Source organism: uncultured Roseibium sp. (assembly GCF_947499295.1).
In the GTDB taxonomy this organism is placed as follows: domain Bacteria; phylum Pseudomonadota; class Alphaproteobacteria; order Rhizobiales; family Stappiaceae; genus Roseibium.
Genome location: NZ_CANMNP010000012.1, coordinates 57,201 through 112,661 on the forward strand (window position 1 = coordinate 57,201; position 55,461 = coordinate 112,661).

Sequence of the window (55,461 nt, forward strand, 5' to 3'; positions counted from 1 at the left end):
ATCTTGCACGGTTGTTGCGACGGAATTTTGAAGCTGAGCTCAGCAAGGTCGATACCGGCCTGACCGCAGGTGAAGCGCGCACGCTGTTCTATGTCTGGCGTTTGCCCGGTCAGCGGCAGGCTGTGCTCGCCGATGCCATGTATGTCGAGCCGATGACCCTGGTCGGGTATCTCGATACGCTGGAAAAAGCCGGACTGATCAAACGCTGCACAGACCCGAGTGACAGACGTGCCAAACTGGTTGAGCTGACCCCGAAGGCCCAACCACTTTTGGAAAATATCGGAACGGCACTTCATGCTGTGCGGTCAAGGGCGCTGGAAAACATTCCCCCTGACAAAAGACAAGTATTGGAAATGCTGCTGCAAACCATGAAGGACGGTTTGCTTGAGGAGGTTTCCAAAGGAAAACAGAAATGACGTCCACAAGCCCGATCATGAGCGCAAGACGGACCTCGCTTCTGGGGGCCGGGCTTGTTGCCATCGGTCCCATATCAATGGCGCTTTATACACCGGCCATGCCGACGCTTGTCGAAGCCTTCGGAACAACGGACGGTGCCGTCAAACTGACCTTGACCTCCTATTTTGCGGGTTTCGCGCTGGCGCAGCTCGTTTGTGGTCCGCTTTCCGACGCCTTCGGCCGCAAGCCGACCGCAATGGCTTTTCTACTGCTCTATCTGACATCAAGCATCTTGGCGACATTCGCACCAACCGTGGAATTCATGTTGGTGGCGCGGGCATTGCAGGGTGTTGGGGCTGCCGTTGGAATTGCCGTTTCCCGGGCGATCGTACGCGATCAGTTTACCGGTGAAGCTTCGGCCAGGATCATGAATACGATTGCCATGATGCTGGCGGTCGGGCCGGCCATTTCTCCGACAATCGGAGGCTTCGTTCTTGAACTGTCGGGTTGGCGGGAAATCTTCTGGTGCATGGTTGTCTATGGCCTTGCTCTCATGATCGCCGTTTCCTTCTTTCAGACGGAAACCAACCCCGATCCAGGCAGGCATCACCTCAAGCCGCGTCGTCTTGCGTCGAACTACATGACCTTGTTGACCGATCCGCGTTTCATGTCGCCTGCGCTTCTTATCGGATGTGGCCTTGGAAACCTTTATACATTCGCGACAATCCTGCCCTTCGTTCTCATTCACAAGGTCGGTCTGTCGCCTTCAGAGTTTGGATTGACCATGGTTCTGCAGTCCGGTTCGTTCATTGTCGGGACTGTTCTGACAGGCCGTTTGCTGCGGTTCGTGGAAGCAAAAAAACTCGTGCCTTTCGGTTTGGCGCTCTGGGTGGTTGCCGCTTTGCTGATGAGCTTTCTGACGCTGACACAGGAGCCGAGTATCGCCACGGTCATGGCACCGGTCGGCCTGTTCACGTTTGCATTGGCGCTGGTTTTGCCGGCCAGTTTCACCGAAACTCTTGCGCCGTTCCCAGGTATTGCCGGCGCTGCATCGTCCATGGTCGGGTTCTTGCAGTGTGGTGTCGCAATTGTTGCGAGCGTCATCATCGCTCTATTGGGCGATCAGTTGCTTGGCTTCGGCGTGGTGCTGCCACTGGTGCCAATTGCCGGAATTGTGGGATATCTGGTCTTTAAAAGCCGGATACCGCAAACAGCGGCCGCAGAATAGCTCAATTCCGTCGTCTGCGGCACAGCATGTCGACAACGGCTTGACCCTTTATCGTGAAAGAGGCATCAGGTGCCTGCGAAAAGGGATTACAAGTACCGTGAAAGCCGCCGAATACCGTCTTCCTGACTGCCGCCCGCATGTCATGGGCATCTTGAACGTCACCCCGGATTCGTTTTCCGACGGCGGGCACCACAATGCGGCAAATGAAGCGCTTGATCATGCCAGAACGATGATTGCGGAAGGCGCGGACATTCTGGATGTCGGCGGCGAGAGCACCCGGCCGGGTTCGGAGCCGGTTTCGCTTGATGTTGAATGGTCGCGTCTCGATCCGGTCCTGGAAGGTGTTATCGCCCTTGGAACGCCTGTCTCCATCGACACCTATAAGGCCGAAATTGCGCGGCGCGCTTGCAAGGCGGGGGCCGTCATCGTCAACGATGTCTGGGGTCTTCGGAAAGATCCGGAAATGGCGGACGTTGTCGCGGAAGCCAAGGTGCATGTGGTGATGATGCACAATCGGGAAAGCGCTGACACCGATCTGGATATTCTCAGCGACATCGACCGTGCATTTGAAACTTCCATGGAATTGGCAGACCGCGCAGGGATCCCCAAGGAAAAACAGCTGCTCGACCCGGGGTTTGGTTTCGGGAAAACCATCGACCAGAATTTTATCATCTTGAATCGCTTCGAAAGTCTTCAGAAGCATGGTCTTCCTCTATTGGCCGGAGCATCGCGCAAGCGGATGGTGGGAACCGTCTTGAATGCTGACATGGAAGAGCGGCTTTTCGGCTCGCTTGCCGTCCATCTTACGGCCATGACAAAAGGTGCGGTCATAGTACGTGCACATGACGTGCGTCCACATGCCGAGTGCGTGCGTATGTTGGAGGCAACCTGGCTGGAACGGAACCCGATCTGAATGCCCATAAGTGAAAACTCTCCGCTTGCTCCAACACGATGTGCCTTGGGGCTTGGATCCAACCTTGGTGATCCGCAAGCAAATCTTGAACACGCCGTCCAGCTGCTGGACCAGACCAGTGGCCTCACGGTCGTGAGGCGCTCGTCCGACTACCGCACACCTCCCTGGGGGCCGGTTCCGCAGGATGACTACGTAAACATATGCCTGGTGGTGGATACGACACTGTCTCCACAAGACCTCCTGAAGCGCTGTCTTGAGACTGAAGCCGAACTCGGACGCGTCCGCGACATCCGCTGGGGCCCGCGGAAGATCGACATTGATGTTCTGATCTACGGTGTTGAGAAAGTCGAAGAGACAGATCTGGAAATCCCGCACCCACGCATGGGGGACAGGGCGTTTGTCTTGATCCCGCTTTCCGAGATCTGGCCAGACGCGCCCCTGGGCGATGGCCGTACGGCGGCGGAGGCCCTAGAGACGTGCCCGGATCAAGAGGGTGTTGTGAAACTGGACTAGGCTCCAGCAAATGACCTCACAGGTGAATGAAACTGTCCATATGGAACCGCGCATTTGCAGGGTCCTGGCGGTGATCTTCACCTATTGGGCAAGCTCTCCTGGCAAGACAGCCGCTCCAGCAGCTAGCGCTTTTCAATGAAACAAGATGTTCCCGGCATTTCGGAGCGTCATATCCGTTTTCAATGGAGAGCGCGCTCACTGGACAGGCGGAGATGCAGGGTTTGTCCCTGCAGGTCTCGCATGGGCCGTCCACTTTGGACGCTACCGCTACTTCGACAACGAGTTCTGACAGGAGTGCAGCCCGAAACCCTGTCCATGGTCCATAGCGTTGGTGGGCGAGGACGCCCATCGGGCTTTGCGAAAACCCGCCACAGGCCAGGGCCCATTGCTGAAAGGGATGGAACGGAGGCCCCTCGAACGGGAAAAGCGCTTCAAGACCATTCGCGATGGCAATCGCACTCAAAATTCTCTTAGTGTAGCGGTCGAGCGGATCGGGTTTTTCGTCGGAAAATTCCGGGCTTGAGGTCAGGAGCGGCCAAAGAGTTTGGCCAGTGCTGCCAACAAGGAGCAATGACCTTGGGTATTTGCCGCTTTTCAGGGCCGGAATCGGATCGCCGGGGCCGGGTGAAAACCCGCCCAGTACGAAAAAACCAGCGGCTGCAAGACTGTCTGTCAGATCTGCCGCTGGAGTTTCCATATCAATTTTCTTTAGCCGAGCCGGTTACGCTTGGCCAAAGTGCGCAAGCGCAGGGCGTTCAGTTTGATGAAACCTGCAGCATCCTTCTGGTCATACGCGCCCTGATCGTCCTCAAATGTCACAAGCTCTTCAGAATAGAGCGAATATGGAGACGACCTGCCAACCAGGATAACGTTGCCCTTATAAAGCTTCAAACTCACGGTGCCGGTAACATGTTCCTGGCTCTTGTCGATCAGTGCCTGAAGCATTTCGCGCTCTGGCGAGAACCAGAAGCCATTGTATATCAGTTCGGAATAGCGCGGCATCAACTCGTCTTTGAGGTGCGCTGCTCCGCGGTCGAGCGTTATGGATTCCATGGCGCGGTGTGCCGTCAGCAAGATGGTGCCGCCAGGTGTCTCATAGACACCACGGCTTTTCATGCCGACAAAACGGTTCTCGACCATATCCAGGCGGCCAATTCCGTTGTCGCGGCCATAGTCATTCAACTTGGCAAAGAGCGTTGCCGGCGACATTTTTTCTCCGTTAAGCGAAACCGCGTCGCCCTTTTCGAAGCCGATTTCGATTTCGGTAACGACATCTGGTGCCTCGGTCGGGTCGACCGTGCGCTGGTAGACGTAGCCCGGCGCCTCTTCCGCAGGATCTTCCAGCACTTTGCCTTCAGAAGAAGAATGCAACATGTTGGCGTCAACGGAGAACGGAGCTTCGCCAAGCTTATCTTTCGGTACCGGGATCTGATGCTTTTCGGCAAAATCGAGCAGATCGGTCCGAGATTTGAACGTCCAGTCACGCCAAGGCGCGATGATCTTGATGTCGGGGTTAAGAGCATAGGCTGACAGTTCAAAGCGAACCTGGTCATTTCCTTTGCCGGTTGCGCCGTGGGCAATCGCGTCAGCGCCAGTTTCTTCCGCAATTTCGATCAGTCGCTTGGAGATCAGCGGCCGGGCGATTGACGTGCCGAGCAGATAAACCCCTTCATAGACGGCGTTTGCGCGGAACATCGGGAAGACGAAGTCGCGTATGAATTCCTCTCGAAGATCATCAATATAGATTTCCTTGATGCCGAGCATTTCGGCCTTGCGGCGTGCCGGTTCTAGTTCCTCTCCCTGGCCGAGATCTGCAGTGAAGGTTACGACTTCGCAGTCAAATTCTGTTTGCAGCCATTTCAGGATGATGGATGTGTCGAGGCCGCCGGAATAGGCGAGCACGACTTTCTTGATGTCACCATGCGCCATAGAGGAAGGGTCCAGTTCGCTTTTTCGGGACTGTATGTCCGCACCGTTGAAAATTTGCGGCAATTTAGCCGGTTCTTTACCCGGCGCAAGCCCTTAGGCGTCGGTAAGGGCAGGACAATCTGTTGCAGGCGGGAAACAGCCTGCAGGTAACACGGGACAGGTTTGAAACTTGCAATTGACCGGAAGGCGGAAGAGGGTGTTAACAGGAAGTGAACGCATCAAGGGGCCAGACTGGGAGGCGGTATGGGTCTGATCGATTTTGAACTCGACGGCTATGACTATCTGACCTTCGGTATCCTGATTCTGGTGGTGATTGCGTTTTTCTACGTGATGGTCACCCTGGGCGGGCTGCCTGGAAAACTTGCGGAAAAACGCAATCATCCGCATGCGGAATCGGTCAAGCTCGGCGGCTGGATCGGACTGTTTACCGTCTTTCCATGGATACATGCCCTGATCTGGGCCTATCACGATTCCATGACTGTTGATGTTCGCAAGCTGCCGAAAAACGCAGACATCGAGACCGAAGATGGTAATGCACCGCAGGCAGGCGAGACGCCTGCAGCGGCAGGTGTTCCGGCGGAGCCGCAGAAAAGCAGTCCAGCTGGTAAGTCTTCATCGCCAGAGGGTGGTGCGAGCTCATGACGATCGCGCTTTTGATCCTCGGCGTTTATGCACTTTTTGCCTGGCTGGTTTTTTACAAGTTTAGATGGCTGAAATTCAATATCGCCTGGGGTGTCGTGACCTTCTGGGTAGGATTTCACGTCCTGTTTCTGCTGGTCGTGCTTCTCCGGTTTTTCACGCCGTACACGATCGACGGGCACGTTATCCGTCAGACGATCCAGATCGCACCGCGTTTGCCGCACCCCACGGTTTTGGAAGAGGTCTTCGTAGCTCAGAACCAGAAGGTGAAAAAAGGCGACAAACTTTACCAGTTCGAAAAGACGCTTTATGCGGCGCAGCTGGCCGAAGCCGTGGCAAATCTGGCCGATGCGCGCCAGAATGCCCTCATTCTCGAAGAAGATATTCACATCGCACAGGATTCGCTTGAGGCTGCACAAGCCAGTGAAACTTATGCTGCGCAACAGGTGAAGCGGTATTCAGACCTGGTTCCAAAGGGTGGGGCCAAACAGGAAACACTCGACAAATGGGAGTCGCAGCTTGCGGCAGCTCAAGCTCAGGTCCATGAGGCGCGTGACAACCTGAAAAAGGCTCAACTTGCCGCTGAGGCAAAGATAGACGGCGTTAATGCACAGGTGGCTGCTGCCGAGGCGCAGGTCGAGCAGGCGCAATATTATGTTGATCAGACAACAATCTATGCGCCGGAAGACGGTGTCATCATTTCCCAGCAGGCGAGGCCCGGCCTCGTCGTCGGCGGGTTCCGGGTCGCATCAATCGCGGCTTTCGTTGCCGACGCTGATCCCTATTTTCTGGCAACTTTTTACCAGGAACATCTGAAATTCGTGGAACCAGGCCAGCCGGTTGAAGTGGCACTCGACATTTACCCGGGGCAGATTTTCACCGGCAAAGTCAAGGCGATCTGGGACGGTACCGGCCAAGGCCAGATCATTCCGCGGGGCCGCGTGCCTGAGTTTATGTTCATGAGTCCACAAGGCCGATTTGCAGTCGAGATCGATCTTGATGACGACCCCGCGCTGAAACGTTATCCCGCCGGAGCTCACGGCGCGGCAGCCATTTACACCGGTGGAGGTGGCGGCTGGGTCGCGGTTTTGCGGCGTGTGAACATGCGGCTCTATTCGTGGGTCAATTTCATTGTTCCCTTTGATGTGTGAGTGAGAGTTTCAGCGTATGGGGCGGTTGCGAAAATTGAGTCGTTGGGGAGTGCTCGCAGGCGTGCTTTTCGCTGGTGGCTGCATGGTCGGACCCGATTTCGAGCGGCCCGATGCACCTGTTCTCGACAGCTGGAGCAAAGGCGCAAATCTCACCATCGACAGCCGGACCGGATTCACCAGCCGCAGCGCTCATTCCGTGCCGTGGTGGCACGTCTTCAAGGATGAAACGCTCAACAGCCTGATTGCGCAGGCGTACCGTCAGAATGTCGGCCTGCAGGCCGCCGGTGTCAGGGTTTATCAGGCCCGCGCACAACTTGGTATTGCGACCGGTGAACTGTTTCCGCAGGTTCAGGAGTTGAACGGCGGATCCAAAAGCATCCGGTTCAGTGCCAAGGACCCGTTCATTCGCGATCTGGAGAGAGTTGGCCTGGTCAACGATCACATTACGCGTGTGTCGACGGGGTTCGATGCTGCCTGGGAAATTGATGTCTGGGGCAAGATCAGGCGCGATATCCAGTCTGCCGATGCCAACCTGAAGGCCAACATCGCTTCTTATGACGATGCACTGGTGACACTGACCGGTGATATTGCCGCCACCTACGTCACGATACGCGAATTACAGCAGCTGATCACGTCGGCGCGCAAGAATGCTGCGCTTCAGAAAAAGTCTCTCGATCTCACACGGTTGCGCCTTGAAAACGGAGCTGCAACCAAGCTGGATGTCGACGAAGCTACGGTGCTTTACAACAACACGCTGGCGTCCATTCCCGGATATGAAGCAGAACTATCACAAGCATATAATGCATTGAGCCTGCTGTTGAGCGAACCTCCGGGCGGCATGAAAGCACGGCTTCGATCCGGTGGCCGCTATCCAAGGGTTCCGGCAGAGGTTGCGATCGGTGTTCCAGCCGACATGCTTCGCCGGCGCCCTGACATCCGGCAGGCAGAATATGTGGCGGCAGCGCAATCGGCACAGATCGGGGTCGCCAAGGCTGATCTTCTGCCCGCCTTTACGATCTCCGGTGCTATCGGCGTGAGAGCTGATGACTTTTCAAACCTCTTCAACAACGGCTCGACAGCGGGTTTCATAAATCCTGGATTTTCCTGGAATTTCCTAAATTACGGACGCATCCAGAACAACGTCCGGGTGCAGGATGCCAAGTTTCAGGAAACACTTCTGAACTACAAGAACACGGTTTTGAACGCATATGCGGAAGTTGAAAATGCGCTTACGGCATTTTTGCGCTCAAAGCAGGAAGCGGTCTATCTCAGGCGCAGTGTCAGGGCTGCCCGCAGCTCGGTGGGTGAAGTCGAGGCGCAGTACCAGGACGGTACCGCGTCTTACAATCGCGTGGTCGATGCACAAAGAAGTCTGCTTCTGGCCGAGACGCGCCTAATTGCAGCACAGGCCAATGTGCTTACCAATCTGATTGCCGTTTACAAGGGCCTGGGCGGCGGCTGGGTGCCGGAAAATGTCAAAGGTCTGATCTCAGACGAAACCCGTCAGCAAATGGCGGAACGGACACGCTGGGGCAAACTTCTGGAGAAGCCGGTCGGGGACGCTGGCTAGAATTGAGGCGAGCCGGGTCGTGCAGCTTCCCGACAAGGCAAAGCTGGGCTGTCAGGCAGCCTTTGTTCCGTATCTTGCCAGAAACATGTCGACACTTTCCTCAATAATCTTTTCCATCTCGGCACGCTCCGGCACACGGCTGGCATAGATATTCGGGTAAAAAGCCCTTGATTTGAGAAGGCCCAGAAACTGCTCGGCGGCGACCGATGGATCGTCTGCGGACAATTTGCCTTCGGTAATGGCTTCTTGGATGTGTTCGGCGAAAACGGAAAGCTTGGTCATGCGGCTGTTCATATCCGCCGCAAGTTCGGGGTCGCGGATGGTTTCGCTCATGATCATGCGGGCCAGGCTCATGAAACAGGGGTTTATCATCAGTTCCCCCTCGGCCCAACCCAGACGGATCAGCGTCTCGCGGATAGGGAGATCCGGGTCATACGGCATTTCCAGCGCCGAGTTGATCTGATCGGCCAGGCACTGATTGATGCCTTTGAAGAGCACTTCCTTGCTTTCGAAGTGATTGTAGACCGTACGTTTGGATACCTGTGCGCGATCTGAAATGCGATCCATGCTCGCACCCGCGAAGCCTCTTTCCTGAAATTCCGCGATTGCCGCTTCGATGATCTGCTTTTTTTTCTGGTCAGATACCGACATGGTCAGCTCATTTTGCCCCGGATTGCCTGTTCACCTGATTGCCGTGCCCCGCCCCTTTCATCCCAAAAAATGCGCCCTATGTAAACTGTGGCGTTTACAGATGCGAAATCTGAGATTAAACTGCACGGTGTAGTTTACTTCCTTTAGCCAGATAAGGCCAGCCAAAGGAGCCTCCTCCTCATGTCTGTTACACTAAAAATCAACGGGGAAACGCGCACGCTTGATGCGGATCCTGAAAGCCCGCTGCTGTGGGCATTGCGCGATGAGCTTGGAATGACCGGAACCAAATTCGGTTGCGGTATCGCCGCCTGCGGTGCTTGCACCGTACATTGGGACGGTGTCGCCATTCGGTCCTGCCAGACACTGGTAGGGGACCTTGACGGTGCTGAAATCACCACCATCGAGGGTATCAACACCAAAGCCGCCGAAGCCGTTCAAACGGCCTGGAACGAACTGGACGTTCCGCAATGCGGCTATTGTCAGTCCGGACAGATCATGGCCGCAACCGCTTTGCTCGCCGAAACGCCAAAGCCGACCGACGAAGACATTGACGCTGCCATGGACGGGAACGTCTGCCGCTGCGCCACCTATGCCCGTATTCGCAAGGCCATTCACCTTGCCTCCGACAAGATGGAGGGCTAACCGATGTTGCACCTCTTGCAAAAACCTCTTGAAGCCGCTCAGCCGAGCCGCCGCAGCTTCCTGAAGATCTCCGCCGGAACCATCGGTGGGCTTGTACTGGCGATGAACCTGCCGCGCGCAGCGCAGGCCGCTGCTGGTGACGGGGAGCTGGTCCAGCCATTCGTTCATATCCGCCCGGACAACACAGTCATTGTTTTGTCCAAGCACCTCGACAAGGGGCAGGGCACGGCCACGGGTCTGGCGACACTTGTTGCAGATGAACTGGACGCCTCGCGTGAACAGGTCTCGGCTGAATTCGCGCCCTCAAATCCCCAAGTCTACGCCAACACGCTGTTTGGTGTTCAAGGTACTGGCGGTTCCACCGCCATGGCGAACTCGTTCATGCAGTACCGGCAGGCGGGAGCTGCTGCCAAAGCCATGATTGTTGCAGCTGCTGCCAAGGACTGGGACGTGCCGGCTGGAGAAATCTCCGTTTCAAACGGCGTTGTCTCTCATGCCTCCGGAAAGTCGGCAACACTTGGCGAGCTGGCCGGTCTGGCTGCTGCGGAAGATGTGCCTGCCGAACCCGTTCTGAAAACACCCGATCAGTGGGTCTATATCGGCAAGTCGTTCCCACGTGTTGACGTCAAGAACAAAACGGTCGGTGCGCCGAACACCTACACAATGGACTTCCAGCTGGACGGTCTTCTGATTGCGACCGTTGCACGTGCACCCCGGTTTGGTGGCAAGGTCAAATCCTTCGATGCGACCGAAGCCAAGAAAATCCCCGGTGTTGTGAACGTTCTGCAGATCCCGAATGGTGTTGCTGTTGTCGCAAAGTCCACATGGCCTGCGATCAAGGGGCGTGAACTGCTTGAAATCGAATGGGACGACAGCGCTGCTGAAACCCGTTCCAGCGATGTCATGATGGCAGAGCTGAAAGACATGACCACCAAGCCTGGCCTGAAAGTGCGCGAAGATGGTGACATTGATGCCGCTCTGGAAGCATCGGCTCGGGTGATCGAGGAAGATTTCGATTTTCCCTTCCTTGCCCATGGTGCGATGGAGCCGTTGGATGTGGCGATCTCCTTTGACGGTGAAAATGCTGAACTTTGGCTTGGCTCCCAGATCCAGACCATCGATCACAACGTGGCAGCCACTGTCCTTGGCATTCCGTTCGAGAAGGTCAAGATCAACACTTTGTGGGCTGGTGGTTCTTTCGGCCGCCGGGCGCAAGCAGACGCGCACCCAGTGGTCGAGGCAACAACTCTTGCCAAGGCCATGCGGGCAGACGGTATGGACGCTGCGCCGGTGAAAATCGTATGGACTCGTGAAGACGATATGGCCGGTGGCTATTATCGACCCATGTCCGCGCACAAGGTCAAGGTTGGTCTCGATGAGAACAACAATGTTACGGCCTTCAAATACACCATTGCTGCCAAGTCCATCATCAAAGGCACGCCGTTCGAGCAGATGCTCATGAAGGACGGTGTCGACCACAACATGACTGAAGGGGCGCATGACACCACATATGCGTTCCCGATGATGAACATGGATCAGGCCTTCCAGGAAACCCAGGTTCCGGTTCTCTGGTGGCGGTCTGTCGGTCACACGCACACGGCGTATGTCATGGAAACCATGATCGATCGTCTGGCAAAGGAAGCTGGGAAAGACCCGGTAGCCTATCGTCTGGAAATGCTCAAAGACGATCCACGGAAAGTAGCCGTGCTGAAGCTTGCGGCGGAGAAGGCCGGTTGGGACACGCCGCCCGCTGATGGTCGTTACCGCGGTGTCGCCGTGCACAAGTCCTTCGGTTCCTATGTTGCCGAAATTGTCGAAATCTCCTTCCGGGACGATGACACGGTGAAGGTGGAAAAGGTCATCGCGGCTGTCGACTGCGGTACGCCGATCAACCCGGACAACATCATAGCCCAGGTTGAAGGCGGCATCGGATACGGCCTGGGTGCCATTCTGCGCAACCAAGTGACGCTGACCGACGGTGTCGTTGAAGAGACCAACTTCGACACCTATGAGCCGATCCGGATGTCCGACATGCCGGAAATTGAAGTGCATATTGTGGCTTCGAATGAAGCTCCAACGGGCATCGGCGAACCGGGAACCCCGCCGATCGGCCCTGCAGTGGCAAATGCGATCGCCGCGGCAAAGGGCAACTGGGTGACCAGCCTGCCGCTGGCCAAGAACGGTCTCGTTTGAACTGTCCTGCCTGCATAACGTAAGAAAAGGCCGCCTCCGGGCGGCCTTTTTTGTCGGTTTCTAGATCCGATTAGGATCCGCTATTGCGTCGGCCGGAAGTCTTCCGGCACAAAAAACGTATAGTCCCGTTCAGCGACGGCCTCATGGCATACATGGCAATACGTCATGAGGTCCGGGTTTGCCCCCATTGTATCGCCATAGATAGAGCCATCCGGGATGACCATGAAATAGCGCCAATCCGCTGTCTCGGGACTGGTGCCTGAAGCGAGTTTTTCCATTCCAAATAGAGCCCCAGGAAAAACGCGGCCGTCGTCGGTCACGGTAATGCTGTCCTTGACCAGGATGGATCCGGCCGGCAAAAGCTCGCCCTCTTCGAGATCCGCATAGTTCGATGCAATGGCGTTGGCATAGTTGTTGACGTAACGCTGGCCATGCGTTGCAGAGATGTAGGGTGCGGTATTGAAGAGCGGCCATGACTGGTACTCCTCGATTTCCTTCAGCTGGGACATCGCGTAGCTGGCTGCGAGGCGGTCTTTCAGATCGTCATAGATCGCCGACGCTTCAGCGCCGGTCAATTCCGCCGGATTTTCAATGGCGATGTGACTGTCGATGGCTGCATCCTGCCCGAATGCTGCGGTGCTGATATGACCAATAAAAAGGGCAATACATATGGTTTCGCCGGATTTCATGTGCAGGGACCTTCTCCTCAAAAGCCGCCGGACCGCCGGCGAGACTGGAGTGCCTCAAGGATAGGTAATGCAGCCTTAGCTGTAATTCATGGTGGTAAAAATGACGCTCACACGGAATTGTCCGGTGTTGAACGGCTTTGCGCGGTGAAGCTCACCAACAAAACCAAAAACAGCGGCCGTTTGGCCGCCGCAGGTCGCAGTTTCAGAACGTGAGCACTCAGGACGCTGCGAGTGCTTCACGATCCTTCTTGCGCATACGTTCCGATGCTGATTTCAATTGGCCGCATGCAGCGAAGATGTCCCTGCCACGTGGCGTCCTTATCGGGGACGCATAACCGGCGCGATTGACGATGTCGGCAAATTCTTCGATCCGTTCCCAATCCGAGCACTCGTATTCAGACCCTGGCCACGGGTTGAACGGGATCAGATTGATCTTGGCGGGGATGCCTTTCAGCAGACGAACAAGCTCCAGAGCTTCCCGATTGCTGTCGTTCACCCCTTTCAACATGACATATTCAAAGGTAATGCGTTTGGCATTGGAGAGGCCCGGATAGTTTCTGCAGGCTTCCAGCAGTGCTTCAATGTTCCATTTCTTGTTGATCGGAACCAGGACATCGCGCAGGTCGTCGCGAACGGCGTGCAGGGAGATGGCCAGCATGCAGCCAATTTCGTCTCCCGTACGGAAAATCTCCGGAACGACACCGGACGTGGACAGCGTGATGCGGCGTTTGGATAGAGACAGGCCGTCACCGTCGGACGCGATCAGGAGCGCTTTCTTGACATTGTCGAAATTGTAGAGTGGTTCCCCCATACCCATCATGACAATGTTGGAAATGAGACGGCCTTCGGAAGGAACAATAGCTCCCTGAGGTGTGTTCGCATCAGGAAAATCACCCAGCCTGTCGCGGGCCAGCAGGATTTGCGAAAGGATTTCTTCAGCCGTCAGGTTGCGAACCAGTTTCTGTGTTCCGGTGTGGCAGAAAGTGCAGGTGAGCGTGCAGCCGACCTGAGAGGAAACACAAAGCGTGCCCCGTCCTTCTTCGGGTATATAAACCGTTTCCACTTCAACCGGACGGCCTGCGCCACGCGGCGGAAACCGGAAAAGCCATTTGCGCGTACCATCGACAGAAATCTGCTCGGATACGATGTCGGGACGTGCAATCGAGAAATGATCGTCCAGCTTCTGACGCAGGTCCTTGGCAATGTTGGTCATCTGCGAAAAGTCGGAAACGCCGCGCACATAAAGCCAATGCCAGAGCTGCGAAGACCGCATCCGCCATTGTTTTTGCGGTATGCCAATGGTGCCAAGCATCTCACCAAGATCTTCGCGTGACAGGCCGATCAAGGTCGGTTTGTCTTCGGCCGCCGGCTTATTTGCCGGGTCAGCTGTAACTGTCGGCGCGTTCGCGTTGTCCCGCGCGATATCGAGCGTAATCGCCATGTCGTGATCCATCATCTCATCCGGCGCACGATTTTGCTGTTCTTTGAGAAGAAAACGCGTCTGCCGGGCAACCTGACGTGCAGGTTAGAATTCAAGCGCTCCCAAAACCACAAAATGGCCGGAAAATCAAGGTTCGCAACTTGAAGGGAACCTGTCACACGTTCTCAAAGGAGCGCGGCAAACACAATTGCCCGGAAAAGCAGAAACTGCTTTCCCGGGTTTTTGCCAGTAGTCTGACAATAACTGGCGCGTTAGCGGCAGGCCGATCCTGCGGTGTCGATCGCGGCAGTGACGCCCGACAAGGAGAACTTGTAAGTCGTACGGGTGCCTCGGCTGGATTCACCGGCCACCGTCATTTCCCGACCGGCTTTCATGGCCGAGACAAGCTGAGCTTCCGTTGCCGCATTCTCCACCCAGGCACCATCATTGTTGGTGAAGAGTGTGAATGTCTTTCCGTCAATGTCCACAGACACGGAAGACTTGTCTTTAAAGGGATAGCCGACCAACAGGCTCGGTTCGGAGCTTACGCCCTCGGCCGGCCGTGATGTCACGAAAAAGAAGACGTCTCCGTGATTGCGGTCGCCGGGAAGCAATGTTGTCGGCTTGGTCAGCGCATAACAAACCTTCCCGCTGCCACCGGTCAGGGCATAAGCTGCCCAATCCTTGTGTTGCTTTATGAGCGTCGGGGTTTGCGCGAAAGCCACTGCACTCGAAACGGCAAGACCTGCAATGGCCAGAACCAGCGATTTTGCTTTCATCATCTCCACACCGTTTGGACTTGAGTTTCAGTCAATTCTATTCAATTGCCGACAGTCATATAAACCTTGCTTTAATGATAAATTAAAGCGGGTTACGAAAGGGTTGAAGCTCGGCAATTGTTTTTTGTTTTTTGGACGCTTCATTTTCCGGCACCGTCAATCCATAGCTTCATGGCTCTCAAGGTTAATCGAGGCAACAGTGTGGCAGACTGTAGTCCCCCCTTTCGAAAATCGCCGAACCTGCTAAAGATTGATGCGTAACCGAACGGCCGGCAGGGAGTAGAGTGGCCTTTGGCGCAAGCGCAGTATTTTTCCGGACTGATCGTAAAGGTCGCTGCAGAGCGGGACAAAACCGCTTTTGTGGAGTTGTTCGATCATTTTGCCCCACGTCTGAAGGGTTACCTTATGAATCAGGGGGCCGATGGCGCATTGGCGGAAGAAATCGCCCAGGACGTGATGGTGACACTCTGGCGCAAGGCGGAACTGTTCGATCCCAAAAAGTCTTCCGCAAGCACATGGCTTTACAGAATCGCGCGAAACCGGCGCATTGACCGGCTTCGGCGGCAAAAAACAGCCGAGCTTGATCCCGAAGAACCCGCGTTGCAGCCGACGCCTCTTCCGGATGTCGCAGACGAAATGGATGCGCGGCTTCGCGAGGAACGGGTCCGGGCTGCGTTGACGAAACTGCCTGACGAGCAAAAGGAAGTTGTTCGACTGGCCTTTTTTGCCGGCCAGTCTCACAGTGAAATTTCAGAATCAACCGGTTTGCCGCTTGGAACCGTCAAATCCAGGATCAGGCTTGCGTTTGGACGTCTGCGACAGCTGATCGAGGCCGACGAGGCGGTTGATGTGGACTAGCCGTCTGCTTCTTGTCGCGACACTGGTGCTGGGTGCCGTTCCGTCCGCCATTGCCGATGCCATGCCTGACGGATTTGTTTACCTGAAAGACTATGTGCCCGATATCCGGCAGGACATTCGATATGCAGGCCGGCAGAATTTTATGCGCAAGCGATTGCCTGGTTATGCGGCGAAAGAATGTGTTCTAACGGAAGCAGCGGCAAAAGCGCTTGCAAAAGTGCAAAATGCTGCTGTTCAGGACGGATTTTCCCTTGTTGTGTTCGATTGCTATCGACCGCAGACTGCCGTTGACGCCATGGTTGCCTGGGTTGGTTCAGGTCAAGAGACAGACAGCGAATATTATCCTTCCGTTCCACGGTCACAATTGATCCGTCAGGGTTACATCGGTGCGAAAAGCAGTCACGCCAGAGGATCAACCGTGGATGTTGCCCTGGAGTTGTTTGAGGTAGCCGATCCCCGGAAACAGCCGTCAGTCTGTTCGCGAGGTGACCGGGGTACAGCTGATTTCGGTACACCGTTCGATTGTTTCGACCCGGCAAGCCGCACCGACGCCACTGTCATCGGAAAGCAGGCGCAGCAATTGCGCAGGAAACTTGTCGACCTGATGCGGCTTGGAAACTTTCGGAATTATCCTGGAGAATGGTGGCATTTCACGCTACAGGGCGAGCCATACCCGGACCGTTCCTTCAGTTTTGCGATTGAAAAACGTTAATTTCCAAAGTGTTTTGACACTATCTCGGGCCATTTCAGGCTGCGCTTATCAAGCAGTTCCGAAAAAGAGGCCGATTGTGAGCCGCGTCACATCCACTGTCTTTCATGCTGTCTATGGTTGGTAGTAGATCTTTTTTATAGCTCATGGTTGTGAAGCCTTTTCTGCGCATTGGCGCACGCGAAACCGAATTTGAAACACTGCCGGACGATCACGGGCCGCGGTGGAAATAGCGCTAGGCACGACTAATGTGCGTCTCGTCCGCCAGGGGCCGGGATTTTACCGGCCTAAGGGCCGGAACCGGGAGCTATTTGAGACTTTTGGTCGTGTGGTGATTTGAGGATGAGATAGATCCATTCAAGAAAGTTCGAGGTGTATTATGGCCAAGTTGCTACGTCTGCTCGGCGGCGTGTTGCCGTTTCTTCTGCTTGTTTCGTTTGGGCTACCGGCATCGGCACAAAGCACCTATCTGAACGACAAGCAAACCTTTGATACCGCCTGGACCCTCCTGGCCGAGCAGATCGGCGATAGCGACCTATTGTGGCTGGGGCTCGAGCCTGACAGTGTCTCCGTGATTGCTGCGACCGGACAGAGCGGGGAAGAATTCAATCTTTGGACGGTTCGCCGCATCAAGAAGGACCAGGGCTTCGTGGATAGTGTTCACGGGCCAATGCACATGGCCGATGGTCCAAAATTCATCGTTCCGCCCGGGCGTTACAGTCAGGCAGAGCTGCAAATTTCCAGATTGTGGACGATCCTCAGCAACGCACCGGATGGCCTGCCGACGAGAGCGCCAGGCGAAGTGACCGCGGCAACGGCTTCTTTGGGGCCGGTCCTGGGTCAGGCGAATTGGGCCGTCAAGTGGAACATTTCCATCAAAAGTGGCCGCGAATTCGGTCAGGTTTATGTTCTGGCCGACGGTCGGCTCGACGGTGCCGATATCAGTCACACCGAGCGGGGCCGCTCCATGAACTTGCGGACCCAATCCGATTGGCCTTTCGAGAATGCCCAGGGCCGTTTCGCCGATATCTTTGGTGGAGGAGAAAATGTTTTTAAAATCAGCGTCTTGACCCATGGGGTTGAAATCGACGCTGTGAAACCGGCCGATCCGGCACAAGTTCAGGGTTATCGGTGGAACGGCGGAAGCTTTCGTCAGAGCGCTGTTAGCAAGCCGATTTCATTCTACACGTTGACAGGCGGGAGCCTGCCATTCGCCATTACAGCCAGCGGACTGGCACGCCTGCCTCAGATCCTTGCCGCCGCGCGCGCCGAGGCACCAGCGGGCTGGACCCATATCGATCGCGTTGAAGCAACCAGACCTCCGCCGGCAGGCAGTGAGAGTGGTGTGCTGTGGGTCATCGAATTGCAGAGCGCCCCGGGCGGCCGCGAAAAAGCTGTGGTGCGGGTGCGCCCCGATGCCAGCATCCATTCAGTCACCTTGCCGGAAAGCCTGCGCGCCTTTGAAAGCTATATGTCGCTTAAGGGCATGTCGGACGCGTTCGTGCAATTTCAGAATGCGCTTGGCAAAGATATCAGGTTCTTTGAAATGACCTTCCGCGAGGACCGGGCCAGCATTACGATGCCGGACCCCGAAGCTCCTGGCAATGTCGTCGATTACACTCTGGGCAGCAGTGGCATAACGCGCGGCTTTTCCCGGCCGCGCATCATGGAAAATGACGTGGACCTGATCACCTTTGCCCAGGCAGCCCAATTTCATCATCAGCTGATCACCCATGTTCCGGCAATGCTGGTGAAAGCGTTCAAAACCGAAAATGCCGAGGTCTTCAAGATCAAGCTTTGGAACGGGGCGCCCTTCTACAAAGACCCGAAAGGTGCACTCTTCATGCAGATGTATGTGGGTGTACCGCCGCAGCACAACAACAGCGGTCACGCCGTGTTCCAGTTCGACGGTGAATATGTTGACGGTGGCCGATAGCGCCCCGCGAATTCGAAGAGTACGGACTAGTCGGCAAAGATTGGCACCAGTTCAGATACGGCGGTGTCGGCATATCTTGAACCGGCAAAGACCGATCCGATTTCGAATTCAAGCCAGGTGGTCTCCTGTGGTGCACCAAAAGTGAACCGGTTTGCGCTCATGTCATCGGGCAGCGACACGTCTTGGATAGAGCCGTCAGACAAGGTGACCATCGCGGTTTTGACGCGCGCATTTTTTCGATAAATGTCGCGGTTTTTGGCATAACCGTTGGTAATCTGAAATCCAGCCACGCGGCGTGGACGGTCGAAGGATATCAGAATCTTCTGCCCGGAACCGTTGCCCTGCACACCTTCCACCCAGGCTGTCGACGGATTTTGATCGAACAGATTGCCTGGGCCATACCGGTTGCCGAATTGCGGATCGAGAATTGAACTGGCGCAAAATTCCACAGTTCCGCCGAGGTCTCTCACCGATCGGCAGAGATCACGATGATAAGGTGGTGCCGGCAAGTGCCTTGGTTCGGCCCGACCAACCGTGAGAGGAGCTGTTGCCTTGGCAGGCCCAACATCTTCTGTGGCCCCTGGTGTGCTTGACTGGACCACAGGTGCGGTGCCGTTCGACGACTTTCCTCCAAAATAGAACTCACCGATCAGTGCTTCATTCAGCCAAGGGAGCTGGCGTTCGCCGGTGGAGACATAAACACTCTCGCGCACCTTGCCCATCAGGTGACGGACTTCCAGGTCCGGCGTGTCGATCAAACGGGCAAGGGCTCCGGTAAACGGGCTATTGTTGCCGCTGCCGTCCAGTGCGACATCTCCTGGTGAAGTCGCAAATGCGATCATCATTCCGGCGGCATTCGCTTCGAGCCGGGCGAGGCCGTTGTCAGCGCCACGTGACAACGAGCGCGGTAACGGATTGTTGCGGCAGGCATCCAGAAACACGAGTTTCAGTTTGGCGCCGGAGGCTTCCATGATTTCCAGAAGGTCATTTGCCTTGAGCGCTTGTGCTGGAAGATCCGTGGAGGCTTCGATTTCGGCGTCGACGGGAAGCAACCAATTGCGCCCGTTCACCTGCACGCCGTGACCCGCATAAAACACCAGAGCGACGTCGGCACCTTGAGACTTGCGGCCAAAAAGCTTCAAACCGTCCCAGAAATCCTGACGGCTGCCATCTATGATCCGAACCACGTCAAATCCGAGAGCCGACAGTTTGTTGGAGATAAGGTTGGCGTCATTTGCCGGATTACGCAGCGATGGCATCGCCTGATAGGCACCGTTGCCGATCACAAGCGCTGTTTTGCCTGCTGCCAGGACGGAACCGGGTCCGGCGATTGCCAAAAAGATAATCAGACCCGCAATTGCTTTCCCTATTTCGGTCATCGGCGGCCTCCCAAGCGGTTAGAATGAAAACCGCTGCCCGGTCATTAAGGCAAGGAAAATTTTGTCGAAGAGGCCGGCTGCTGCCAATGGGCTTTCCGGCGAGAAAGGAGCGGTTGGGGCGGTGTCTGAAGGTAAAACGCCGATCCAGCATGGCTATCGCTTCAGCCATGGCCACATTGATGCCGAACTTGACCGAGATCTTATAAGGCCGACTGCAAGGCACCCGAAAGTCGGCTCCTGTCTGACATTCTGTTAGCCGGATGGTGGCCACATTCGTTCCGCAGGTGTCGCTTAGGTGCAATGGATTGTAAATAATGCGATTTTCGCTCCAATTCCCGATGCATGTCCGGGCACTCAAACGCGCATTGACTGCGGACGGGAGCAAATCAATCCCGGCGGGTAGACAGCTGCTGTACCCAGACCAACTCACAAAAGAACAGCAAGGAAAGCCGGCAAATTAAGGTGCTGAACTCACGTTTATCACATCGAAGGATTGGCACGCGCACAAATACAACCAGTGATAGAATTTGCAATCTTTGATCAACTATTCAGACTTAAGCCAATGGAAGATTTTCACCCATGCATCAAGGCGAACTCGATCCTCAAGCGCTTGATCACCTTATTGAAGTCGCTAAGCATCATGAGTTGGCAGCAGATCGCGCCAAGATTGAATTTGAATACTCCATAGGAGAAGAACCTCTAACCGAGATGCGCTTTCTGCGAATCGCGCAGGATCTGGGTTTGCAGGTCTCCTCGAAGCGGCTGTCATGGAGCCAATTTGGGAGACTGGGTCAGGCCTATCCGGTCATTCTTGTCCTCAAGTCGGGCGAATCCTTCCTGATTTCCGGTTACTCGGAAGACCCGGATACAGGCACGGACTATGTCTTTTCAGCGCAGAGATGCCTGGAGACCAAGCAATTCGAGCATGAACCGATTGCGGCAGCGGACATAAGCCGGGGTTGGAAAGGCACGATTTATCTCTTCAGGAGAACCACGGACGAGACTGTTGCCAGCGCCTTCGGCCTGAGCTGGTTCTTCAAAGAAGCCCTAAAACAGAAAGTGCTGTTTACGGAGATCATTCTCATCGCTCTTATGATCCACGCTACTGCCTTGGCCGTTCCGCTCTTTTTCCAGATCACGGTCGACAAGGTGCTTGTGCATCAAAGCTTTCAGACATTGAATGTGCTCGCAGTCGCTGTCGTGATTGTGCTGCTGTTCCAGGGCGTATTCAACTTTCTGCGCAATTATCTTCTCGCATTCGCAACGTCGAAAATCGATATGAGAACAGCCACCCGGACGTTCGGTCATCTGGTCCGGCTACCCCTTTCGTTCTTTCAGCGCTCGACTGCCGGCGTCTTGACCAAGCATATGCAACAAACGGATGAAATCCGGGATTTTCTGACCGGCAATGTCCTGACCACAGCCCTCGATGCGACCGCGCTGTTTGTGTTCATTCCGCTTCTCTTTCTCTACAGCTGGGAGCTGGGACTCATCGTGGTCGGTTTTTCGCTTCTGATTGCGATGGTCATCGCGGGGATGATCCGGCCATTTTATTCTGCCCTCATGCGCCTGTACTCGGCGGAAGGTGAGCGGCAGTCCCTGCTTGTAGAGAGCATTCACGGTATTTCGACCATCAAGAGCATGGCTCTTGAGCCCAAGCGAAGCCGCACCTGGGACAACAGTTCGGCTCAATCGGTCCGGACCAACTTCAATGTCGATAAAATCGGAACGACTGCGGAGAGCGTCGTCCAAACGCTCGAGCAGCTGATGTCGGTCGCCATTTTGTTTGTGGGCGCTCATATGGTCTTCAAAGGCGACATGACAGTCGGCAAGCTGATTGCATTCAAAATGCTGTCCAGCAATGTCAGCCAACCGCTGATCAAGATTGTCGAGATGATCCACGAGTATCAAAAGGCGCGCCTGGCAGTCAGGATGCTTGGCAACATTATGAACACCAGGACCGAGGGTAATTCGGTTTCACAAACGCTTACGCCAGAGGTCTCGGGTCAAATCGCCTTTGAGAACGTCACGTTCAGCTATGACGGTTCGGACAAGCCTGCGCTTCAGGACGTATCATTTTCAATCGAGGCCGGTGAAACAATTGGTATCGTCGGGGAGAGCGGATCGGGAAAATCCACACTGGCCCGGCTTGTCCAGGGCCTATATGCCGTCAATGACGGCAGAGTGAAATTCGATGGGATTGATCTCCGGGAAATCGATCTTGCGCATTTGCGGCGATCGGTGGGGATCGTTCTGCAGGAAAACTTTCTGTTTCGAGGAACCGTACGAGACAATATCGCTCTGACAGTGGCGCACGCGCAGTTGAAAGATGTCAGGACGGCGGCTCACCTTGCAGGTGCAGCCGGTTTTATCGAAGATCTGCCTTCTGGCTATGACACGTTCCTGGAAGAAAATGCCACAAATCTCTCGGGCGGCCAGCGGCAAAGGCTAGCGATCGCGCGGGCGCTGTTACGCAATCCCAGACTGCTGATTTTTGATGAAGCAACGTCCGCGCTCGATGTTGAGTCAGAAACCGTCATCCAAGGCAATCTTAGCAAGATAGCCGATGGCAGAACCATGCTGATTATCGCCCACCGCCTGTCGACCCTGCACGACGCCGATCGCATTCTGGTGCTGGACAAGGGGCGTATAGAAGCCTTCGCTCCGCGCCGGGAGCTGCTCGATGAACAGAGCCCGCGGTTCTCTCCGGTATTTCAAAGAATGTGGGACATTCAGGTCAAAAATGCTCTTGGGGCTGACCATGCGTGATCCGTTTGGCTACCGGAAAACCCGCGAACTGGCCGAGCTTGCAGATGGTACGTCAGACAAGGTCGAGCGGCATGCGATTCCCTTTCAGCCGGACGCTGTCGAAGTCGAGTTGAAGCGTTTGCCTTATTTGGCGCGGGTTTCCCTCTACACCATCATGTTTCTGATTATGTCGGCTATCGGCTGGGCCGCCTGGGCTCAGATAGACAGGACCGTCACAGCACGCGGCAAACTGGTCAGTCAATCGAGAACGGTTGTCAAACAACCCTATCAACCGTCGGTCATCCGGAGTTTGGACGCAAAAGCCGGGGACTACGTGAAAGAGGGCAATTTGATTGCATCTCTCGACCCGACGCTCACCAAGGCCGACAGGGGGCAGCTACAGGCAAAAATCCGCCTTCTTGAGTTGGAAGGCGCGCGTCTTGAAGCCGAGCAATCGGGCCTTGCTTTCAGACCCGAGCAAACGTCCGATCTTTCCGATCTGCAGCTCGAGCTCTTCAAACGGCGTCAGTTGGAGAAGGATGCAACGCTGGAAAAGTTTCACGCTCAGGTCCAGACCCTCGATTCGTAGATCGAAGTGGCCCGTGCGCAGGCTTCGCAATTTCTAGCGCAGAAGGAACTGGCAAGAATCAAGCTGGGCAACGCTGAAAAACTGCTGAAATCGAATGCGGGTTCACGCATCCGGTTTCAGGAAGCGTCTGCGGAGGCTGAGCGCCTGGAAGCTGCTCAAGTGGAAAAGGAGCGGGAGCAGGAGCGGTATGCGAGCCAGAAAAACGTGGTCCAGGTGGAGCGGGAACTTTTCCTGTCGTCTTACGCGCTCAGTATCGAGGAACGAATGCTGGCAATTGCGACGGAGCTTGAACAGTTGCGCTTCGATCTGCAGAAAATCGTGAAAATGGGCGAATTCGATGAGTTCAGGGCCGACTCGGACGGCATCATCCTGGAGGTCACCAACAAATCTGTCGGCTCCGTTGTCGAAGCTGCCGAAGTCCTGTTCACATTCGTCCCAACCGATAAGGGATTGGATGTTGAACTCGACTTGACGCCGCAGGATATCGGATGGGTTCACGTCGGACAGCCAGTTCGCATCAAGCTGGATCCCTTTCCGTTTCAGCGGCACGGCATATTGGAAGGTGAACTGGCCTCGATCAGTCCGGATGCCCTTCAAGACCAGTCCAGTGGGCAGACGCAGGTCTACTACAAGGCGCGTGTGTCCATCACCGGCAACAAGCTCCGAAATCTGCCTTCCGGATTTGAACTGCTTCCGGGCATCACTTCCACTGCAGAAATCAAGATCGGCAAGCGGTCAATCCTCTCCTATCTGACCGACCCGTTCCACAAAGCCCTTGATGAGAGTTTGAAAGAGCCAAACTGATGCGGCGGATACGCAAAAATCTGATCACAGGGCAGATGCCCGCGGATGACCCAAGTGCCTTGCAGGCTGCGCTGAGTGCAAGAGAAGCCAATCTTCTTGGCGAAAACGGTCTTGTACATGGACAGGACCGGTATGTAGCCACTGCTTCGCCGGGAGACCTTGTCTTGCCACTGGATCAGCTCAGTGAAGAGCAGCAATCCCTGTTGGAGAAGCGTATGGGAAAGCTGGCCAGCCACACGGTTGGGCGAGGCCGCGAGCTTGAATTGAGCGAATATGTCAAAGACGGTGTTTCGATAGCCGAACCGTCCGATATTGATGCGTTGATAGGCCTTGGTGCGGCGATCGCTTCCGAAACGGCTTACCGGTCAATTGCCTTCGACGGTCTCCGGGCACGTGAATTTGCAGAAATGTATCTGGCTGAACCCGAGACACATAAGATCTTTGTTCACAAATCCCGAGGACGCCTCCAAGGTGCTCTCTTCGGATACATTACCGATTACATTTTTTCGCGCGACCTGATGGCTGCCGAGGAGCTGTTCTACGTTTATCCCGAGGATCGCAGGTCGCGGATTGCGGTTAAGCTTATGCGTGCTTTTGAAACCTGGGCACGGACCAAATCCGTCATCGAAATCTGTTTTTCGGTCTCCACGCAGACTGAAGCCGACCGTATCGGGCGTTTCTACGAGAAGATGGACTACGCGCGGGTTGGCGGCGTCTATAAGAAAAAAATGTAGAGAAATACAACTTATGGTGTTGAGTTCTGCAAATGCGTATTGTAATTTTTCGCGGGGCTTATCAGGAGATATTGCGGATGTCATTTCTTCCGGGTCAAGGCCGAGCCCTTATTCACGTTACAGATAACGAGATCATTGTTCCTGAGGGTGTTCTTTCGACCCGTGAGATTGCAGTGATCTGCAACGACCTCGGACGAAGGCCTTCCGAGTTGACTGTCGGGGGTACAGAGGCTCTCGTGAATCCGGTCTCCGGCCTGAACGCTTACGGCGGCGGTGGAGGTGGCGGCGGTTCTGGAGGCGGTGGCTCGTCCCGTTCTTCAAGCAGCAGATCCAGTTCGTCTTCAAGACCGGCCGCCTCAAGCCGACGCGCAAGCAGCGGCGCGCCCAGCATATCCGCCAGTCAGACGAGAACTTCTGTAGGTCCTTCCAGCAGAGGTGGTTTTCGAGGCAGCCGGGCCAAAGCGGCGCGGGCCAACGTGAGCAGTTCCAGGACAACGACCACAAGCAGCAGGCCCACCAGTTCAAGTGGCCGCGCGCACATCAGCGCCAGTTCTTCGCGCTCACGGTATAGTCAGGTTTCCCGCAACACGTCTGCGATGTCCCGTGGACCAACCCGGCGGGGTGGATATCGAGGTGACCGGGCAGCAGCAACAAGGTCCTCAAGTTCGGAAGTTTCCCGAAACCAGACGATCGGCTCGCGCGGACGGGCTCATACCAGTACATCTTCCTCTCGATCCGGCTCAAGTCTGCAGTCTGGAGCTACATCGGTGATGTCTGGCGGACCTTCGCGGCGTGGGGGATATCGTGGACAGCAGGCTCAGGCCGTCAGAGCTTCGGGATCAGGAGTGGCCGGGAAAAGATCCAGCGCTTCGGTAGGCCGAGCGCATATCTCTGCGAATTCTTCCCGCTCTCAATCAAGTCGATTGTCAGAGGCCGGGGCAAACGTCTCGCGTGGGCCATCTCGGCGAGGTGGCTACCGAGGACCAAAGGCCCGACAGGTGCGCGAAGGCCGATCCATGTCGAACACGAACACGACGGCATCACGCACCTCTCAAGGGCGTGCGCATATTCCGGCAAGCTCACCCCGGTCTCGTTACAGCCAATTCACAGGGGGGCAGGTTCAGGTTTCCCAAGGGCCGCCCCGGCGGGGTGGTTCCCGAGGCAGCCGGGCTCAGGCGGTCAGAGGCTCGAAAGCTCTCTCCACCGCTTCCAACCGACGATCCTCGGAAGGCAGGGCGCATATCCCGGCAAGTTCGCCAAGATCACGCTATTCCAGTCTTCAGGAAAACAAAACCAGGCTCTCCAGCGGTCCTCCCCGCCGCGGCGGGTTCCGGGGTGATCGGGCAAAAGCCACGAGATCTGCGGCAAAAACGAGAACGAGCCGATGGTCGGCGAATTTCGCAAAGCGATTGAGCGCTGATGGGGGAGCGATTATCAATCGTGGCACGCTGCCAGCATCTAAGATCCCCAGCAGAGTTATCAGATGGGGAACAAGGCTTGGGGTTTACAAAGCCACCTATGAGACCCGAATTACTGCATCGGGCACTGCGCAAGTGCGGGTGAATATCGACAACAATCTTGCCAATGTCCTGTCGGGAAGAAACGCGACCAGCAAACTCGGAAAACTCTGGGGCAATACGGGCGGGAGGCTCGTTCGCCTCGTACCGAACAGAGTGCGTGTCACTTATTCGCAAGGCCTCGACTCCAAGGGTCTCGTTGCCGCCACGAAGGATATCGGCTGGAACTACAGTCAGAAGAAGAAGACAAGCACGCTCGGCGGATTTGCCGGATATCGATACAATTTTTCTACCGGTTCTCATTCTTTAATCAGCAGCGGAAGCCGGGTCGGACCGAACAACAAAGGTGCATTTGTGAATGGAGGGCTGAGACTATCCGACTAAGGCCTGGAAAGTTCACGCAGGTGCTGTGTTTCTTCGCGGCCCTTTCGGGCTGGTCGGCCTATATGACCGCAAACGCCTCCGCGACGGATGGCCGGGTGTTTCCTGGCGCATGTGAAAGGGAGACGGAGGAAACACGGCAAATGAACTGCCTGTTTGAAGAGCAAGGCATACCGGGCGTTCTGGAACTGGCGGAAAAGGCAGAGGCAGCCGCTGACCTGGAATTTGCCTTTGATCTTTATGAATTCGCAAGTCGCAAGGGCAGTCCGGTCGCATCATATAATGTCGGTGTGTTCTATGAGGAAGGTGGGATAGTCGAGCAGAGTACTGAAAAAGCAATAGAATATTACAGTGAAAGTGCGGCTGCTGATTTTGTTCCTGCGTTTTTTAATCTTGGTAATATTTTTTGCCGGGACAGTTTTTCAGAGAACAAAAAGGACTGTGCTTATTGGCTGCTTAAGGCGTTCCAAGCCGGAGATCTGGATGCCGGTTATAACCTGGCAATGTACTTGGTGAAAAACGAGACAGATCTCGACTGGGCAGAAGTGCTGCTTAATATGGCAGCGGAACAGGGGCATGAGCCATCGGCGTCATTCTTGGACGGGATCAAATGAGTGGCGATTTATGGCTTGAGAAACTGTATCGTGGCCGGAATTTTCATATTGTCCGGGAATACCGGAAAGCCTCTAAGCTTTTCCCAAATATCTGGAAAATATATATAATTTTGTCCAATGGTTCGACGCAACTTGTGTTTCAGGAAGACGCTGCCGAATTTGAACCAAATTTTTTGATCCTGGATCAGTCAGGTTTGTCCGATTTTTCCGACCTCCTTGATCGGACAACTTTCTCAGACGTTGCGCTGGACTGGAACCAGCCCGTCAGGGGAGTGGAGAGTGCGGTCTGCGGCGCTTTTTTTTCCCGAGTGCTCTGGGTCCGGACACTGAATATGGATTGCCGCTTCAAAGACAACACTTGGGTTTTGCTCGTTCCTGGCCCCAAGCAGCTTGGAATTCTCGGCCAAATAGCCCGGATAAGTATGAAGTACTTCAAGAATTGGGAGGCTGAAGTTGCCGAACGATAACACTCTTCTCGAGGATATCCGGATCTTCAAAAATTTGGCCGAGGGACCGGTCGTTGAAGTCTCCGACATTGCCTTGACCTATCCGGCTTTGGAAATGAAAAGCATTCCGGGCAAGGCGGCTTTGGCAAACACCATTTCGATCCACTTGCATGAGTTTGTGCGAGATCAGGGCATTGAGACCCACTACGCGTCGCGTGCAGGCAAGCAGGAGCAGGCAGTTTACGAGACGGAGCAGCTTCCGTTCGATCTTGTCGTTCGCAACCTGGCGGCAGGTGACCTGGTGTCGGATTTTGGTCTGGAGCCCAATTATCGTTTTCCCGAACCGCTGCTGGAGTTCTTTGTTCGTCCGGACAAGCTCGGCAAGAAACCCACCCGTGTTTCCGCAGGCCATCTCACAGCGTTTGATCTGATCGCGCCTGAAGAAATCAATGTCATCAACGATATAGCGCTGAGATTGAACGATCTGCTGACCGGTGTTTTTTTCGGAATTGGGGTGCAGCTGGTCGATATTCGGATGGAGTTTGGTGCCCGTTTCGATGAAGAAGATGGCGACCCGGTGATCATGCTTGTCTCTGAATTGAATCCTGATGTCATGACGCTTCAGGATATCAGATCGGGGAAGGCTCTGGACTCAAGCCTTGCTTTTCAAGGTGAGGGCACCGGGCTTGAGGGCTACAAGGAAATTGCCCGCAGGTTCAAGCTGGATTCTGCCGCTGCCGCTCTAAAGCGGCAAATGAATTGACCCGAAAAAGCATTCCGATGTTTTGAATGAACGGACAAATGGAAACGGGTAACGGTACGCTCACAGGTTCTAGGCCAAACGGACAATTCCCGGTCGCATAGCGGTCGGGCCCGTGGCTCTGACTTCACAGCAGAAAGACCACTTGCCGCCGCCTCTTTTGATCCCGATGTGAAATCCACCTGCAGATCAGAGTATTCTGGAGGAGGCACCGTCAGGTGCCGGGAACCTTGCGACCCGATCTCATGACCGGCCCACCACTGACATGTTCGGGACGCTCCATCTTTGGGCCACCGGCGGTAAGTGAACGGTCGGCATAGCGGCCGAGTGCGCGATGGCGGTCATACATGACAATTGCACCAGCCATTGCAACGTTGATGCAGAACTTGGTCGGGATCTTCACAAGGTGATCGCAGCGTTCAATCATGTGCGGTGACAGCGAGCCGCGTTCGGGACCAAGGACATAAGCTGCCTGAAGTGGATGGCCGAAGCTCGGCAGATCGATGGAATCGTCGGTCAGTTCGATACCGACCAGTTGGCATCCGCGTGGCAAATCCATGGTGTCGACGCTGTCCCAATTGAATACCGGGAGATGGCCGGGGCTTTTGGACGTATCTGACGGGGGCGCACCGCGAAGTTTCTTGTCAGCGTCAACAGTGAAGAAGAAATTTGCACCAAATGCATGGGCCGAACGCATCAGCGTGCCAAGGTTCATTCTTTTTGAAAGGCCTTCGGCCCCGACTGCAAAGTATCCGCGCATCCGTTTGTCCGCTGATTTCGACTGGCAGCCTCATACCGGAATTTCTTCCGGCTTTGAAGGTGTGCTTTATCCAGAATGCCAATATCTGTTGGCCCGGACGCTTGCTAGGGTAGCGAAATGTTGGGCAGGGGAGGTTTTGTACTCTGCCGATATCTGGATGATAGGGGTTGTCGTGAAAGCCTGTCTTTGCAAGTCATTTGGTCCACCGTCCAGTCTTGTTGTTGAGGACATCGCCGCGCCTGATGCCGGGCTCGGTGAGGTTGTTGTGAGAGTTAAGGCCTGCGCGCTGAATTTCTTCGACACGCTGATCATAAAGGGAAAGTACCAGTACAAGCCGGAGATGCCGTTTTCTCCCAGCGCTGAGTTTTCCGGAATTGTCGAGCAGGTTGGCGAGAATGTGACCGCTTTCACGCCTGGCGACCGTGTCATGGGGTATATGCGGTGGGGTGCGGCTCGGGAACTGATTGCGGTGCCCGCGAAGGATCTCGTCCCTTTGCCGGAAGAGATTCCATTTGAAACGGCCGCCGGTCTGATCGTGACCTATGGCACGACACTGCACGCCTATCGCGACCGCGCCAATCTGAAATACGGGGAGACCGTCGCGGTTCTTGGCGCATCCGGGGGCGTTGGCCAGGCCGCCGTCGAAATTGCCTCGGTCATGGGTGCAAAGGTCATCGCCTGTGCCTCCTCGGAGCAAAAGCTGGCCTTTGCCAGGACGCTTGGTGCAGAACTGACCGTCGACTATTCGCGGCAGCCGCTCAAGGAAAGCCTCAAGGATCTGACTGGAGGAACGGGTGTTGATGTCGTCTACGATCCGGTTGGCGGGGACCTTTCGGAACAGGCCTTAAGGGCAACCGCATGGGAAGGCCGCTTTCTGGTTATCGGGTTTGCAGCGGGAGACATCCCAAGAATTCCACTCAACATCGTCATGCTCAAGGGCTGCGACGTGATGGGTGTTTTTTGGGGAGCGGCAATCGACCGGGACCCGGAGGGTCATCGAAAGAACATGCATCAACTGCTCGCCTGGGTGCAGGACGGCAAGCTTAAGCCACATATTCACGGCACCTATCCGCTTGAGGACATCGGTGCCGCGCTTGACGAAATCGCGGCGCGCCGTGTGCGCGGCAAAGTGATTGTCACGATGTGAATTCGGCAATCACTGGCGCATGATCCGATGGCTTCTCCCAGCCGCGAGCGTCGCGTAGCACCGAAGTGCTTTTAATGTGCGGGGCAAGCGGCTCAGACACCCAAACATGGTCAAGTCGACGACCTTTGTCGGCCTTCGACCAGTCCTTCGCGCGGTAGCTCCACCACGTGTAGAGTTTTTCTTCAAGCGGTGTGAATTGGCGCATGGCGTCGAGCCATCCCCCGGTTTCGCGTAGTTTTTCAAAAAGCTCGGTTTCGATCGGTGTGTGGGAGACAACTTTCAAAAGCTGCTTGTGCGACCATACATCGTGTTCATAGGGGGCGACATTCAGATCGCCAACCAGTACCGCTGGACGCGCTGTCTCGACACCTTGAAGCCACGACTGCATTTCAGCCATGAAATCAAGCTTGTGGCCGAATTTTGGATTGATGTCCCGGTTCGGCTCGTCACCACCTGCCGGAACATAAAAATTATGCACACGCATGGCAGAGCCATTGAAGGGGACATCCACGGCGACATGGCGGCTGTCGCCGACATTGCAGAAATCGCGCTTCTCAACGTTGCTCAACGGGCGCCTGGAGACTGTTGCTACGCCGTGGTAACCCTTCTGTCCGTTGATCGCCATGTGCTCGTAACCAGCCTTGCGAAACGCATTTTCCGGAAAATTGGCGTCCGGGCATTTGGTTTCCTGCAGGCAAATCACATCAGGCGAAATTTCCTCAATCAGCTGTTCCACGATCGGCATACGAAGCCGGACGGAATTGATGTTCCAGGTGACGAGTTTCAGCCGTTCGCTCATGAGTGTCCTGCCAAAGTTTAGAGGTTCGACAAGACATAAGGATTCGGCGCGCAAGTGCAAACGAATTCAGGTTCTGAATGACCTCGCTTTGCATCAAGGCAGGGAAGCGCCGAAAGTTACACCAGCTGCTGCGTTCTGGTGAGAAAGCGGTCAATTTCCAGAAATGCTTTGGCTGTCTCGGGAAGCTCCGGCCACATTGGCCAGACGTGCCACATGTCCGCGTAGACCGACAACGAGCTGTCGGTGCCTTGAGCCTTGAGCCGCTCTGCCATACGAACGGAATCGCTCAGCCAGAGTTCATGATCGCCGGCGAGAAGCAAAAACGGCGGCAGGTTGTGGAGTTCGGCAAAGAGCGGAGAAATCACCGGGTCAGCCAGATCGATCCTGCCGATAAAGTGTTTTTGCCAGTCGATCAGACTTTCGGGTGACAGGACCGGGTCGACTTCCGCTCTGCTTTGAAAACTCTCGCCGGAAAGTGATGTGTCAAAGGCTCCTGAGAGTGAAACGGCGGCATATGGCAGGTCCGTTCCTTTCTCGCGCAGCCTGACCAAAGCGGAAAGAACCACGGTTGCACCACTGCTGTCTCCTGCAAAGGCTATCCGGTCTGAGTTGGTACCTTCGTTGATGAGAAGAGAATAGACGGCCAAAAAATCGTCTCGTGGGGCAGTTGCCTGGTGTTCGGGCAGCCGTCGGTAGCCGACCAGCAAGATGGTCCGGTTCAGTGCAACGGCAATTTGCGAACAGAAAACCCGATGCGTTTCGATGGCGCCTGTTACCAGTCCACCGCCGTGGGCATAGAGAAGTATGTCGTCATTTTGAGGATTGTCCGGCAGTAGCCAAAGACATCTGGTGCCCGCGATCTCCTCCGCTTTTTCCGAGCAACCCTCCGCAATGACGTCGTCTCGAACCGCGTCTTCCCACTGACGTCTTTCCTCTTCCAATGAAAGCTGCGGTTGGACCGGTGACCGGATCAGGCTGGCGCGAATTTTCTGGCTGACTGAATTGGTCATTAGGTGTGTTGTCTCTCAAACGCACGGGGGCGGGATGGGAATCAAATACAAATCTAACTCGATGAAGCTTTGAGAAGGGCAACTCTTTGACAAAACCGGCACTCTAACAAGCCTGTTCACGGAAAAAGCCAGAAGGGGTCAATTTGGACTCTGATCTGCCGCAATCTCCGATTAATCGCGGTTCGGGTTGAAAGTTGATACGTGTTTGTGCGCAGAAATCGTGAATTCGTCTACACTCCGTTAGGAAATCCCGCGCATTTTGGGCGGTGATGGAAAGTCTTTCTTAACTTTGCCGAGGATGTTGTGCTGGCGCTCATCAAGTCCATTTGTTCTGTCTTTGGGTTCATTTTTCTAAGCTCTTGTGCAGCTTACGATTTCCCGGATCCAACGCCTGAAGACTATGCGGTGCACGGCATCGACATCTCCCGCTGGCAGGGAGATATCGATTGGGTGGCAGTGAAACAATCCGGAAGGGCGGCCTTTGCCTGGATCAAGGCCACCGAGGGCGGGGACCATGTCGACCCGCGCTTCGTGGACAACTGGATCGGGGCACGCAAGGCAGGTGTTCCGCGGGGGGCCTATCATTTCTATTATTTCTGCCGCCCGGTCGAAGAGCAGATTTCCTGGGTGAAAGAAATTGTTCCCGTCGACCCTCAGGCAATTCCGCTCGTGCTTGATATGGAATGGAATGCTCATTCCAAAACCTGTACCACCCGGCCTCCTCGTGAACAGATTGTGCGGGACATGAAGATCTTCCTTGATGAAATGGAGAGACACTACGGCAAGCGGCCGGTCATCTATTCATCAGTTGATTTTCACCGCGATCGCCTGGTTGGAGCTCTCAAGGGTGAGCAGTTCTGGCTGAGATCCGTGGCCGACTATCCCAACAACATCTACGATCAGCGTGATGACTGGGTTTTTTGGCAATACACGGCGGAAGGCCGTGTCCAGGGGATCAAGGGCGATGTTGACCGGAACGTTTTCTTCGGGACCAGATCGCAATACCGTGCCTGGCTGCGTGGTGAACTGCGGCGCTAATGGCTGCGCACGTCAGAGCAGGAGACGGTGGTCCTGCGCTAACGAATCTTGACCTGATGCGCCACGTCCTTGCCGTTGCTGACGGTCACCTGACTGAAGCCAATCAGTTTGCAGAAATCAAAGAAGTTCAGTTCGTGAGGCTGGTCTGACCGAGAAAAGAGCTCCGTAGAACGGGCTTTTGAGGTGAGCGAAGCAAGCAGCGCTCTCAACCGAAACAGCGTGTCGTATTGTCCGTTTCCGGACGCGACGATGATCAGCTTCTCAAGGTCTCCGCCTTTTGCGAACAGATGATAGCCTGGGTGCCAGGATTGCTTTTCCTGAAGAGTGGCGAGACCAACCACGAACGCAGCTCGCGACCGCTTGCTGGCATCGGGAGCTGTTTTGATTTCTGAGATATAGACTTCCCGTGTCTGTGGTTCGGGATAATAATATCCCGCATGCCCATCAAATGCATGACTTGCTGCGGACGCCGCTGCCAGAAATGCGGCGCTTAAAATGATGGACCTGAATTTTCTGGATAACGCGCACATAGCCCCTCCCTGCCTGTCCGGCCCAGCCTGTCCGGAAAGGGCGATTATGAAGCCGAAGCTGACGCTTTATGCAAGTAAACTCAATCGGGCCCGGGCTTAGAGGACCCGCATTGGGCGTAAATCACACCGGCCAGCGGGCCGATGCAAGCTTACGGATCTGTCATTAAGCCGCTACAGTTTCGCCACTTTGAGGGTGCACATCGATGAAGTGCCGTGGCGAACCTGTTGGAGCTGACGAGAATGACATTGATTCGATTGCCGCTTGCAATCCTGGCGCTGTGCGCAATGGCCTGGCCTGCGGCCGCCCAATCCGGCGGACCGGCGATTGCCTATACAACGGCAAACCTGAACATGCGTGCCGGACCTGGAACCAACTATCCGGTTATTACCACCGTGCCTTACGGCGGAGCGGTGACGGTATTCGGGTGTACGGCCAATTTCAGCTGGTGTGATGCCGCTTTTGCGAACACCAAGGGTTGGGTCTCCGGACGCTATCTGAACTATGGCGGTGGCGGCAACTACTACGGTCGGCCGATACCGAACGCAGGCGTGTATATCGGTGTCCCACGGTACAATCGAAATTATCCGATTTACCGCCGCCCGCCCGCCGTCGTGCGTCCCTACCGGCCATATTACCCGCCGCGCCGCTATTAGGTCTTTTGAAGACGCGTCAGACGAAGGACACGGCCCGCTACTGGGCGGGCCTTGGGCCTGCCATGACCAGGGACCAGAAAACCTTGTGTTTGGCATTTGCGGAATATGCGGTCGCAATGCCGAGGCGCGTGGCATCGCGTGTCAGAAGTACCTGATTGTGATTTGGGGACTCCCGCCAGCCGGAAAACGCTTCGGCAAAGGTCCGGTAGCCGGCGCTGACGTTTTCAGCCGCAGCGGTCTTGGGCTCTCCGATGCTGTTCATGCGAGTGGCAAGTTGCTGGTTGGCAGCCAACGATGCCTTCACTGAACCTGCCGCTGCCATTGCGTCGGCCTGGCTTTGCGCAATGCCTGTCAGCTGGGCATCCGGTGTCACAGGCGGCAGGCCGTTGTTGATCCGGTATTGAGAAATCATTTGTGCCGCTGTCGCGGGGTCGACCTGTCCGTCAGTCTTTGCCAAATCCTGGTAAAATGGCGGTGTTTGGAGGCGTTCACCCATGCACGCCGAAACAATCACGAGAGCGAGGCCGGCGGCGGTTAGCTGCAGGACGGATCGGGCCTTGGGTAAATCAATCACGAAATGATGCTCCAGACGCAAAAGGGAAGCGATTCGCTTGCCAATCGACTGGTGATGGAGCGAAACCCGAGCAGAATTGCGGCAGCACCTTAAGGAGTTGCAAATTTCGCGGAAAAAAAGCCAGCCCGCTGCGCGGACTGGCAAGGCTGCATGAGGCTCTTAGTATGGCCTTCTGGGGAGCTCTTTGTCTTAGCGTTTGCCTGCCTCGAGCACGTCTTCGAGGGTTCTCAGGCCTGTGGTTGGGGCAGAGACCAATACAGACATGTTTCCGGGCGCGTGCTCGTTCTTCCACATCTTGGTGTGGGCTTTGGGGATTTGGTCCCAGGGGAAAACTTCTGACATGTAAGGGTCGATGCGACGCTCGATCATCAGCTTGTTCGCGGCAGACGCCTGCTTCAGATGGGCAAAGTGAGACCCTTGCAGTCGTTTTTGATGCATCCACATATAGCGAACATCAAAGGTACAGTTGAAGCCGGACGTGCCCGCACAAATCACAACCATACCGCCCTTCTTGCAGACGAATGTTGAGATCGGGAACGTCGCTTCGCCAGGATGTTCGAAGACGATGTCGACGTTGTTGCCTTTTCCAGTGAACTCCCAGATGGCCTTGCCGAAATTCCGCGCTTCCTTGAACCATTCCGCATATTCAGGGGAGCCGACCGCCGGGAGCTGTCCCCAACACTTGAAGTCCTTGCGGTTGATGACACCCTTGGCACCGAGTTCCATGACGAACTGGCGTTTGTCTTCGTCCGATATGACGCCGATGGCGTTGCCGCCCGCTGCGGTTATCAGCTGTATCGCGTAGGAGCCGAGACCGCCGGAAGCACCCCAGACCAACACGTTCTGGCCAGGTTTCAGCTCATGCGGGTGGTGACCGAACAGCATCCGGTAGGCCGTTGCCAGGGTCAGCGTGTAGCAGGCGCTTTCTTCCCAGGTCAGGTGCTTTGGGCGCGGCATCAGCTGTTGGGCTTGCGCGCGGGTGAATTGAGCAAATGAACCGTCCGGCGTTTCGTAGCCCCAGATGCGCTGCGAGTTGGAATACATCGGATCGCCACCGTTGCACTCCTCGTCGTCGCCGTCGTCCTGGTTGCAGTGAATGACGACTTCGTCACCGACCTTCCAGCGCTTTACCTTGTCCCCGACAGCCCAGACAATGCCTGACGCGTCGGAGCCTGCGATGTGATAGGGGGCTCCGTGACCGTCAAACGGACTGATCGGTTCTCCGAGACCGGCCCAGATGCCATTGTAGTTGACGCCGGCAGCCATCACCAGAACCAGCACTTCATGGCTGTCCAGTTCCCAGGTCGGTACGACCTCGAGCTGCATTGCCTGTTCCGGAGCGCCGTGACGCTCCCGGCGAATTGCCCACGCATACATGTTCTTGGGAACATGGCCGAGGGGCGGGATTTCACCGACTTCATAAAGATCTTTCAAGGGAGCTTCTCCCCGCGTCAGGTTGTCATTGGCTTCAGACGCTGCTGTCATACTTCCCCTCCCAGGGTATTTTTGGTCGCCGTGTAATTTCGCAATTGCACAAAGCGCGTTTGGATCGAAACCCGATTTTGCGCAACTATTGTTCAAAATGACGCGTACATCTATTCGACTATTGCTTAACTTGCGTTTTGATGCCAAGCATATTTTGCATTGCGAGAGAAAAATTTCGCAAGCGCGTAATTTCGGGTCCACGGATTGCGGGGTGGCGTAAGTCAGCCAAAGCCGTGTTGCCGATTGCGAAAAAAACAGGCTGGAGAATGCCTTAGAACGCTCATTGATCGTGGCTATACGGTCTGGGTGTTGGGCCAATTGAGGATTGATCAGGCGAACGGAATTCATGTGTAGTCTTGCGAGCCGGTCAATCACGGAGGAGAAAGCGGAATGAGCGCAACAGGTGAAAAGGGGCAGGAGCGGGACCGGCCCTGGATTTTCCGGACTTATGCGGGTCATTCAACAGCCGCTGAATCGAACAAACTCTATAGAAGCAATCTCGCTAAAGGGCAGACCGGCTTGTCTGTTGCGTTCGATTTGCCGACGCAGACAGGGTATGACCCTGATGATCAGCTGGCACGCGGTGAAGTCGGCAAGGTTGGCGTGCCGGTTGCCCATCTTGGCGACATGCGTACGCTCTTTGACGAGATTCCGCTGGATCGCATGAATACGTCCATGACGATCAATGCTACCGCGCCCTGGCTTCTGTCGCTCTACATTGCCGCCGCTGATGAACAGGGAGCTGACCGGAAACTCCTGTCAGGCACAACTCAGAACGACATCATCAAGGAATACCTGTCTCGCGGCACGTATGTGTTTCCGCCGGCACCGTCCCTCAGGCTGACAACGGACGTAATCGCCTGGACTTATTCCAACATGCCCAAGTGGAACCCGATGAATGTGTGCTCCTATCACTTGCAGGAGGCAGGTGCCACGCCGGTGCAGGAATTGTCCTTTGCACTTGCCACGGCCGTCGCCATTCTGGACTCCATGAAGGCAAGCCGTGCCATTCCCGAAGAAGACTTTCCAAAAGCGGTCGGCCGGATCTCCTTCTTCGTCAACGCAGGCATGCGTTTCGTCACCGAGATGTGCAAGATGCGTGCATTCACCGAGCTCTGGGATGAGATCTGCCGTGAACGTTATGGTGTCGAGGAGGAGCGCTACCGGCGTTTCCGCTATGGCGTTCAGGTCAATTCTCTCGGCTTGACCGAGCAGCAACCGGAAAACAACGTCTATCGCATTCTTCTGGAAATGCTCGCGGTCGTGCTGTCCAAAAACGCGCGCGCGCGTGCGGTTCAATTGCCGGCATGGAACGAAGCGCTCGGTCTTCCACGTCCGTTCGACCAGCAGTGGTCGCTGAGAATGCAGCAGATTGTCGCCTACGAGACGGACCTTCTGGAATATGCCGACATTTTTGACGGATCGACGGAGATCACGAAAAAGGTTGAAGCGCTGAAAGCGGAGGCCCGTGAAGAGCTCGCCCGGATCGATGCGATGGGCGGTGCCGTGGCGGCGGTCGATTCAAGCTACATGAAGCGCCAGCTCGTGGAGAGCAACTCCGCCAGATTGGCCGCGATTGAAGCCGGAGATCAAGTGGTTGTCGGTGTCAATCGTTGGACGGATAGTGAACCGTCGCCTCTGGCAACAGGTGAAGACGGTGCGATCCTGACTGTCCCTGAACATGTTGAAGACGAGGCCATTGAGAAGCTTGAGGTCTGGCGTGGCGCGCGCGACGATGCAGCTGTCGAGAGTGCCCTTGAAGAGCTGAAATCTGCAGCCCAGGAAGGTCGCAACATCTTGGAGCCCTCGATTGCAGCCGCCAAGGCCGGCGTCACCACGGGCGAATGGGGCCGAACGCTGCGCCAGGTCTTTGGAGAATACCGCGCTCCGACCGGCGTCGGTCAGGCCGTGCGCGATGAAGCCGGTGATCTCGCTGCGGTTCGAGGTGATGTGGACGTCGTTTCGAAGACGCTCGGGCGGCGGCTGAAATTCCTTGTCGGCAAGCCGGGTCTCGATGGCCATTCCAATGGTGCAGAACAAATCGCCGTGCGTGCACGGGATTGCGGTATGGAAGTAGTCTATGAGGGTATCCGTTTGACACCTGCACAAATTGTCAATGCGGCAGTCGAGGAAGATGTCCACGTTATTGGTCTGTCGATCCTGTCCGGGTCTCACATGGCGCTGGTGCGTGATGTGATGGAAAAGTTGCGTGCAGCGGGTGCGGATGACATTCCAGTCGTGGTAGGTGGCATCATTCCAGATGAAGACGGTGCACAACTGAAAGCCATGGGCGTTGCAGCGGTCTACACACCAAAGGATTTCCAGTTAACCGACATCATGGCCGACGTGGTGAAAATTGTCGGAACGCGCGCGGATGAGGCCGCCTAGGCCAAGCAGGGCGTGACAATTCGGGCGCTTCGAAACGCATACGGATCATTCAGGTCCGGCCTGAGGTTTGGCCGGCTATTGTCCTATCTGAAACAACGAGTTAACTTTGCGTAAAGCTTTGTTAACTCTTTGTTGAGATATTCGGAAGGGTTTGCCAGAAGGCGAACTCTCTCTGAATGGCCAGGAGGCCGGAATGGCGACGATTGAGCGGCCGCACTCGGCCCAGGTCGTGGCGAATGCGACAGAGTATCCAGCGGACCGCGACGGTGACGGCACCGGCTACGACCGCAGAAAGAAGCGTAACACCGCAGAGCGCCATGAAACACAAACCCAAGGGTCTGAGAACGACCCGGCGGTTCTTGTCGAGTCTCACCCTGTTGACAGCCATGCGCTTGACGGCGTTGCCGCCTATCGTGCGGCTGCCTTAAGTGCCCTGGAACCAAGCGTTGATCATGGCCCCGTCAGCCCTCTTCGCGGACCTGTGGACCGATTGCCGGCGGAAAACATTCGCCATGCCTATGAAGACCATGGCGACACGGACCTGTTACCGCACGAAGTCAATGTTGCGACTTGAGCCAGTGCCGCAACCCATCAGGAAGTTGATCACCCCTTAGCTTAAGCGCCCACCACTTGCGTCCCAACGGCCGAGCGGCTATGTCGCAGGTAAGTAATCCTACGTATCTCGCAAATTGCGGCGTTAAAGGTGGGGCAGATTTGGTTCAAACCTCGATTCGTATTGAGGTTTGGCCGCAGCAGGGGCGCGTTGGTCTTGGTCGATACGATTTTGAGTTTGGCGGCACAAAACCTGTTGTCGCCCATCATCCTGTTTTTTGCTCTTGGCCTGGCCGCGGCCCTTGTCCGCTCCGACCTTTCGGTGCCGGAGGCAGCTGCAAAAACCCTGTCTATCTATCTGCTGTTCGCGATCGGCTTCAAGGGCGGGGTCAGTGTCAGCGATCATGGCGTCGACGCCACGCTGGTCTTGTCGCTGATCGTCGGATTGATCCTGTCGTTCCTCTTGCCGTTTGCTGCATTTGGCTTGCTACGCGTGATGACGCGGCTTGATGCGTTGGACGCAGCGGCAGTCGCCGGGCACTACGGATCGATTTCGATCGTGACATTCGCCGCGGCCACGTCGGTTCTGCAAAGTCAGGGCATCGCCAGCGAAGGCTATCTGGTTGCAGTTGCTGCCGTCATGGAAGCGCCCGCGATCCTGTCGGCCCTGTGGCTTGCTGCAAGGTTCTCAACACAGGCGGCCAATGAAGGCCGGGCGCAGGATTCCAAGGGGCTTTTTAGGGAAATCCTTTTTAACGGTTCAATCGTGTTGCTGGTTGGGTCCTTCGTGATCGGATTCCTGTCGGGCCCGCAAGGCTTGTCGGAAATCGAGAGCTTCATTGTTGCTCCCTTCAAAGGTGTGCTGTGCCTGTTTCTTCTGGATATGGGTCTGGTCGCTGGCCGCGGCCTCAGGTCAAGTGCACATTATCTGCGCCCTGGTTTGATCCTTTTCGGGATTGTTATGCCGATCATTGGTTCGTTTGCCGGGCTTGTCGCTGCCAGCATGATCGGCCTCTCCACTGGCGGCACGGTATTGCTTATGACGCTGAGTGCATCAGCGTCCTATATTGCTGTGCCGGCGGCAATGAGGGTGGCCTTGCCCGAAGCCAATCCGTCAATTTACCTGACCATGTCGCTCGGCATTACGTTTCCGTTCAATCTGACGATCGGTATTCCGCTATACCTATCGCTTGCGCAGGTCATTTGAGGATGTCGCCATGGAAATGAAAGACGCGAAAAGAGTCGAGATCACCATCGAAGCACCGATGGAAACGCGGCTGACTGACGCTCTGGATGGAGCTGGTGTAACAGGCTATACGATATTGCCGGTTATGGGCGGCAGCGGACGGTCTGGGCGATGGAGCCGCGAGGGCCAGGTTTCGCGCGCTGGTGGCATGATCCAGATTATTTGCATCATCCGGCCGGATCGGTTGGATGCGCTTTTGGAAGCAGCCTTCGGCGTCGTGGAACGGCACATCGGTGTTGTTACCGTGACAGATTGCTCGGTGCTGCGAGCCGAGCGGTTCTGATTTATACGGTAATATACGTATATCATCGGATTTTTTCGTTTCAGGAAGCTGATAAAAGGGTCTTTTGATCAAGCTGCCACTTTGGCGGCGCAAATCGGGAGATCGGCATTTGAGCTTGCCCAAGCATCTGCTGGATGGTTACGAACGCTATCTGAACAAGGGGTTTGTGAGGAATCGTGAAACCCACGAAAGGCTCGCGCTTTACGGTCAAAAACCGGAAGTGATGGTTATTTCCTGTTGCGACAGCCGTGTGACTCCTGAAGGCATCTTCAACATGGGCCCCGGTGAGCTGTTTGTTGTGCGCAATGTCGCCAATCTCGTTCCACCTTATGAGGACACAGAAGGCCAGCACGGCACCAGTGCGGCAATCGAGTTCGGGGTCGGCAGCCTCAAGGTCAAGCATCTCGTCGTTATGGGCCACGGACAGTGTGGTGGTGTCAAAGCGTTCCGCGAGCATGCCAATGCGCCTATGGAAACAGGACAGTTTATTGGCCGTTGGATCAAGTTGCTGGAACCTGCTGCCATCGCCATGGCGTGTATGCCTCTCGATCAGGCCGACGATCCTCAATTGGCCATGGAATATGCCGGGATCCGCCAGTCGCTGAAAAACCTGATGACGTTTCCATTCATTGAAAAAGCTGTTCAGGACGGAACCTTGCGGCTCCACGGTGCCTGGTTCGATATCGGCTCCGGTGAACTTCGGGTAATGAACGAAGACAGTCAGCGCTTTAAAGAAGTCGAGCATCCACCGATCAAAGTGGTCGCGAAATCAGCAGGCCACTGACTTTCATGCAGATTGATCCGAAGCTATTTCGACGCCTGGCCGCCTATAATGGCTGGATGACGCAAAAGACCTATGAGGCAGCAGGCAATCTGAGTGATGCGGAGCGAAAGGCGGACAAAGGTGCGTTTTTTCGGTCCGTGCATTCCACGCTCAACCATCTCCTGTTTGCAGACAGGGTCTGGATGCGGCGATTTACCGGCCGACCTTATGATATCAAGGGAATGGGGGTCGATCTCTTCGATGATTTCGCCGAACTTAAGGCCGCTCACCTTCAGATCTGCGAAGATATCAATATCTTCACGGCTGAGCTGTCAGAAGATTGGCTCTCCGGTACACTTGAATGGACGAGTGTGACAGATCGCAAGACACGCCGGCGTCCACGCTGGCTGCTGGTGACACACATGTTCAATCATCAGACACATCACCGGGGCCAATTATCGACCCTGTTGTTCCAAGCCGGAATAGATATTGGCGTAACCGATCTGCCCTTTATGCCAGACCTGATTGGCGAATATTCCGATTAACAAAAGAGATTGAATACGTAATTCTGAAGGCCATACGGCTAACAGGCGGCAGTTCGCCGCAAGGCACCGAGATCTGTACTGAGAATCGACTTTCGGAACGTGCGAAGAAGCTGCTGGTCGAGTTTGTTGCCCATTTCCGACATGATGGAAAATGCCTGCCGTGGACTGTAGCTGTCCTTGTAGGCGCGTTTTTCGGTCAACGCGGAATAGATGTCGACGATCGTGACCATGCGAACCGAATCCGGAATGCTCTCTCCGCTGAGGCCGTCAGGGTATCCTGAGCCGTCGAGCATTTCGTGATGCCAGACGGCCATGTCGACCACATCCTTTGGAACTTCCTTGCGTCCACATAGAATTTCCTGGCTGAAACGTGGGTGTTTGTTGACCAGATCGCGTTCCTCGGCGTTTAGTTTTGCCGGTTTGTCGAGGATCGACAAGGGTATCCTGACTTTGCCGAGATCGTGGACAAGTCCGCCAAGACCCAGCATGTATTGCTTCTGTTCGGGCAGGCCGAGAGCTTTTGCGAAACTGACTGCATGTCCCGTCACCATCATGGTGTGGCAATAGGTGTGACTGTGGTGCTGCTGAACGGCGGAAAGCCAATTGTCGAGCCCTTCAGTGCATATCGTGTTGGTAATATCCACCGCACTTCTTGCAAGTTTGGGGACAGGAAGAGGCGCATCATTCAGGATCGCCTGTGACATCTGATCGAGCGCAGAGCAGGCGGTATTGACTGCACTTCCAATCTGGCCGGAACACTCCGTTCCCAAATTCGGTTTCGCGTAATTGCCGAGCAATTCGCGAAGTTTGACCAGCAATGAGGAGAAATCGTCCTTGTGCACCAGGTTGTAAATGCCGAGTTCCCGCGCCTGAAACACCTGATGGCGGCTCTTGGTGTCGAGAACACAAAGCTTTTCCAAAATTGGAGTGTTACTGAGACTTTTGAGCCGACTGAGACTGTTGCGCGTCATGTTTCCGAGATCGACGACGAGCAACGCAGGGCTTTCGAAGGAAAGGGACTGAAGATTGTCGTAAGACACCAACTCGGCCGGATAAACGGCGGTGATCTGCAATAATTGCTGCGGAACAGACCTTGGGTTCTCAGCTGCAATAAAAACTCGTTTCATGAAAAACTACTTGTTCCGCGAGAAATACCGGACATTTTTTGTATTCTGTTTTCGTAAAAAAACAATTAGTGGAGTTAAAGCTTCTGAGAGTGCCGATTTATTATTGATCTGCCCAAGATGGAACCTTTCCGTTATCTGTATACTTGTCAAAATTACCTAATATGGGTGTTCTTATACTTCATTTATTCAATTTTTTTGGTTGCGGTGCAGCAAATTGAGTTGTGCCTTTGACGAAAGGTTTTCCTGTCGAATGGCTGCCGCCGCTCAATGTGGGCGGTGACCATTTCCTTCGTTTGCTACAATCACGCAAAGGCGGTTCGTCTGAAATGAGGCAACCGCGTTATGCCGAAATTCAATGTCAGGCACCTGCTCATTTCGTGTATGTCAAACCCAAAGATTTTTCGCTTCTTAAGCAGATCCAGATCCCGAAATGAACGATTCCGAGCAGAAGGGGACGCGAATTCTCGTTTAAAATGAATGCATTCAAAAAAATGAAACGTTTCATATTGACGTATCCCAAGACCCGTGTTTTGCTTAATCAGCCAATTCGCCTCAGCAGCCCGAGGTGAAAAGGCGTTACCTTTTTTGGGAGGAAAATCATGAAGTTATTGAAAATCGCTGCCGCGGCAGCGACCGGTCTCGCTTTGCTTGCTGGAACCGCTCAAGCCGATGACAAGCCGGTTGTAGGCCTCATCATGAAGTCTCTCGCCAACGAGTTTTTTCAAAACATGATGGCCGGTGCTCAGGCTCATGAGGAAAAGCGCGGCGACTACAAATTGCTGGCCGTTGGAATGCAGAATGAGACAGATTTTGAATCGCAGATCAATGCGGTCGAAAACTTCATCACCCAAGGTGTTGATGCGATCGTGGTGGCACCTGCAGATTCCCGCGCAATGGTTCGCCCTTTGAAGAAGGCGATGGAAGCCGGCATTGTTGTCGTCAACTTCGACGTGGCCCTGGATACAGAGGCCAAAAAACAGCAAAATGTTGAACTGGCCTTTGTCGGGCCGGACAACCGCGGTGGAGCAAAACTGGCTGGCGACGCGCTGGGCAAAAAACTGGGCGCCGGCGGCAAGGTTGTCATCATCGAAGGAAATCCCGGTGCGGACAACGCGAACGAAAGACGCCTCGGATTTGAAGCCTCCGTGGCTGAGTTCGAACTTGATCTTCTCGACAGCCGCACCGCTCATTGGGAGACAGAGGAAGCAAATTCCGTGTTTTCCAACATGCTGACGGCACATCCGGATATTCAAGGTGTAATGGCAGCGAACGATTCCATGGCCATTGGTGTGGTCAAGGCATTGGAAAGCGCGGGGCGCGACGACATCGTCGTGGTCGGTTTCGACAACATTCCCGCCGTCGGGCCGATGATCTCCGATGGACGCATGCTTGCAACCGTCGACCAGTTCGGCACGGACATGGCGGCGAATTCCATCGACCTCGCTCTCGAAGTGGTCAAGGGCGGACCTCAGCTTGAAGGCTGGGTGAAGACCCCGATCGAATTGGTGACCGCGAACTAAGCGATCTCCATGCGCCCCCGCTTGGTCAGCCTTAGGGCGGGGGCGGCTCTTTTTCCAAAGCAAGTTGACTGGACACATTATGGCAGCCGCATCGCTTGCAGCCGTGCCCGATCCGGCCGAGATCCCTGCTTTTCTGTCCGTAGATGGATTGAAGAAACACTTTGGTGGGGTCAAGGCGCTTGATGGGGTCAGTTTCTCGCTCCTGAAGGGTGAAGTGCATGCCCTGGTTGGCGAGAACGGAGCCGGCAAATCCACACTCATCAAAATTCTGTCCGGTGTCTTCCCTTACGATTCCGGCAGCATATCCCTCGCAGGAGAGGATTACCGACCTGCTAACCCGCACGTTGCGAAGGAGCTTGGAGTTCAGGTGGTTCACCAGGAGTTCAATCTGCTGGACCATTTGAGCATTGCTGAAAATATCTCCGTCGAACGGATGCCAACGACCCGTTTTGGCCTTCTGGACAAGCAGGAAATGAACCGGAGGGCAAGGCTGGCGCTTGACGCCATCGGGCTCACGGATGTTGATGTCAAGGCACCGGTCAGTTCTCTTGGCATCGCTCACCGGCAGCTCGTTGAAATTTCACGGGCGCTGCAATGCAAAAGCCAGATCCTGATTCTCGATGAGCCGACCGCAACGCTGACCGAACGGGAAACCAAACGTCTGTTCGATATCATCGCGTCGATCAAGGCTGAGGGCGTTACGGTCGTTTTCGTATCGCATCACCTTGATGAAGTGTTTGCGATTTGTGACCGCGTCACGGTTTTCAGAAACGGCGTCTCCATCGGGACGGATCGCATTTCGGACACCACGCCCGATGGCGTGGTTCAGAAAATGGTCGGCCGGCAGCTGGCTGCAACCACGAACGAAGCAGATCCGGATCGCGTGCCAGGCGAGCTTGCTCTCAGACTTGATGAATTTTGCACGCAAGCAAACCCGAAGGAAAAAGGTGTCTCGTTCGATCTCAGTTACGGTGAGATAGTCGGCATCGCAGGGCTTGTCGGTGCCGGTCGGACCGAGATTCTCAGAGGTATCTTCGGCGTTGATCCAATCCGTTCCGGCCGCATTCTTCAGGCCGGCAATGAAGTGCGTTTCAACGGCCCGCGCGACGCGATTGCTGCTGGTATCGGCTTCGTCACCGAGGATCGCAAGGATGAGGGCCTGATCCTTGATATGCCAATTGCCGCGAACATATCGCTCGCCAATATGGGTGCCGTCTCCAGATCCGGATTGTTGCAATTTTCAGAAGAGAACCGGCGCTCACGCGATGGCGGCGCGAGGTTGAAACTCAAATACGGCAGAATATCCGATGCGGTGTCCAGTCTTTCAGGCGGCAATCAGCAAAAGGTCGTTCTCGCCAAGTGGCTCGCGCGCAATCCGAAAGTGCTGTTGCTGGACGAGCCGACCCGCGGCGTTGACGTCGGTGCCAAAGCCGAGATCTACGCAATCTTGAAAGAGTTGGCACGAGAAGGCGTCGCTTTGCTTGTGGTGTCCTCCGAGATGCCAGAGCTGATGACGCTTGCTGACCGGATACTTGTTCTTGCCGAACATGAAATCCAGGGAGAGCTCACGCGTCCCGAATTCTCGGAAGAAAACATCCTGAAGCTGGCTTATGGCCAGGCCCGGCAGGCCGGAGGACAGAAGCAATGACAACGCAGACCCTTTCAGAAACCATGCCAAAACCCACAAGATTTTCCGTGCGCAACGTTCTGCAAAATGCGGGCATCGGCCTCGCGCTGCTGGCGCTTATTCTCTTCTTCTCGGTGTTCACAGAACACTTCCTGACACCGAACAACATCACCAATATTCTGACCCAGATTACAATCAACCTGGTGCTCGCCGTCGGTATGACCTTTGTCATTCTCATAGGGGGGATTGATCTTTCCGTTGGGTCGGTGATGGCGTTTGCAGCAGTTGTTGCCGGCAAGGCGATTACGTTGCCGGGCTTTGGTCCTGCAGAGGCAATCGCGCTGGCAATCGTCGCAGCAACGTTAACCGGTGTCGCCTGCGGAATGATCAATGGTGTCATCAGCGCCTATTGGGCCTTGCCGTCCTTCATTATTACCTTGGGAATGCTCAACATTGCCCGTGGAGCGGCGCTGCAGGTCTCTGACGCTCAGACCATCTATTCGTTTCCCTATGCTTTCGAGGAATTCGGCTCCGCCATGATCTATGGCGTTCCCGTGGTGTTTCTGGTTGCGCTTTTCCTGGTTCTTGTTGCCTGGTTCGTGCTGAACTTCACAGTGTTCGGACGACTTCTTTATGGCATCGGCAACAATGAAGAAGCCGTTCGCCTCGCCGGGCACTCGGTCTATTGGTACAAGGTTGCGGCCTTTACCATCTGCGGTTTTACCGCCGGAATTGCCGCGATCGTCTATATGGCCCGCTTGAATATTTCCAGTCCGATTGCCGGTATCGGTTTTGAGCTCAACGCAATCGCCGCCGTCATTATCGGAGGCACAAGCCTCAGCGGAGGGCGGGGATCGGTCATCGGTACATTGCTGGGGGCCTTCATCATCGGGGTTCTTGCAAACGGGCTTATCTTGATCGGACTGTCAGATTTCATGCGCCAGATGATTACGGGCGTTGTCATCATCGTTGCCGTCGTTCTCGATTACTACCGTGCAAAGTACACCTCGAAATGAAACGGACAGCCTTATTGAATCGACATCTGAGCGAACTGGTCGCCTCGCTTGGTCACATGGACGAAATCATTGTCGCAGACGCGGGTCTTCCTGTTCCTCAAGGCGTCAGAGTTATTGACCTTGCTGTCAGTGAAGGTGTGCCGGGTTTTCTGGACCTCCTCAAGGCGTTGCGCACCGAACTTGTGATCGAAAGTGCCATATGGGCGGAAGAAGCATCGGCTGAGATGTCTGCCCTCATGCAAGAGGAAATCAATCAGTGGTCTTTGGAGACCCGGCAGGATGTCACGATTTCGCGCTTGTCTCATGCAGAGCTGAAGCGCAGGTCGGGTCAGGTTCAGGCGATCATCCGCACCGGTGAATTTACACCTTACGCCAACATACTCCTGACGAGCGGGGTCCCGTTTTGAAACCTGTAGCAGTTGTCGGCAGCGTGAATATCGATCTGGTCAGCTATCTTGATCGTTGGCCGGACGTTGGTGAAACCGTTGCGGTTCGTGAAACCACGTCTTCTCTTGGTGGAAAGGGTGCCAATCAGGCCGTAGCTTCGGCACGGCTCGGTGCCGACGTCGCTCTTGTGGGGGCGATTGGCGGCGACGGCTTTGGCCAGGATGCCAAATCGCAGCTTTCTCGATCCGGTGTTCGCTCTCGCCTGAGTGAAATCCCAAATGTTTCGACCGGTCTTGCGTTTATCGATGTCGGGCCGGACGGTAACAACATGATCCGTCTGTCCGGCGGTGCAAATCGATCTGTTTCGGCGGCGCAAGTGGCGCTTCATGCAGAAGTCATCCGAAAAAGTGGTGTGCTTCTGCTGCAAAACGAAATCGGATTGCCGGCGTCTTTGGAAGCTGCGCGTATCGCGCGCGCAGCTGGATCTCTTGTGATCATGGATCCGGCTCCCGCGCCGGACCCTGCGTGGAAGCAGGAGATATTCACCTCTTTCGACGTTCTCACACCGAATGCGCACGAAGCCGGACTGTTGCTGGGCGCACAGCCGAAAACGCTGGAGGACGGCGAAAGGGCCGCTTTGTCGCTTGGGAAAATGGGGTTGCGCGGTGCCATCGTGACAATGGGCGATCTCGGAGTTTCCTGGTCATTCGACGGAACTCAGGGATCGCTGCCCGCGTTCAAGGTGAAAACCATTGATACGGTTGCCGCCGGCGACTGTTTTAACGGTGCGCTTGCAACCTGCCTGGCGGAGGGGGCGTCCATGAGCGATGCTATCGCCTTCGCACTGCGTGCGGCCGCGATCGCGACGACACGCAAGGGAGCCTCGCTTTCACTTCCGACCCGCTTGGAGCTGGAGAACTTCCGCGATCCGGTCTTCGCCTGAATTTAAGGCGGCGCTTGATTGGCAGGCTCAGGAATGCTTCAAGGAAAGAAGGGGTTAAGGAGTGCTGCGGGAAATGCCAACGATCAAAGACGTCGCCAGGAAGGCCGGGGTGTCCGTTGGTACTGTTTCGCGTGTATTGGCCAAGAACGAGACTGTTAAGCACCCGCTCAAGCTGAAGGTGCAGGCTGCGATGAAGGAGCTTGACTACAAGCCCAATCTCGCCGCACGCGCACTGCGCACCAACAGTATCGATGTCATTGGTCTTGTCGTGCCTGACATCACCAATCCGTTTTTTGCCCAACTCGCCAAGAATATCGAAATGGAGGCGGCCAAACGCAGCCACTCCGTGATGGTTGCCAACTCGCATGACGATGCCGATACGGAGAAGACGCAGATTGCTGCACTCCTCGACAGAGCCGTTTGCGGTGTCATTGTTGTTGCAACAGCGGATGGGCGCAGTCTTGATGCGACCGATGTGCCGATTGTTTCACTGGACCGACGTTTCGGGGAATTTCCACTGATAGCCACGGATCACTTCGACGGTTCTCAAAAAATCGCGGACCATCTTCATGCACTTGGCCACAGAAGGATCGCCTATATCGCAGGTCCTTTGAGCATGGATGTTGCCCGGAGCCGGCGCGCGGGTTTCGTCAGCCGTATCAAAGCTCTTTCCAGACCTGGGGATCCCATAGAGCTGACGGTTTTCGAGGGGCAGTTCGACTACGATTCAGGCGAAGAGCTTGGCCGTGAGATCCTCAGCCAGACGTCGGTCAACGAACGGCCGACAGCCATTGCTGCAGCCAGCGATCAGCAGGCCATAGGTGTTCTTCGCTGCGCACGGGATCTGAAGCTTGACGTTCCGGCAGATCTGTCAGTGGCCGGGTTCGACGATATCACTTTGGCTTCGTTGGTGGTTCCGAGACTGACGACCCTTCGTCAGCCGATTGAAGCGCTTGCCGTTTCGGCAATTGAACAGATTTTTGAGTCAAAGGCCTCGTTGAAAGACATGGCAATCGCAGGCGATGTTGTCGAACGGGAATCAACCGGGCCGGTCGCTGCCGGGACTTGAGAAACACTTCGTTGGTCGCGGTCTCAACTTGCAAACAGCAACGCACTCCCGGCAATCACCAGCCCGGCTCCAGCCCAGGCCCCAAGCGCGGGAGCTTCCTTGGTGCGCCACCACATCATCGGCAAAAGAAGTGCCGGGGTTGTCGCTGACAGGGTTGCAATGATGCCGACGTCTCCTCCAGAGAGCGCAAACAGAATGAGCGTCATGCCGACACCCATGCCGAGGAAACCGGAGAGAGCGACCACACCGACCACAGGAAGCGTGAACTTTCCGGCAGGCTTTACCCAGGAATAGGGCAGCCTGGATAACAGAACCAGGCCAAGCGCGGCCGTCCCGACCCGTAGGCTGGACGCCGCCACCGGATCTACCCCTGCCTCCATGATCGGGCGAGCGATCAATGATCCGATTGATTGAGAAAGAGCAGCGGCCAGGCCGAGAAGGACCCCAATCCAGAGTGGCCCCTTGATGCTTTCCCATTTGTGCAGTTGTGATTTCCTCTTGCCGAAGCGGATGGCCAGAAGGACCCCCAGAAAAATCAACCCGATCCCGGATATCTGAAGAAAGGTGAGGTCTTCGTTCAGAAGCAACCAGCCGAGAATGGCCGACATGGGAGCGTTCAGGGAAAACAGCATGGCAGTCCGCCGTGGCCCCATCCGATTGAGCGTCAGGAAGAGGGCGGTATCACCCATGAAGATCCCGACAAATCCGGACAGGATGAGCGGCAATAGATGGTCGTTGCCAATGGAACCCCAGCCATTGGTCAGGGCCACCCAAAGACACAACATGATGGTGACGAGCAGCATGCGTGTTGTGTTGAAGGCGATGGCGCCGAGATGCTGAGCCGGGGCTGCCGACAGAAGGCCGGTAAGCGCCCAGAGCGCAGCGGCACCTAACGCGGCGGCTTCGTAAATATACACTGCTCAGATCTGCCGGAATTCTTCCGGAAGGTCCGGTGTCTTGCCTGTCCAGGCCGCCTCGAAGAATGCGAATTCAAGTGCGCTCATGTGCCGGAACAAGTGTGCGACCCGATCCTGTTCGTTTGCTGAAAGCGTTGGACCAATCCCGTTCATTTCATCGATGATCCAGTTCACGAACGCTTCAAAACCCGGTACGGCGTGGAGGTCGATCCATTCCGCGAGATAAAATGCCTGAGGTCTGGGCTTTTGCGCTTCGCGCAGGCCCCAGGTGAGATAGCACCATTCTGCGCATAAAAGGCAGACAAGCCCGTCCGCATACGATCCCTCGCCCGCTGAAGAAACAAGCAGGTCGGCGAACGCCCGGGTTGTTGCCCCTTGTGCCGCAGTTTCATAAGTTGAGGCGGGTACGCCGAGTGCTTTGAAGGATCTGAGGAAATAGTCGTTTTCTTCTGAGGTCAGCAAAGCCAGAAACGCAGAAAGCCGGCTCTTGGACTGCATGCGTGGTGCCTTGGCAACCAGATAGCCGAGCGTCGAGGCCAGATCCGTGACGAAGGTATAGTCCTCAATCAGGTAGCGCGTGTAGGCCTCATCCGGCATTGAGCCGTCACCAATCGCCCGGGTGAATGGATGCTCGCTGGCAGCAGTCCAAAATGGCTCTGCCCGGGCAACCAGCCAGTCCGAAAAAGCGGCGTTTGGATGCGCAGACTGAAACTGCGGGAAAGACCCGTCATACGGCGAGGGCATTGCTGCACCATGCTCCCTTTTGTGTCGGGAAATTTAATGAAAACGGGCGCTCAATGGCGCCCGTCAAAACAATATCAGGCAGCAGCCTTCTTGGGTGTAATCAGCCCGCGATTGACCAGGACCTCAGCGATCTGGATCGTGTTGAGCGCGGCACCTTTACGCAAGTTGTCGGAGACAACCCAAATGTTCAGGCCATTTTCGACGGTCGCATCTTCCCGGATGCGGGAAATGTATGTCGCGTCTTCGCCGGCGGCTTCATAAGGCGTCATGTAGCCACCGTCTTCATGCTTGTCGATGACGAGACAACCGGGAGCTTCGCGCAAGATGTTGCGGGCTTCTTCAGCTGTGATCTCGTTTTCGAATTCAATGTTGACGGCTTCCGAATGACCGATGAAGACCGGAACACGTACGGCTGTGCAGGTGACCTTGATGGTCGGATCCAGCATCTTTTTGGTCTCCGCCAAGACCTTCCATTCTTCCTTGGTGTAGCCGTCTTCCATGAAGACGTCACAATGGGGAATGACGTTGAAGGCGATCCGCTTCGGATACTTGTTCGGCTCGATCGGATCGTTCACGAACACGGCGCGGGTCTGGTTGAACAGCTCTTCCATCGCTTCCTTGCCAGTGCCGGAAACGGCCTGGTAGGTCGACACCACGATGCGCTTGATCTTTGCATGATCATGTAGCGGCTTCAGCGCCACGACCAATTGCGCGGTAGAGCAGTTGGGGTTTGCGATGATGTTCTTCTTGGTGAAGCCGGCAACGGCATCGGCGTTTACTTCAGGAACGATCAGCGGAACATCCGCGTCGTAGCGCCAGGCTGAGGAGTTGTCTATGACCACACAGCCCTTGGCCGCAATCCTGGGTGCCCATTCCCTGGAAACACTTCCGCCCGCAGACATCAGGCAGATGTCGGTATCGGAGAAGTCGTAGTTTTCCATGGCCTGAACTTTCAGCGTTCTGTCGCCGAAAGACACTTCCGTACCTTGGGAGCGGCGTGAGGCAAGCGCCACGACGTCATCTGCGGGAAACCCACGTTCGTCCAGAATGTCCAGCAGTTCGCGGCCAACATTGCCGGTAGCGCCTGCAATTGCGATCTTGAAACCCATTTCGACTTGTCCTTGTCCGTCTCCCCGCTTTACCGGCTCGTCCCTTCCAGATGGGCGTCGCCGGCTCCCGGCGCCTCCCATCCCCGGGGAGGCGGGACGAGCGGCACCGTTAAGCGGTGGTCTTGGTTGTCTTTGTTGTGCGTTTAAGTGCGGTTGCGGCATGCGTCACTGTCTCGCCGCGCATGAAGGTCACGCTGGCAAGGGCCTGAGACATCGTATCCAGAATGTCGGCTTTCAGCCGGGTCATTGGTGCTCGCAATCGTCAAAACTTGAGACGGCGGTGTTTTTGCCCGGAATTCCTGGTGAGTCAACAAGGAATTCGATGGACGCGCGGGATTGGTTACGCCTGATGCCTCGAAGCAGCGATGAATGTCAGGTTGCACTTGCAAAGCTTCGATAAATCAAGATATCATGAATTATGGATATAAATGGAGCTGTGAGCGCCTTTGGTGCGCTCAGCCAGAAAACGAGGCTTGATGTCTTCCGGCTTTTGATTGCCGCCGGACCGGAAGGCATGAGCGCCGGTGACATTGGTGAAACACTTGGTGTCCGCCAGAACACGATGTCGGCAAATCTGTCTGTCCTGCTGCAAGCCGGATTGGTGCGCAACACGCGTGAGGGGCGCACGGTTCGCTATTTTGCGGACCTAGGAGGCACCAGTGCTCTCCTGACGTTCCTGATGTCGGATTGCTGCGGCGGTCATCCTGAACTTTGTTCGCAGGTTATTGAATCGATCACCTGTAGAAAATCTTGAATATTGCTCTAGGAGGAACCCATGCCGGACGGTGTCTATAATGTTTTGTTTCTTTGTACCGGCAATTCGGCGCGGTCGATTCTGGCCGAGGCAATCTTGAACCGGGACGGCCGGGGAAAATTCAAAGCTTTTTCGGCAGGTTCCCAGCCCGCAGGCATTGTCCGGGCCGAAGCTCTGGAACTCTTGAAGAAGCTCAACTTCAAAACAGAGGATTTCAGGTCGAAGGACTGGAGCGAATTTGCCGAACCCGGTGCGCCTGAGATGGATTTCGTTTTCACCGTGTGTGACAACGCTGCGAAGGAAATATGTCCGGTTTGGCCCGGTCAGCCGATGTCCGCTCACTGGGGAGTGCCCGACCCGGCCGCAATGAGGGGCAACGAAAGCGAGCGGCAATTGGCCTTCAGCGACACGTTCCGCATGCTGAACAACAGGATTTCGATCTTTATCAATCTGCCGATGTCTTCGTTAGACAAAATGTCCTTGCAGAAGAAACTCGAAGAGATCGGCAAGTCGGACGGTTGACACCCGGCTTGCCGGAGGATGGTACCATAGACTAACCCTGCGGGCTGCTTCAGGTGCCAGCCTCTTTGCCCGCAGGCTCGCTTCGCAGTGTCAGCAGCGCAATAACAAGCGCGGTCAGGGCACAGGCTGCAACAGCGCCCACGAGCGGCAGCGCCGTCCGGTCAAAGAACGGGCTGCAGATCAGGATCATGATACCACCGGCAACCATTTGAAACGTCCCCCCGAGGCTTGATGCCATGCCCGCATGCTCGCCATGGTCTTCAAGAGCCATGACCATTGTCGGGGCGATCACTTGACCGAGGCAGGAATTGCCGATGAACAAGAGCGCCATCAGCACCCAGAGATCATCAAACCCGGCCCAGACAAGAACGAAAAGCAAGGACGTCGCAGCGGCGAAACCGAAGACGGCGACCAGCGCTACCCGGCCCATGCCGAAGCGTTGCCCAAGCGAAGCGGCGAACTGTGAAGAGGCAAAAAACCCGATGGCATTGACTGCAAACACCAGACTGAAAGTTGTCGGTGTCAGACCGTACTGCGTCATGTAGACAAGCGGTGCCGATGCGATGAACACAAAAAAGCTGGCGAGCGAGAAGCCGCCGATGAGGGTGAGGCCCATGAACTTGCCGTCGCGAAGCAGGTAGACCGTACTTCGGATCATGGCTACGGGGTCGATCCGCGCGCGTCGGTTATCAGGCAGGGTTTCCGGCAACAGAAAGGCCATCTGCACCATCGCTGCCAAGGAGATCAGGGCAAGGGCGTAGAATATCAGGCGCCAGCTGCCGAACTGTATGATCATGCTGCCCGTGAGAGGCGCAAGCATGGGCGAAATGCTGATGACCAGCATGACGAGTGCCATCAGTTTCGTTGCTTCCGTGCCTGTGTGAAGGTCACGGACAACCGCGCGAACGATCACCATCGGTGCAGCAGCTCCAAGAGCCTGGACAAACCGGCCAAGCGTGAGCATGGAAACATCACTTGCCATCGCGCAGAGAATTGAACCGATGATGAAGATCACAAGCCCGAGAAACACAGGCGGTTTGCGGCCGAAGCGGTCTGCAAGGGGACCATAAAAAAGCTGTGCTACTCCAAATGCGATGAAATAGACCGTGAAGGTCATATGGGCCGCAGCATCATCTGTGTTCAGGCTCTGCACGATTTCAGGCATTGCCGGAAGGTAAAGGTCAATCGCAAAAGGACCGACCGCAGCCAATAAGCCCAGCACCACGGCCGAGCGCGCAAATCCGATTTGCATTTAATTGTCCGAATGTTTGCGCCTGAAGCGCCGAAAAGTGGGAAGCCGCGAGGGTGGTTGAATTGCGTCTGATTGTCCAGCTCTTTCTGCGCAAGACATGCTTGCAATCGCGTTTCCGGCTTTGCCCGGATGTCACAAAACCTTCATGCAACTGTCACCGATCTTGCAAGGATGGCAACTAGCTTTCGCGCACCTTCAACCCAAATATTTCTATGGGAGCTCGTGCAATGGCGAACCTTCGCGGACGTTTTTTGAAAGGCGTCAGTCTCGCTGTGCTGTTCGGTATCGGAGCCGTTTCCTCCGCTCAGGCCGACTATTTCGAACGGATTAATTCCTACCCGGTCTACAAGACTTTGCCGGAGGGTGCAGACAAGGCAACGGAGACCGTTGCTGAAATCATCTACGCATCCAAAGACGGCCGTACACTTGCGTTTACAGACAGCCCGGGTGAGGCGATTGTTTTCATCAATGCAGCCAATCCGCTCAATATTCAACGGATGGCGAGGGTTGCA

General features: G+C 55.4%; 59 protein-coding genes (2 of these 59 running past the window's edge). 38 read left to right on the forward strand and 21 right to left on the reverse strand.

The window, feature by feature from the left end; translation table 11 throughout:
- The 4 genes from Q0835_RS18210 to folK form a co-directional block, all read left to right on the forward strand.
- Positions 1-416, forward strand: the 3' portion of a protein-coding gene (locus Q0835_RS18210; protein WP_298817337.1) for a MarR family winged helix-turn-helix transcriptional regulator. Its footprint begins 46 nt before the window's first position; 416 of the gene's 462 nt are visible here — the last part of the coding sequence; its start codon lies off the left edge, out of view; the stop codon is at positions 414-416.
- The gene (locus Q0835_RS18215; protein WP_298817336.1) at positions 413-1,624 is read left to right on the forward strand and encodes a multidrug effflux MFS transporter; all 1,212 of its coding nucleotides are present in this window, start codon (positions 413-415) and stop codon (positions 1,622-1,624) included. Before Q0835_RS18210 ends, Q0835_RS18215 begins: the two co-directional genes overlap by 4 nt.
- A gap of 97 nt (positions 1,625-1,721) precedes the next feature.
- Positions 1,722-2,537 carry a dihydropteroate synthase gene (gene folP, locus Q0835_RS18220; protein ID WP_298963608.1) on the forward strand — a complete coding sequence of 272 codons (816 nt, stop codon included), beginning with the start codon at positions 1,722-1,724 and terminating at the stop codon, positions 2,535-2,537.
- Positions 2,538-3,050 (forward strand): 2-amino-4-hydroxy-6-hydroxymethyldihydropteridine diphosphokinase, encoded by a 513-nt coding sequence (gene folK / locus Q0835_RS18225; RefSeq protein WP_298817331.1) that lies wholly within the window; start codon positions 2,538-2,540, stop codon positions 3,048-3,050.
- A gap of 16 nt (positions 3,051-3,066) precedes the next feature.
- Here folK and Q0835_RS18230 read toward each other — a convergent pair whose 3' ends face one another.
- Together Q0835_RS18230 and Q0835_RS18235 are read right to left on the reverse strand one after the other, a co-directional pair.
- Positions 3,067-3,747: a hypothetical protein gene (locus tag Q0835_RS18230; protein ID WP_298963610.1), complete on the reverse strand. Its 681-nt coding sequence runs from the start codon at positions 3,745-3,747 to the stop codon at positions 3,067-3,069.
- An 11-nt stretch (positions 3,748-3,758) separates the two neighbouring features.
- Positions 3,759-4,979, reverse strand: a complete 1,221-nt coding sequence (locus Q0835_RS18235; protein ID WP_298963612.1) for an argininosuccinate synthase — start codon at positions 4,977-4,979, stop codon at positions 3,759-3,761.
- Between the two features lie 243 nt (positions 4,980-5,222).
- Here Q0835_RS18235 and Q0835_RS18240 point away from each other — a divergent pair, with 243 nt between their 5' ends.
- Genes Q0835_RS18240 through Q0835_RS18250 form a run of 3 tightly spaced genes read left to right on the forward strand, consistent with a single transcriptional unit; the run spans position 5,223 to position 8,339 of the window.
- The gene (locus tag Q0835_RS18240; RefSeq protein WP_298817320.1) at positions 5,223-5,621 is read left to right on the forward strand and encodes a DUF3302 domain-containing protein; all 399 of its coding nucleotides are present in this window, start codon (positions 5,223-5,225) and stop codon (positions 5,619-5,621) included.
- Positions 5,618-6,769, forward strand: a complete 1,152-nt coding sequence (locus Q0835_RS18245; RefSeq protein ID WP_298963614.1) for an efflux RND transporter periplasmic adaptor subunit — start codon at positions 5,618-5,620, stop codon at positions 6,767-6,769. The genes Q0835_RS18240 and Q0835_RS18245 overlap by 4 nt, the downstream gene beginning before the upstream one ends.
- 34 nt (positions 6,770-6,803) lie before the next feature.
- Positions 6,804-8,339, forward strand: a complete 1,536-nt coding sequence (locus Q0835_RS18250) for an efflux transporter outer membrane subunit (RefSeq protein WP_298817316.1) — start codon at positions 6,804-6,806, stop codon at positions 8,337-8,339.
- Between the two features lie 51 nt (positions 8,340-8,390).
- Here Q0835_RS18250 and Q0835_RS18255 read toward each other — a convergent pair whose 3' ends face one another.
- The gene (locus Q0835_RS18255; RefSeq protein WP_298817314.1) at positions 8,391-8,990 is read right to left on the reverse strand and encodes a TetR/AcrR family transcriptional regulator; all 600 of its coding nucleotides are present in this window, start codon (positions 8,988-8,990) and stop codon (positions 8,391-8,393) included.
- A gap of 180 nt (positions 8,991-9,170) precedes the next feature.
- On the opposite strand from Q0835_RS18255, the gene Q0835_RS18260 reads away from it, so the two are divergent.
- Together Q0835_RS18260 and Q0835_RS18265 are read left to right on the forward strand one after the other, a co-directional pair.
- The gene (locus tag Q0835_RS18260) at positions 9,171-9,632 is read left to right on the forward strand and encodes a (2Fe-2S)-binding protein (RefSeq protein WP_152499622.1); all 462 of its coding nucleotides are present in this window, start codon (positions 9,171-9,173) and stop codon (positions 9,630-9,632) included.
- Positions 9,633-9,635: 3 nt separating this feature from the next.
- On the forward strand, positions 9,636-11,825 hold the full coding sequence (locus tag Q0835_RS18265) for a xanthine dehydrogenase family protein molybdopterin-binding subunit (protein WP_298963615.1): 2,190 nt from the start codon (positions 9,636-9,638) through the stop codon (positions 11,823-11,825).
- Positions 11,826-11,905: 80 nt separating this feature from the next.
- On the opposite strand, the gene Q0835_RS18270 is transcribed toward Q0835_RS18265, so the two are convergent.
- The 3 genes from Q0835_RS18270 to Q0835_RS18280 all read right to left on the reverse strand — a co-directional run bounded on the left by Q0835_RS18270 (position 11,906) and on the right by Q0835_RS18280 (position 14,716).
- Positions 11,906-12,514: a cytochrome P460 family protein gene (locus tag Q0835_RS18270; RefSeq protein ID WP_298963617.1), complete on the reverse strand. Its 609-nt coding sequence runs from the start codon at positions 12,512-12,514 to the stop codon at positions 11,906-11,908.
- A gap of 217 nt (positions 12,515-12,731) precedes the next feature.
- Positions 12,732-13,955, reverse strand: a complete 1,224-nt coding sequence (rlmN, locus tag Q0835_RS18275) for a 23S rRNA (adenine(2503)-C(2))-methyltransferase RlmN (RefSeq protein ID WP_298963731.1) — start codon at positions 13,953-13,955, stop codon at positions 12,732-12,734.
- Positions 13,956-14,206: 251 nt separating this feature from the next.
- Positions 14,207-14,716 carry an invasion associated locus B family protein gene (locus Q0835_RS18280; RefSeq protein ID WP_298817305.1) on the reverse strand — a complete coding sequence of 170 codons (510 nt, stop codon included), beginning with the start codon at positions 14,714-14,716 and terminating at the stop codon, positions 14,207-14,209.
- A gap of 288 nt (positions 14,717-15,004) precedes the next feature.
- Here Q0835_RS18280 and Q0835_RS18285 point away from each other — a divergent pair, with 288 nt between their 5' ends.
- The 3 genes from Q0835_RS18285 (at position 15,005) to Q0835_RS18295 (ending at position 18,216) form a co-directional block, all read left to right on the forward strand.
- Complete coding sequence (locus tag Q0835_RS18285) at positions 15,005-15,571, forward strand: sigma-70 family RNA polymerase sigma factor (protein WP_298817303.1); 567 nt, start codon at positions 15,005-15,007, stop codon at positions 15,569-15,571.
- Positions 15,561-16,283 carry a M15 family metallopeptidase gene (locus tag Q0835_RS18290; protein ID WP_298963619.1) on the forward strand — a complete coding sequence of 241 codons (723 nt, stop codon included), beginning with the start codon at positions 15,561-15,563 and terminating at the stop codon, positions 16,281-16,283. The genes Q0835_RS18285 and Q0835_RS18290 overlap by 11 nt, the downstream gene beginning before the upstream one ends.
- Positions 16,284-16,659: 376 nt before the next feature.
- Positions 16,660-18,216 (forward strand): hypothetical protein, encoded by a 1,557-nt coding sequence (locus tag Q0835_RS18295; protein ID WP_298963621.1) that lies wholly within the window; start codon positions 16,660-16,662, stop codon positions 18,214-18,216.
- A gap of 26 nt (positions 18,217-18,242) precedes the next feature.
- On the opposite strand, the gene Q0835_RS18300 is transcribed toward Q0835_RS18295, so the two are convergent.
- A complete protein-coding gene (locus Q0835_RS18300) occupies positions 18,243-19,595 on the reverse strand; it encodes a caspase family protein (RefSeq protein ID WP_298963622.1) in 1,353 nt (450 codons plus the stop codon).
- 579 nt (positions 19,596-20,174) lie between these two features.
- Here Q0835_RS18300 and Q0835_RS18305 point away from each other — a divergent pair.
- Genes Q0835_RS18305 through Q0835_RS18320 form a run of 4 tightly spaced genes read left to right on the forward strand, consistent with a single transcriptional unit; the run spans position 20,175 to position 24,470 of the window.
- Complete coding sequence (locus tag Q0835_RS18305; RefSeq protein WP_298963623.1) at positions 20,175-22,364, forward strand: peptidase domain-containing ABC transporter; 2,190 nt, start codon at positions 20,175-20,177, stop codon at positions 22,362-22,364.
- Positions 22,357-22,932, forward strand: a complete 576-nt coding sequence (locus Q0835_RS18310; protein WP_298963625.1) for a biotin/lipoyl-binding protein — start codon at positions 22,357-22,359, stop codon at positions 22,930-22,932. Before Q0835_RS18305 ends, Q0835_RS18310 begins: the two co-directional genes overlap by 8 nt.
- A 6-nt stretch (positions 22,933-22,938) precedes the next feature.
- Positions 22,939-23,736 carry an HlyD family efflux transporter periplasmic adaptor subunit gene (locus Q0835_RS18315; RefSeq protein WP_298963627.1) on the forward strand — a complete coding sequence of 266 codons (798 nt, stop codon included), beginning with the start codon at positions 22,939-22,941 and terminating at the stop codon, positions 23,734-23,736.
- Positions 23,736-24,470 (forward strand): GNAT family N-acetyltransferase, encoded by a 735-nt coding sequence (locus tag Q0835_RS18320; protein WP_298963629.1) that lies wholly within the window; start codon positions 23,736-23,738, stop codon positions 24,468-24,470. The genes Q0835_RS18315 and Q0835_RS18320 overlap by 1 nt, the downstream gene beginning before the upstream one ends.
- A 262-nt stretch (positions 24,471-24,732) precedes the next feature.
- On the opposite strand, the gene Q0835_RS18325 is transcribed toward Q0835_RS18320, so the two are convergent.
- Positions 24,733-24,861, reverse strand: a complete 129-nt coding sequence (locus tag Q0835_RS18325; RefSeq protein ID WP_298963631.1) for a hypothetical protein — start codon at positions 24,859-24,861, stop codon at positions 24,733-24,735.
- 9 nt (positions 24,862-24,870) lie between these two features.
- A complete protein-coding gene (locus tag Q0835_RS18330; RefSeq protein WP_298963633.1) occupies positions 24,871-25,011 on the reverse strand; it encodes a hypothetical protein in 141 nt (46 codons plus the stop codon).
- A gap of 475 nt (positions 25,012-25,486) precedes the next feature.
- Here Q0835_RS18330 and Q0835_RS18335 point away from each other — a divergent pair, with 475 nt between their 5' ends.
- The 4 genes from Q0835_RS18335 (at position 25,487) to Q0835_RS18350 (ending at position 28,191) form a co-directional block, all read left to right on the forward strand.
- The gene (locus Q0835_RS18335; protein ID WP_298963634.1) at positions 25,487-26,371 is read left to right on the forward strand and encodes a hypothetical protein; all 885 of its coding nucleotides are present in this window, start codon (positions 25,487-25,489) and stop codon (positions 26,369-26,371) included.
- Between the two features lie 62 nt (positions 26,372-26,433).
- Positions 26,434-26,982, forward strand: a complete 549-nt coding sequence (locus tag Q0835_RS18340; protein ID WP_298963635.1) for a tetratricopeptide repeat protein — start codon at positions 26,434-26,436, stop codon at positions 26,980-26,982.
- Positions 26,979-27,449: a hypothetical protein gene (locus Q0835_RS18345; RefSeq protein ID WP_298963636.1), complete on the forward strand. Its 471-nt coding sequence runs from the start codon at positions 26,979-26,981 to the stop codon at positions 27,447-27,449. The genes Q0835_RS18340 and Q0835_RS18345 overlap by 4 nt, the downstream gene beginning before the upstream one ends.
- Positions 27,436-28,191, forward strand: a complete 756-nt coding sequence (locus tag Q0835_RS18350) for a phosphoribosylaminoimidazolesuccinocarboxamide synthase (RefSeq protein WP_298963637.1) — start codon at positions 27,436-27,438, stop codon at positions 28,189-28,191. Before Q0835_RS18345 ends, Q0835_RS18350 begins: the two co-directional genes overlap by 14 nt.
- A gap of 211 nt (positions 28,192-28,402) precedes the next feature.
- Here the strand turns inward: Q0835_RS18350 and Q0835_RS18355 are convergent, their stop codons facing one another.
- Positions 28,403-28,948, reverse strand: a complete 546-nt coding sequence (locus tag Q0835_RS18355) for an RNA methyltransferase (protein WP_298963638.1) — start codon at positions 28,946-28,948, stop codon at positions 28,403-28,405.
- A 172-nt stretch (positions 28,949-29,120) separates the two neighbouring features.
- On the opposite strand from Q0835_RS18355, the gene Q0835_RS18360 reads away from it, so the two are divergent.
- The gene (locus Q0835_RS18360; RefSeq protein WP_298963732.1) at positions 29,121-30,095 is read left to right on the forward strand and encodes an NADPH:quinone oxidoreductase family protein; all 975 of its coding nucleotides are present in this window, start codon (positions 29,121-29,123) and stop codon (positions 30,093-30,095) included.
- Here the strand turns inward: Q0835_RS18360 and xth are convergent.
- Together xth and Q0835_RS18370 are read right to left on the reverse strand one after the other, a co-directional pair.
- Entirely contained in the window at positions 30,085-30,894 is an 810-nt protein-coding gene (gene xth, locus Q0835_RS18365; protein ID WP_298963640.1) for an exodeoxyribonuclease III, read from the reverse strand. The two genes, Q0835_RS18360 and xth, sit on opposite strands and share 11 nt — an antisense overlap.
- 116 nt (positions 30,895-31,010) lie before the next feature.
- Positions 31,011-31,904, reverse strand: a complete 894-nt coding sequence (locus Q0835_RS18370) for an alpha/beta hydrolase (protein WP_298817277.1) — start codon at positions 31,902-31,904, stop codon at positions 31,011-31,013.
- Positions 31,905-32,207: 303 nt separating this feature from the next.
- On the opposite strand from Q0835_RS18370, the gene Q0835_RS18375 reads away from it, so the two are divergent.
- Positions 32,208-32,942 carry a GH25 family lysozyme gene (locus Q0835_RS18375; RefSeq protein WP_298963642.1) on the forward strand — a complete coding sequence of 245 codons (735 nt, stop codon included), beginning with the start codon at positions 32,208-32,210 and terminating at the stop codon, positions 32,940-32,942.
- Between the two features lie 38 nt (positions 32,943-32,980).
- On the opposite strand, the gene Q0835_RS18380 is transcribed toward Q0835_RS18375, so the two are convergent.
- The gene (locus tag Q0835_RS18380) at positions 32,981-33,472 is read right to left on the reverse strand and encodes a hypothetical protein (protein ID WP_298963643.1); all 492 of its coding nucleotides are present in this window, start codon (positions 33,470-33,472) and stop codon (positions 32,981-32,983) included.
- Positions 33,473-33,712: 240 nt separating this feature from the next.
- Between Q0835_RS18380 and Q0835_RS18385 the strand changes: the two genes are divergently transcribed.
- A complete protein-coding gene (locus Q0835_RS18385) occupies positions 33,713-34,126 on the forward strand; it encodes an SH3 domain-containing protein (protein ID WP_298817270.1) in 414 nt (137 codons plus the stop codon).
- Between the two features lie 37 nt (positions 34,127-34,163).
- Here the strand turns inward: Q0835_RS18385 and Q0835_RS18390 are convergent, their stop codons facing one another.
- Together Q0835_RS18390 and ccrA are read right to left on the reverse strand one after the other, a co-directional pair.
- The gene (locus tag Q0835_RS18390; protein ID WP_298963645.1) at positions 34,164-34,700 is read right to left on the reverse strand and encodes a CAP domain-containing protein; all 537 of its coding nucleotides are present in this window, start codon (positions 34,698-34,700) and stop codon (positions 34,164-34,166) included.
- Between the two features lie 189 nt (positions 34,701-34,889).
- The gene (gene ccrA, locus Q0835_RS18395; protein ID WP_298963647.1) at positions 34,890-36,185 is read right to left on the reverse strand and encodes a crotonyl-CoA carboxylase/reductase; all 1,296 of its coding nucleotides are present in this window, start codon (positions 36,183-36,185) and stop codon (positions 34,890-34,892) included.
- Positions 36,186-36,575: 390 nt separating this feature from the next.
- Here ccrA and Q0835_RS18400 point away from each other — a divergent pair, with 390 nt between their 5' ends.
- The 6 genes from Q0835_RS18400 (at position 36,576) to Q0835_RS18425 (ending at position 41,962) form a co-directional block, all read left to right on the forward strand.
- Positions 36,576-38,573, forward strand: coding sequence for a protein meaA (locus Q0835_RS18400; RefSeq protein ID WP_298963649.1), 1,998 nt, complete (start codon positions 36,576-36,578; stop codon positions 38,571-38,573).
- A gap of 193 nt (positions 38,574-38,766) precedes the next feature.
- Entirely contained in the window at positions 38,767-39,147 is a 381-nt protein-coding gene (locus Q0835_RS18405; protein WP_298963651.1) for a hypothetical protein, read from the forward strand.
- Positions 39,148-39,342: 195 nt separating this feature from the next.
- Positions 39,343-40,332 (forward strand): sodium-dependent bicarbonate transport family permease, encoded by a 990-nt coding sequence (locus Q0835_RS18410; RefSeq protein ID WP_298963653.1) that lies wholly within the window; start codon positions 39,343-39,345, stop codon positions 40,330-40,332.
- Between the two features lie 10 nt (positions 40,333-40,342).
- Entirely contained in the window at positions 40,343-40,654 is a 312-nt protein-coding gene (locus Q0835_RS18415; protein WP_298817258.1) for a transcriptional regulator, read from the forward strand.
- A 109-nt stretch (positions 40,655-40,763) separates the two neighbouring features.
- Positions 40,764-41,438, forward strand: coding sequence for a carbonic anhydrase (locus tag Q0835_RS18420; RefSeq protein WP_298817255.1), 675 nt, complete (start codon positions 40,764-40,766; stop codon positions 41,436-41,438).
- Between the two features lie 5 nt (positions 41,439-41,443).
- Positions 41,444-41,962, forward strand: a complete 519-nt coding sequence (locus tag Q0835_RS18425; protein WP_298963655.1) for a DinB family protein — start codon at positions 41,444-41,446, stop codon at positions 41,960-41,962.
- 38 nt (positions 41,963-42,000) lie between these two features.
- Here the strand turns inward: Q0835_RS18425 and Q0835_RS18430 are convergent, their stop codons facing one another.
- Complete coding sequence (locus tag Q0835_RS18430) at positions 42,001-43,089, reverse strand: HD domain-containing phosphohydrolase (protein WP_298817251.1); 1,089 nt, start codon at positions 43,087-43,089, stop codon at positions 42,001-42,003.
- A 599-nt stretch (positions 43,090-43,688) separates the two neighbouring features.
- Between Q0835_RS18430 and Q0835_RS18435 the strand changes: the two genes are divergently transcribed.
- The 6 genes from Q0835_RS18435 (at position 43,689) to Q0835_RS18460 (ending at position 49,651) form a co-directional block, all read left to right on the forward strand.
- On the forward strand, positions 43,689-44,609 hold the full coding sequence (locus tag Q0835_RS18435) for a sugar ABC transporter substrate-binding protein (RefSeq protein WP_298817249.1): 921 nt from the start codon (positions 43,689-43,691) through the stop codon (positions 44,607-44,609).
- 79 nt (positions 44,610-44,688) lie between these two features.
- The gene (locus Q0835_RS18440; protein WP_298963657.1) at positions 44,689-46,257 is read left to right on the forward strand and encodes a sugar ABC transporter ATP-binding protein; all 1,569 of its coding nucleotides are present in this window, start codon (positions 44,689-44,691) and stop codon (positions 46,255-46,257) included.
- Entirely contained in the window at positions 46,254-47,252 is a 999-nt protein-coding gene (locus tag Q0835_RS18445; RefSeq protein ID WP_298817244.1) for an ABC transporter permease, read from the forward strand. The genes Q0835_RS18440 and Q0835_RS18445 overlap by 4 nt, the downstream gene beginning before the upstream one ends.
- Before the next feature lie 14 nt (positions 47,253-47,266).
- Complete coding sequence (gene rbsD / locus Q0835_RS18450; protein ID WP_298817242.1) at positions 47,267-47,659, forward strand: D-ribose pyranase; 393 nt, start codon at positions 47,267-47,269, stop codon at positions 47,657-47,659.
- A complete protein-coding gene (gene rbsK, locus Q0835_RS18455) occupies positions 47,656-48,582 on the forward strand; it encodes a ribokinase (protein ID WP_298817240.1) in 927 nt (308 codons plus the stop codon). The genes rbsD and rbsK overlap by 4 nt, the downstream gene beginning before the upstream one ends.
- A 73-nt stretch (positions 48,583-48,655) precedes the next feature.
- Positions 48,656-49,651 (forward strand): LacI family DNA-binding transcriptional regulator, encoded by a 996-nt coding sequence (locus Q0835_RS18460; protein ID WP_298963659.1) that lies wholly within the window; start codon positions 48,656-48,658, stop codon positions 49,649-49,651.
- A gap of 23 nt (positions 49,652-49,674) precedes the next feature.
- On the opposite strand, the gene Q0835_RS18465 is transcribed toward Q0835_RS18460, so the two are convergent.
- The 4 genes from Q0835_RS18465 to Q0835_RS18480 form a co-directional block, all read right to left on the reverse strand.
- Entirely contained in the window at positions 49,675-50,568 is an 894-nt protein-coding gene (locus Q0835_RS18465) for a DMT family transporter (RefSeq protein ID WP_298817236.1), read from the reverse strand.
- Between the two features lie 3 nt (positions 50,569-50,571).
- A complete protein-coding gene (locus Q0835_RS18470; RefSeq protein WP_298963661.1) occupies positions 50,572-51,312 on the reverse strand; it encodes a TenA family protein in 741 nt (246 codons plus the stop codon).
- Between the two features lie 74 nt (positions 51,313-51,386).
- The gene (locus tag Q0835_RS18475) at positions 51,387-52,421 is read right to left on the reverse strand and encodes an aspartate-semialdehyde dehydrogenase (protein WP_298963662.1); all 1,035 of its coding nucleotides are present in this window, start codon (positions 52,419-52,421) and stop codon (positions 51,387-51,389) included.
- Between the two features lie 109 nt (positions 52,422-52,530).
- On the reverse strand, positions 52,531-52,668 hold the full coding sequence (locus Q0835_RS18480; RefSeq protein WP_298817230.1) for a hypothetical protein: 138 nt from the start codon (positions 52,666-52,668) through the stop codon (positions 52,531-52,533).
- A gap of 171 nt (positions 52,669-52,839) precedes the next feature.
- Between Q0835_RS18480 and Q0835_RS18485 the strand changes: the two genes are divergently transcribed.
- Together Q0835_RS18485 and Q0835_RS18490 are read left to right on the forward strand one after the other, a co-directional pair.
- Complete coding sequence (locus Q0835_RS18485) at positions 52,840-53,175, forward strand: metalloregulator ArsR/SmtB family transcription factor (protein ID WP_298963664.1); 336 nt, start codon at positions 52,840-52,842, stop codon at positions 53,173-53,175.
- Between the two features lie 21 nt (positions 53,176-53,196).
- On the forward strand, positions 53,197-53,697 hold the full coding sequence (locus tag Q0835_RS18490; RefSeq protein ID WP_298963666.1) for an arsenate reductase ArsC: 501 nt from the start codon (positions 53,197-53,199) through the stop codon (positions 53,695-53,697).
- Between the two features lie 49 nt (positions 53,698-53,746).
- Here Q0835_RS18490 and Q0835_RS18495 read toward each other — a convergent pair whose 3' ends face one another.
- Complete coding sequence (locus Q0835_RS18495) at positions 53,747-54,949, reverse strand: multidrug effflux MFS transporter (RefSeq protein ID WP_298963668.1); 1,203 nt, start codon at positions 54,947-54,949, stop codon at positions 53,747-53,749.
- A gap of 227 nt (positions 54,950-55,176) precedes the next feature.
- Here Q0835_RS18495 and Q0835_RS18500 point away from each other — a divergent pair, with 227 nt between their 5' ends.
- A protein-coding gene (locus tag Q0835_RS18500) for an esterase-like activity of phytase family protein (RefSeq protein ID WP_298963669.1) crosses the window boundary here: on the forward strand, positions 55,177-55,461 show its beginning. 1,929 nt of this gene lie beyond the right edge of the window; 285 of the gene's 2,214 nt are visible here — the first part of the coding sequence; it begins with the start codon at positions 55,177-55,179; the stop codon falls past the right edge of the window.

What these genes read in the sequence shown, in the direction of transcription:
- Q0835_RS18215 (WP_298817336.1), top strand. Translation starts at nt 413, where the DNA reads ATGACGTCCACAAGCCCGATCATGAGCGCAAGACGGACCTCGCTTCTG.
- folK (WP_298817331.1), top strand. Translation starts at nt 2,538, where the DNA reads ATGCCCATAAGTGAAAACTCTCCGCTTGCTCCAACACGATGTGCCTTG.
- Q0835_RS18230 (WP_298963610.1), bottom strand. Translation starts at nt 3,747, where the DNA reads ATGGAAACTCCAGCGGCAGATCTGACAGACAGTCTTGCAGCCGCTGGT.
- Q0835_RS18235 (WP_298963612.1), bottom strand. Translation starts at nt 4,979, where the DNA reads ATGGCGCATGGTGACATCAAGAAAGTCGTGCTCGCCTATTCCGGCGGC.
- Q0835_RS18240 (WP_298817320.1), top strand. Translation starts at nt 5,223, where the DNA reads ATGGGTCTGATCGATTTTGAACTCGACGGCTATGACTATCTGACCTTC.
- Q0835_RS18245 (WP_298963614.1), top strand. Translation starts at nt 5,618, where the DNA reads ATGACGATCGCGCTTTTGATCCTCGGCGTTTATGCACTTTTTGCCTGG.
- Q0835_RS18255 (WP_298817314.1), bottom strand. Translation starts at nt 8,990, where the DNA reads ATGTCGGTATCTGACCAGAAAAAAAAGCAGATCATCGAAGCGGCAATC.
- Q0835_RS18260 (WP_152499622.1), top strand. Translation starts at nt 9,171, where the DNA reads ATGTCTGTTACACTAAAAATCAACGGGGAAACGCGCACGCTTGATGCG.
- Q0835_RS18265 (WP_298963615.1), top strand. Translation starts at nt 9,636, where the DNA reads ATGTTGCACCTCTTGCAAAAACCTCTTGAAGCCGCTCAGCCGAGCCGC.
- Q0835_RS18270 (WP_298963617.1), bottom strand. Translation starts at nt 12,514, where the DNA reads ATGAAATCCGGCGAAACCATATGTATTGCCCTTTTTATTGGTCATATC.
- rlmN (WP_298963731.1), bottom strand. Translation starts at nt 13,955, where the DNA reads ATGGCGATTACGCTCGATATCGCGCGGGACAACGCGAACGCGCCGACA.
- Q0835_RS18280 (WP_298817305.1), bottom strand. Translation starts at nt 14,716, where the DNA reads ATGATGAAAGCAAAATCGCTGGTTCTGGCCATTGCAGGTCTTGCCGTT.
- Q0835_RS18290 (WP_298963619.1), top strand. Translation starts at nt 15,561, where the DNA reads ATGTGGACTAGCCGTCTGCTTCTTGTCGCGACACTGGTGCTGGGTGCC.
- Q0835_RS18295 (WP_298963621.1), top strand. Translation starts at nt 16,660, where the DNA reads ATGGCCAAGTTGCTACGTCTGCTCGGCGGCGTGTTGCCGTTTCTTCTG.
- Q0835_RS18300 (WP_298963622.1), bottom strand. Translation starts at nt 19,595, where the DNA reads ATGACCGAAATAGGGAAAGCAATTGCGGGTCTGATTATCTTTTTGGCA.
- Q0835_RS18305 (WP_298963623.1), top strand. Translation starts at nt 20,175, where the DNA reads ATGCATCAAGGCGAACTCGATCCTCAAGCGCTTGATCACCTTATTGAA.
- Q0835_RS18310 (WP_298963625.1), top strand. Translation starts at nt 22,357, where the DNA reads ATGCGTGATCCGTTTGGCTACCGGAAAACCCGCGAACTGGCCGAGCTT.
- Q0835_RS18320 (WP_298963629.1), top strand. Translation starts at nt 23,736, where the DNA reads ATGCGGCGGATACGCAAAAATCTGATCACAGGGCAGATGCCCGCGGAT.
- Q0835_RS18325 (WP_298963631.1), bottom strand. Translation starts at nt 24,861, where the DNA reads ATGCTGGGCGCGCCGCTGCTTGCGCGTCGGCTTGAGGCGGCCGGTCTT.
- Q0835_RS18330 (WP_298963633.1), bottom strand. Translation starts at nt 25,011, where the DNA reads ATGTGCGCGCGGCCACTTGAACTGGTGGGCCTGCTGCTTGTGGTCGTT.
- Q0835_RS18335 (WP_298963634.1), top strand. Translation starts at nt 25,487, where the DNA reads ATGTCGAACACGAACACGACGGCATCACGCACCTCTCAAGGGCGTGCG.
- Q0835_RS18340 (WP_298963635.1), top strand. Translation starts at nt 26,434, where the DNA reads ATGACCGCAAACGCCTCCGCGACGGATGGCCGGGTGTTTCCTGGCGCA.
- Q0835_RS18345 (WP_298963636.1), top strand. Translation starts at nt 26,979, where the DNA reads ATGAGTGGCGATTTATGGCTTGAGAAACTGTATCGTGGCCGGAATTTT.
- Q0835_RS18355 (WP_298963638.1), bottom strand. Translation starts at nt 28,948, where the DNA reads ATGCGCGGATACTTTGCAGTCGGGGCCGAAGGCCTTTCAAAAAGAATG.
- xth (WP_298963640.1), bottom strand. Translation starts at nt 30,894, where the DNA reads ATGAGCGAACGGCTGAAACTCGTCACCTGGAACATCAATTCCGTCCGG.
- Q0835_RS18370 (WP_298817277.1), bottom strand. Translation starts at nt 31,904, where the DNA reads ATGACCAATTCAGTCAGCCAGAAAATTCGCGCCAGCCTGATCCGGTCA.
- Q0835_RS18380 (WP_298963643.1), bottom strand. Translation starts at nt 33,472, where the DNA reads ATGTGCGCGTTATCCAGAAAATTCAGGTCCATCATTTTAAGCGCCGCA.
- Q0835_RS18385 (WP_298817270.1), top strand. Translation starts at nt 33,713, where the DNA reads ATGACATTGATTCGATTGCCGCTTGCAATCCTGGCGCTGTGCGCAATG.
- ccrA (WP_298963647.1), bottom strand. Translation starts at nt 36,185, where the DNA reads ATGACAGCAGCGTCTGAAGCCAATGACAACCTGACGCGGGGAGAAGCT.
- Q0835_RS18400 (WP_298963649.1), top strand. Translation starts at nt 36,576, where the DNA reads ATGAGCGCAACAGGTGAAAAGGGGCAGGAGCGGGACCGGCCCTGGATT.
- Q0835_RS18405 (WP_298963651.1), top strand. Translation starts at nt 38,767, where the DNA reads ATGGCGACGATTGAGCGGCCGCACTCGGCCCAGGTCGTGGCGAATGCG.
- Q0835_RS18415 (WP_298817258.1), top strand. Translation starts at nt 40,343, where the DNA reads ATGGAAATGAAAGACGCGAAAAGAGTCGAGATCACCATCGAAGCACCG.
- Q0835_RS18425 (WP_298963655.1), top strand. Translation starts at nt 41,444, where the DNA reads ATGCAGATTGATCCGAAGCTATTTCGACGCCTGGCCGCCTATAATGGC.
- Q0835_RS18430 (WP_298817251.1), bottom strand. Translation starts at nt 43,089, where the DNA reads ATGAAACGAGTTTTTATTGCAGCTGAGAACCCAAGGTCTGTTCCGCAG.
- Q0835_RS18435 (WP_298817249.1), top strand. Translation starts at nt 43,689, where the DNA reads ATGAAGTTATTGAAAATCGCTGCCGCGGCAGCGACCGGTCTCGCTTTG.
- Q0835_RS18440 (WP_298963657.1), top strand. Translation starts at nt 44,689, where the DNA reads ATGGCAGCCGCATCGCTTGCAGCCGTGCCCGATCCGGCCGAGATCCCT.
- Q0835_RS18445 (WP_298817244.1), top strand. Translation starts at nt 46,254, where the DNA reads ATGACAACGCAGACCCTTTCAGAAACCATGCCAAAACCCACAAGATTT.
- Q0835_RS18460 (WP_298963659.1), top strand. Translation starts at nt 48,656, where the DNA reads ATGCCAACGATCAAAGACGTCGCCAGGAAGGCCGGGGTGTCCGTTGGT.
- Q0835_RS18470 (WP_298963661.1), bottom strand. Translation starts at nt 51,312, where the DNA reads ATGCCCTCGCCGTATGACGGGTCTTTCCCGCAGTTTCAGTCTGCGCAT.
- Q0835_RS18475 (WP_298963662.1), bottom strand. Translation starts at nt 52,421, where the DNA reads ATGGGTTTCAAGATCGCAATTGCAGGCGCTACCGGCAATGTTGGCCGC.
- Q0835_RS18480 (WP_298817230.1), bottom strand. Translation starts at nt 52,668, where the DNA reads ATGACCCGGCTGAAAGCCGACATTCTGGATACGATGTCTCAGGCCCTT.
- Q0835_RS18485 (WP_298963664.1), top strand. Translation starts at nt 52,840, where the DNA reads ATGGATATAAATGGAGCTGTGAGCGCCTTTGGTGCGCTCAGCCAGAAA.
- Q0835_RS18490 (WP_298963666.1), top strand. Translation starts at nt 53,197, where the DNA reads ATGCCGGACGGTGTCTATAATGTTTTGTTTCTTTGTACCGGCAATTCG.
- Q0835_RS18495 (WP_298963668.1), bottom strand. Translation starts at nt 54,949, where the DNA reads ATGCAAATCGGATTTGCGCGCTCGGCCGTGGTGCTGGGCTTATTGGCT.